Origin of the sequence: Frateuria sp. GZRe12 (assembly GCF_051900535.1) — a bacterium.
GTDB lineage: Bacteria > Pseudomonadota > Gammaproteobacteria > Xanthomonadales > Rhodanobacteraceae > Frateuria_A.
The window spans coordinates 227827-282365 of record NZ_JBHZGI010000002.1 but is presented as its reverse complement, the minus strand read 5'-3'; the positions used below and the strand labels follow the sequence as shown (position 1 = coordinate 282365).

56 protein-coding genes (2 of these 56 only partly in view) are annotated in these 54539 nt (G+C 68.7%); 31 read left to right on the top strand and 25 right to left on the bottom strand.

The features are described from left to right. The 3 genes in view from ACFWZ4_RS07040 to ACFWZ4_RS07030 are tightly spaced (at most 9 nt apart) and all read left to right on the top strand, a layout consistent with a single transcriptional unit that may run on beyond the window. Nucleotides 1-996, top strand: partial view of an FUSC family protein gene (locus tag ACFWZ4_RS07040; protein ID WP_439704019.1) — the end only. 1101 nt of this gene lie to the left of the window's left edge; 996 of the gene's 2097 nt are visible here — the last part of the coding sequence; its start codon lies beyond the left edge, outside the window; it ends in the stop codon at nucleotides 994-996. After that, nucleotides 986-1186: a DUF1656 domain-containing protein gene (locus ACFWZ4_RS07035; protein WP_439704018.1), complete on the top strand. Its 201-nt coding sequence runs from the start codon at nucleotides 986-988 to the stop codon at nucleotides 1184-1186. The genes ACFWZ4_RS07040 and ACFWZ4_RS07035 overlap by 11 nt, the downstream gene beginning before the upstream one ends. Before the next feature lie 9 nt (nucleotides 1187-1195). After that, nucleotides 1196-2197 (top strand): biotin/lipoyl-binding protein, encoded by a 1002-nt coding sequence (locus tag ACFWZ4_RS07030; protein WP_439704017.1) that lies wholly within the window; start codon nucleotides 1196-1198, stop codon nucleotides 2195-2197. A 115-nt stretch (nucleotides 2198-2312) separates the two neighbouring features. On the opposite strand, the gene ACFWZ4_RS07025 is transcribed toward ACFWZ4_RS07030, so the two are convergent. Beyond that, a complete protein-coding gene (locus tag ACFWZ4_RS07025; protein ID WP_439704016.1) occupies nucleotides 2313-2909 on the bottom strand; it encodes a GNAT family N-acetyltransferase in 597 nt (198 codons plus the stop codon). Then, nucleotides 2909-3115: a YdcH family protein gene (locus ACFWZ4_RS07020; protein WP_231322986.1), complete on the bottom strand. Its 207-nt coding sequence runs from the start codon at nucleotides 3113-3115 to the stop codon at nucleotides 2909-2911. Before ACFWZ4_RS07020 ends, ACFWZ4_RS07025 begins: the two co-directional genes overlap by 1 nt. A 76-nt stretch (nucleotides 3116-3191) precedes the next feature. Between ACFWZ4_RS07020 and ttcA the strand changes: the two genes are divergently transcribed. From ttcA to ACFWZ4_RS06985, 7 genes are all read left to right on the top strand, one after another. Continuing rightward, nucleotides 3192-4094 (top strand): tRNA 2-thiocytidine(32) synthetase TtcA, encoded by a 903-nt coding sequence (gene ttcA / locus ACFWZ4_RS07015; protein ID WP_439704015.1) that lies wholly within the window; start codon nucleotides 3192-3194, stop codon nucleotides 4092-4094. Between the two features lie 40 nt (nucleotides 4095-4134). After that, a complete protein-coding gene (locus ACFWZ4_RS07010) occupies nucleotides 4135-5334 on the top strand; it encodes an aromatic amino acid transaminase (protein WP_439704014.1) in 1200 nt (399 codons plus the stop codon). Nucleotides 5335-5571: 237 nt separating this feature from the next. Next, on the top strand, nucleotides 5572-6489 hold the full coding sequence (locus ACFWZ4_RS07005) for a recombination-associated protein RdgC (protein WP_439704013.1): 918 nt from the start codon (nucleotides 5572-5574) through the stop codon (nucleotides 6487-6489). Nucleotides 6490-6761: 272 nt separating this feature from the next. Then, nucleotides 6762-7532 carry a M48 family metallopeptidase gene (locus ACFWZ4_RS07000; RefSeq protein WP_439704012.1) on the top strand — a complete coding sequence of 257 codons (771 nt, stop codon included), beginning with the start codon at nucleotides 6762-6764 and terminating at the stop codon, nucleotides 7530-7532. Between the two features lie 72 nt (nucleotides 7533-7604). Next, the gene (locus ACFWZ4_RS06995; protein WP_439704011.1) at nucleotides 7605-8039 is read left to right on the top strand and encodes a low molecular weight protein-tyrosine-phosphatase; all 435 of its coding nucleotides are present in this window, start codon (nucleotides 7605-7607) and stop codon (nucleotides 8037-8039) included. Nucleotides 8040-8162: 123 nt separating this feature from the next. Then, nucleotides 8163-9083: an NAD-dependent epimerase/dehydratase family protein gene (locus ACFWZ4_RS06990; protein WP_439704010.1), complete on the top strand. Its 921-nt coding sequence runs from the start codon at nucleotides 8163-8165 to the stop codon at nucleotides 9081-9083. Nucleotides 9084-9225: 142 nt separating this feature from the next. Next, nucleotides 9226-10629, top strand: coding sequence for a mannose-1-phosphate guanylyltransferase/mannose-6-phosphate isomerase (locus ACFWZ4_RS06985; protein ID WP_439704009.1), 1404 nt, complete (start codon nucleotides 9226-9228; stop codon nucleotides 10627-10629). Nucleotides 10630-10692: 63 nt separating this feature from the next. On the opposite strand, the gene ACFWZ4_RS06980 is transcribed toward ACFWZ4_RS06985, so the two are convergent. Next, a complete protein-coding gene (locus tag ACFWZ4_RS06980) occupies nucleotides 10693-12066 on the bottom strand; it encodes a M20/M25/M40 family metallo-hydrolase (protein ID WP_439704008.1) in 1374 nt (457 codons plus the stop codon). A 223-nt stretch (nucleotides 12067-12289) separates the two neighbouring features. On the opposite strand from ACFWZ4_RS06980, the gene ACFWZ4_RS06975 reads away from it, so the two are divergent. From ACFWZ4_RS06975 to ACFWZ4_RS06960, 4 genes are all read left to right on the top strand, one after another. After that, entirely contained in the window at nucleotides 12290-12952 is a 663-nt protein-coding gene (locus tag ACFWZ4_RS06975; RefSeq protein WP_439704007.1) for a hypothetical protein, read from the top strand. Nucleotides 12953-12954: 2 nt separating this feature from the next. Further along, on the top strand, nucleotides 12955-13608 hold the full coding sequence (locus tag ACFWZ4_RS06970) for a helix-turn-helix transcriptional regulator (protein WP_439704006.1): 654 nt from the start codon (nucleotides 12955-12957) through the stop codon (nucleotides 13606-13608). A 90-nt stretch (nucleotides 13609-13698) separates the two neighbouring features. Continuing rightward, on the top strand, nucleotides 13699-14073 hold the full coding sequence (locus ACFWZ4_RS06965) for a DUF2946 domain-containing protein (RefSeq protein ID WP_439704005.1): 375 nt from the start codon (nucleotides 13699-13701) through the stop codon (nucleotides 14071-14073). 141 nt (nucleotides 14074-14214) lie between these two features. After that, entirely contained in the window at nucleotides 14215-15204 is a 990-nt protein-coding gene (locus tag ACFWZ4_RS06960; protein WP_439704004.1) for a hypothetical protein, read from the top strand. A gap of 57 nt (nucleotides 15205-15261) precedes the next feature. Here the strand turns inward: ACFWZ4_RS06960 and ACFWZ4_RS06955 are convergent, their stop codons facing one another. The 5 genes from ACFWZ4_RS06955 to ACFWZ4_RS06935 all read right to left on the bottom strand — a co-directional run bounded on the left by ACFWZ4_RS06955 (nucleotide 15262) and on the right by ACFWZ4_RS06935 (nucleotide 20128). Next, nucleotides 15262-16026: a slipin family protein gene (locus tag ACFWZ4_RS06955; protein ID WP_439704003.1), complete on the bottom strand. Its 765-nt coding sequence runs from the start codon at nucleotides 16024-16026 to the stop codon at nucleotides 15262-15264. A 33-nt stretch (nucleotides 16027-16059) separates the two neighbouring features. Next, on the bottom strand, nucleotides 16060-17421 hold the full coding sequence (locus tag ACFWZ4_RS06950) for an NfeD family protein (protein WP_439704002.1): 1362 nt from the start codon (nucleotides 17419-17421) through the stop codon (nucleotides 16060-16062). Between the two features lie 155 nt (nucleotides 17422-17576). Continuing rightward, the gene (locus ACFWZ4_RS06945; protein ID WP_439704001.1) at nucleotides 17577-18296 is read right to left on the bottom strand and encodes a pseudouridine synthase; all 720 of its coding nucleotides are present in this window, start codon (nucleotides 18294-18296) and stop codon (nucleotides 17577-17579) included. A gap of 10 nt (nucleotides 18297-18306) precedes the next feature. Further along, nucleotides 18307-19086 carry an ABC transporter permease gene (locus ACFWZ4_RS06940; protein ID WP_439704000.1) on the bottom strand — a complete coding sequence of 260 codons (780 nt, stop codon included), beginning with the start codon at nucleotides 19084-19086 and terminating at the stop codon, nucleotides 18307-18309. A gap of 106 nt (nucleotides 19087-19192) precedes the next feature. Continuing rightward, a complete protein-coding gene (locus ACFWZ4_RS06935) occupies nucleotides 19193-20128 on the bottom strand; it encodes an ATP-binding cassette domain-containing protein (RefSeq protein WP_439703999.1) in 936 nt (311 codons plus the stop codon). A gap of 90 nt (nucleotides 20129-20218) precedes the next feature. Between ACFWZ4_RS06935 and ACFWZ4_RS06930 the strand changes: the two genes are divergently transcribed. Beyond that, nucleotides 20219-20965, top strand: coding sequence for a ferredoxin--NADP reductase (locus tag ACFWZ4_RS06930; RefSeq protein WP_439703998.1), 747 nt, complete (start codon nucleotides 20219-20221; stop codon nucleotides 20963-20965). Between the two features lie 308 nt (nucleotides 20966-21273). After that, nucleotides 21274-21618, top strand: coding sequence for a hypothetical protein (locus tag ACFWZ4_RS06925; protein ID WP_439703997.1), 345 nt, complete (start codon nucleotides 21274-21276; stop codon nucleotides 21616-21618). 59 nt (nucleotides 21619-21677) lie between these two features. Here the strand turns inward: ACFWZ4_RS06925 and ACFWZ4_RS06920 are convergent, their stop codons facing one another. From ACFWZ4_RS06920 to ACFWZ4_RS06905, 4 genes are all read right to left on the bottom strand, one after another. Beyond that, on the bottom strand, nucleotides 21678-22637 hold the full coding sequence (locus tag ACFWZ4_RS06920) for a fimbrial protein (protein ID WP_439703996.1): 960 nt from the start codon (nucleotides 22635-22637) through the stop codon (nucleotides 21678-21680). A gap of 32 nt (nucleotides 22638-22669) precedes the next feature. Then, complete coding sequence (locus ACFWZ4_RS06915) at nucleotides 22670-25435, bottom strand: fimbria/pilus outer membrane usher protein (RefSeq protein WP_439703995.1); 2766 nt, start codon at nucleotides 25433-25435, stop codon at nucleotides 22670-22672. Further along, on the bottom strand, nucleotides 25432-26175 hold the full coding sequence (locus ACFWZ4_RS06910; RefSeq protein ID WP_439703994.1) for a fimbrial biogenesis chaperone: 744 nt from the start codon (nucleotides 26173-26175) through the stop codon (nucleotides 25432-25434). Before ACFWZ4_RS06910 ends, ACFWZ4_RS06915 begins: the two co-directional genes overlap by 4 nt. An 87-nt stretch (nucleotides 26176-26262) precedes the next feature. Next, complete coding sequence (locus tag ACFWZ4_RS06905; RefSeq protein WP_439703993.1) at nucleotides 26263-26799, bottom strand: fimbrial protein; 537 nt, start codon at nucleotides 26797-26799, stop codon at nucleotides 26263-26265. 443 nt (nucleotides 26800-27242) lie between these two features. Here ACFWZ4_RS06905 and ACFWZ4_RS06900 point away from each other — a divergent pair, with 443 nt between their 5' ends. Genes ACFWZ4_RS06900 through ACFWZ4_RS06865 form a run of 8 tightly spaced genes read left to right on the top strand, consistent with a single transcriptional unit; the run spans nucleotide 27243 to nucleotide 32596 of the window. Further along, a complete protein-coding gene (locus ACFWZ4_RS06900; RefSeq protein ID WP_439703992.1) occupies nucleotides 27243-27842 on the top strand; it encodes a hypothetical protein in 600 nt (199 codons plus the stop codon). Next, entirely contained in the window at nucleotides 27835-28254 is a 420-nt protein-coding gene (locus ACFWZ4_RS06895) for a hypothetical protein (RefSeq protein WP_439703991.1), read from the top strand. The genes ACFWZ4_RS06900 and ACFWZ4_RS06895 overlap by 8 nt, the downstream gene beginning before the upstream one ends. After that, the gene (locus ACFWZ4_RS06890) at nucleotides 28251-28442 is read left to right on the top strand and encodes a helix-turn-helix transcriptional regulator (RefSeq protein ID WP_231323027.1); all 192 of its coding nucleotides are present in this window, start codon (nucleotides 28251-28253) and stop codon (nucleotides 28440-28442) included. Before ACFWZ4_RS06895 ends, ACFWZ4_RS06890 begins: the two co-directional genes overlap by 4 nt. 19 nt (nucleotides 28443-28461) lie before the next feature. Further along, the gene (locus tag ACFWZ4_RS06885; protein WP_439703990.1) at nucleotides 28462-28851 is read left to right on the top strand and encodes a hypothetical protein; all 390 of its coding nucleotides are present in this window, start codon (nucleotides 28462-28464) and stop codon (nucleotides 28849-28851) included. Nucleotides 28852-28861: 10 nt separating this feature from the next. Next, nucleotides 28862-29095: a hypothetical protein gene (locus ACFWZ4_RS06880; RefSeq protein WP_439703989.1), complete on the top strand. Its 234-nt coding sequence runs from the start codon at nucleotides 28862-28864 to the stop codon at nucleotides 29093-29095. Next, nucleotides 29086-30660, top strand: coding sequence for an alpha/beta hydrolase (locus tag ACFWZ4_RS06875; RefSeq protein ID WP_439703988.1), 1575 nt, complete (start codon nucleotides 29086-29088; stop codon nucleotides 30658-30660). The genes ACFWZ4_RS06880 and ACFWZ4_RS06875 overlap by 10 nt, the downstream gene beginning before the upstream one ends. Next, the gene (locus ACFWZ4_RS06870; RefSeq protein WP_439703987.1) at nucleotides 30657-31391 is read left to right on the top strand and encodes an ABC transporter ATP-binding protein; all 735 of its coding nucleotides are present in this window, start codon (nucleotides 30657-30659) and stop codon (nucleotides 31389-31391) included. The genes ACFWZ4_RS06875 and ACFWZ4_RS06870 overlap by 4 nt, the downstream gene beginning before the upstream one ends. Beyond that, complete coding sequence (locus ACFWZ4_RS06865) at nucleotides 31388-32596, top strand: ABC transporter permease (RefSeq protein ID WP_439703986.1); 1209 nt, start codon at nucleotides 31388-31390, stop codon at nucleotides 32594-32596. The genes ACFWZ4_RS06870 and ACFWZ4_RS06865 overlap by 4 nt, the downstream gene beginning before the upstream one ends. A 54-nt stretch (nucleotides 32597-32650) precedes the next feature. Here the strand turns inward: ACFWZ4_RS06865 and ACFWZ4_RS06860 are convergent, their stop codons facing one another. From ACFWZ4_RS06860 to ACFWZ4_RS06850, 3 genes are all read right to left on the bottom strand, one after another. Further along, complete coding sequence (locus tag ACFWZ4_RS06860; protein ID WP_439703985.1) at nucleotides 32651-34645, bottom strand: LTA synthase family protein; 1995 nt, start codon at nucleotides 34643-34645, stop codon at nucleotides 32651-32653. Between the two features lie 256 nt (nucleotides 34646-34901). Next, nucleotides 34902-36134, bottom strand: a complete 1233-nt coding sequence (locus tag ACFWZ4_RS06855; protein WP_439703984.1) for a multifunctional CCA addition/repair protein — start codon at nucleotides 36132-36134, stop codon at nucleotides 34902-34904. A gap of 1 nt (nucleotide 36135) precedes the next feature. Then, complete coding sequence (locus ACFWZ4_RS06850; protein ID WP_439703983.1) at nucleotides 36136-38178, bottom strand: transglycosylase SLT domain-containing protein; 2043 nt, start codon at nucleotides 38176-38178, stop codon at nucleotides 36136-36138. Between the two features lie 108 nt (nucleotides 38179-38286). On the opposite strand from ACFWZ4_RS06850, the gene ACFWZ4_RS06845 reads away from it, so the two are divergent. Next, entirely contained in the window at nucleotides 38287-39873 is a 1587-nt protein-coding gene (locus tag ACFWZ4_RS06845; protein ID WP_439703982.1) for a glycoside hydrolase family 17, read from the top strand. On the opposite strand, the gene ACFWZ4_RS06840 is transcribed toward ACFWZ4_RS06845, so the two are convergent. From ACFWZ4_RS06840 to ACFWZ4_RS06815, 6 genes are all read right to left on the bottom strand, one after another. Further along, nucleotides 39787-40200, bottom strand: coding sequence for a hypothetical protein (locus ACFWZ4_RS06840; protein WP_439703981.1), 414 nt, complete (start codon nucleotides 40198-40200; stop codon nucleotides 39787-39789). The genes ACFWZ4_RS06845 and ACFWZ4_RS06840 overlap by 87 nt on opposite strands. Next, the gene (locus ACFWZ4_RS06835; RefSeq protein ID WP_439703980.1) at nucleotides 40197-41012 is read right to left on the bottom strand and encodes an endonuclease/exonuclease/phosphatase family protein; all 816 of its coding nucleotides are present in this window, start codon (nucleotides 41010-41012) and stop codon (nucleotides 40197-40199) included. Before ACFWZ4_RS06835 ends, ACFWZ4_RS06840 begins: the two co-directional genes overlap by 4 nt. A 163-nt stretch (nucleotides 41013-41175) precedes the next feature. Beyond that, entirely contained in the window at nucleotides 41176-41826 is a 651-nt protein-coding gene (locus tag ACFWZ4_RS06830) for a thiol:disulfide interchange protein DsbA/DsbL (protein ID WP_439703979.1), read from the bottom strand. Continuing rightward, complete coding sequence (locus ACFWZ4_RS06825) at nucleotides 41823-42347, bottom strand: GNAT family N-acetyltransferase (protein WP_439703978.1); 525 nt, start codon at nucleotides 42345-42347, stop codon at nucleotides 41823-41825. The genes ACFWZ4_RS06830 and ACFWZ4_RS06825 overlap by 4 nt, the downstream gene beginning before the upstream one ends. Nucleotides 42348-42368: 21 nt before the next feature. Continuing rightward, nucleotides 42369-43238: a thiol:disulfide interchange protein DsbA/DsbL gene (locus tag ACFWZ4_RS06820; protein ID WP_439703977.1), complete on the bottom strand. Its 870-nt coding sequence runs from the start codon at nucleotides 43236-43238 to the stop codon at nucleotides 42369-42371. 88 nt (nucleotides 43239-43326) lie between these two features. Next, nucleotides 43327-44127 (bottom strand): c-type cytochrome, encoded by an 801-nt coding sequence (locus ACFWZ4_RS06815; protein WP_439703976.1) that lies wholly within the window; start codon nucleotides 44125-44127, stop codon nucleotides 43327-43329. A gap of 118 nt (nucleotides 44128-44245) precedes the next feature. Between ACFWZ4_RS06815 and yihA the strand changes: the two genes are divergently transcribed. Continuing rightward, nucleotides 44246-44884: a ribosome biogenesis GTP-binding protein YihA/YsxC gene (yihA, locus tag ACFWZ4_RS06810; protein ID WP_439703975.1), complete on the top strand. Its 639-nt coding sequence runs from the start codon at nucleotides 44246-44248 to the stop codon at nucleotides 44882-44884. Between the two features lie 74 nt (nucleotides 44885-44958). Here yihA and ACFWZ4_RS06805 read toward each other — a convergent pair whose 3' ends face one another. After that, the gene (locus ACFWZ4_RS06805; RefSeq protein ID WP_439703974.1) at nucleotides 44959-45450 is read right to left on the bottom strand and encodes a GAF domain-containing protein; all 492 of its coding nucleotides are present in this window, start codon (nucleotides 45448-45450) and stop codon (nucleotides 44959-44961) included. 62 nt (nucleotides 45451-45512) lie between these two features. Between ACFWZ4_RS06805 and ACFWZ4_RS06800 the strand changes: the two genes are divergently transcribed. The 4 genes from ACFWZ4_RS06800 to dcp all read left to right on the top strand — a co-directional run bounded on the left by ACFWZ4_RS06800 (nucleotide 45513) and on the right by dcp (nucleotide 49748). Beyond that, a complete protein-coding gene (locus tag ACFWZ4_RS06800) occupies nucleotides 45513-46196 on the top strand; it encodes a TMEM175 family protein (protein WP_439703973.1) in 684 nt (227 codons plus the stop codon). Nucleotides 46197-46270: 74 nt separating this feature from the next. Continuing rightward, a complete protein-coding gene (gene bioD / locus ACFWZ4_RS06795; RefSeq protein WP_439703972.1) occupies nucleotides 46271-46975 on the top strand; it encodes a dethiobiotin synthase in 705 nt (234 codons plus the stop codon). Between the two features lie 116 nt (nucleotides 46976-47091). Continuing rightward, the gene (locus ACFWZ4_RS06790) at nucleotides 47092-47442 is read left to right on the top strand and encodes a hypothetical protein (protein ID WP_439703971.1); all 351 of its coding nucleotides are present in this window, start codon (nucleotides 47092-47094) and stop codon (nucleotides 47440-47442) included. A gap of 116 nt (nucleotides 47443-47558) precedes the next feature. Beyond that, complete coding sequence (gene dcp / locus ACFWZ4_RS06785; protein ID WP_439703970.1) at nucleotides 47559-49748, top strand: peptidyl-dipeptidase Dcp; 2190 nt, start codon at nucleotides 47559-47561, stop codon at nucleotides 49746-49748. Nucleotides 49749-49897: 149 nt separating this feature from the next. On the opposite strand, the gene ACFWZ4_RS06780 is transcribed toward dcp, so the two are convergent. The 3 genes from ACFWZ4_RS06780 to trxA form a co-directional block, all read right to left on the bottom strand. Further along, nucleotides 49898-51265 (bottom strand): glutamate--cysteine ligase, encoded by a 1368-nt coding sequence (locus ACFWZ4_RS06780; RefSeq protein WP_439703969.1) that lies wholly within the window; start codon nucleotides 51263-51265, stop codon nucleotides 49898-49900. Between the two features lie 217 nt (nucleotides 51266-51482). After that, nucleotides 51483-53258, bottom strand: coding sequence for a transcription termination factor Rho (gene rho / locus ACFWZ4_RS06775; RefSeq protein WP_439703968.1), 1776 nt, complete (start codon nucleotides 53256-53258; stop codon nucleotides 51483-51485). A 160-nt stretch (nucleotides 53259-53418) separates the two neighbouring features. After that, the gene (gene trxA, locus ACFWZ4_RS06770) at nucleotides 53419-53745 is read right to left on the bottom strand and encodes a thioredoxin TrxA (RefSeq protein WP_231323066.1); all 327 of its coding nucleotides are present in this window, start codon (nucleotides 53743-53745) and stop codon (nucleotides 53419-53421) included. A 420-nt stretch (nucleotides 53746-54165) separates the two neighbouring features. Between trxA and ACFWZ4_RS06765 the strand changes: the two genes are divergently transcribed. Then, nucleotides 54166-54539: the 5' portion of a DEAD/DEAH box helicase gene (locus tag ACFWZ4_RS06765; RefSeq protein WP_439703967.1), read on the top strand. It continues 1336 nt past the right edge of the window; the window shows 374 of its 1710 coding nt (coding positions 1-374); the start codon lies at nucleotides 54166-54168; its stop codon lies beyond the right edge, outside the window.

The window sequence follows — 54539 nt, the reverse complement described above, 5'->3', positions numbered from 1 at the left end:
AGCGTGGAACGGGTGCATTTCCGCCGCGGCAACGACCTGGCCGGCGCGGCGGTGGCGACGATGCGCACCTTTCTCACCATGCTGGTACTCGCCGCCTTCTGGCTGGCCAGCGGCTGGGCGTTCGGCGGCAGTGCGATGCTGCTGGCGACGATCTTCGCCGGCCTGCTGGCCGCCTCGCCGAACCCGATCGCCGCGGCGACGCGTACGCTGTATGGCTACGCCGGCGGCATGGCCGCGGGCTTCGTGGCGGTGTTCGTGCTGCTGCCGGGCAGCGACGGCTTCGCCATGCTGATCTGCGCGACCGCCGGACTGCTGCTGATAGGACCGTACCTGGCCACGCGCGACACGCTGCCGGGCGTCGGCGCCGGTTATACGTTGGGATTCGTCTACATTCTCGCGCTGAAAAATCCGATGGTGTACGACCCCACGCACTTCCTCAACGACGCCATCGCGCAGGTCGCTGGGTTGGGCCTCTCGGGCGTCGCTTTCATGGTGATGCCCGGCGTCACCGGTACCCACTGGCAGCGCCTCCGCCAGCTGCGCCTGTTGCGCGAGCAGGTCACGCTGGCGGCCAGCGCGCCGCTGCCGGGGCTCGCCTGGCGCTTCGAAAGCGTCAGCCGCGACCTGCTGCAGCAGGTGGTCGCGCACACGCGGCCGGACAGCGACGAATCGCGCCATCTGCTGGCCTGGTCGCTGGCGGTGCAGGAAAGCGGTCGCGCGGTGATCGAGTTGCGCCAGGACCTGAGCGGAAACGTGCTGCCCGCCGCGGCACGCGACACGGCGCTTGCGGCGCTCGATGCCGTGGCGGCGTTCTACCGCACGCCCGACGCGGCGCGCTGGCGCACCGCCGATGCGGTCGTGCTCGAGGCCATCCATGCCGCGCCGCGCGGCGCCGCCGTGCGGCGACACCTGTACCAGCTGCGCAGCGCGCTGCGCGACGAGGAATCGCCGCTGGCCGCCTACATGCCCGCGCCGGAGCCGGCCGATGCCGCCTGAGATCGAGTTGTTCGGCGTGCTGATGCCCAGCCTGCTGCCGGTGTTCCTGCTGAGCCTGGCGGTGATGGTGGTGCTCGACCTCGCCATCGGGCGCGCGGGCCTGTACCGGCATCTAATGCATCCCTCGCTGTTCCGCTTCGCCCTGTTCGTCTGCCTGTTCGGCGCCGCCGGACTTTTGCTGATCCGCTGATCCTTACCTATGAAAGCTGCTTCGTTCCTCCGATTCCTGACTACCGCTGTCGTGGTGGTGCTCGCCGTGCTGCTCGGCCACGCGTTGTGGAAGCACTACCTGTACGCGCCGTGGACGCGCGATGGCCGCGTGCGCGCCGAGGTGGTGCGCGTGGCGCCGGACGTGTCGGGGCTGGTCGATCGCGTGGCGGTGGCCGACAACCAGTCCGTGCACAAAGGCGACCTGCTGTTCGTGATCGACCAGGCGCGCTTCCGCAATGCGGTGGCACAGGCGCAGGCAAACCTCTCCGCCGCCGAGGCCGGCGCGCGCGCGGCCGGGGCCAGCATCTCGGCGGCGAAAGCCAGTGCCAGGGCGCGGCAGGAGCAGTACCGCATGTACGCGGCGCAGGCGCAGCGTCGCGAACAGATGGGCGACGTGATCTCGCGCGAGGCGCGCAGCGATGCCGCCGCCACCGCCAGCGCCGCCCGCGCCAGCTGGCAGCAGGCCCAGGCCGGCGGCAGCCAGGCCGGCGCGGCGCGCGAGCAGGCCGCGGCGGCGGTCGAGCAGGCGCAGGTGGCACTCGACCGCGCGCAGCTGGATCTGCAGCGCACCGAAGTGCGCGCGCCGGTCGACGGCTACGTCACCAACCTCGCCGTCCGCGTGGGCGACTACGCCGCCACCGGCACGCCACGGCTGGCGCTGATCGATGCGCACAGCTACTACCTGTACGGCTACTTCGAGGAAACCAAGCTGCCGCAGTTGCGTGTGGGTGATCCGGTCGACGTTCGGCTGATGGCCGGCGGCGTGCACCTGAAGGGCACCATCACCGGCATCGCGCATGGCATCACCGATCGCGACAACCCCGCCGGCGGCGACCTGCTGGCGGACGTCAACCCGACCTTCAACTGGGTGCGGCTGGCGCAGCGCGTGCCGGTGCGCGTCGCGATCGATACCGCGCGGCTGCCGCCGGGAATGGTGCTTGCGGCAGGGATGACCGCGACGATCGAGGTGCATCCGCGCGGGACGCGCTAGGGAGTTCCGGGCGAGCGCTTCCAATGCGGCGGGGCGTTGCCCCCGCTCCCCTCAGCGCAGAGGGCCGGGATGAGGCATCAAGGGCTTGCGAAAGACGTTGCGCGAAGCGGAACCGCTACCGCGAAGTGGCCAGCCGCGCCAGCCGCAACTCCAGCCACCGCTTCACGTCCGCCCACTCGCGCTCGAGGATCGAATAACACACCGTATCGCGCAGGCTTCCGTCCGGCCGACGCTTGTGCGCGCGCAACACGCCTTCGCGCTGCGCGCCGAGGCGCTCGATCGCCCGCTGCGAATCGAGGTTGCGCCCGTCGGTGTGGAACTCCACCGCCACGCGGCCCATGCGCTCGAACGCGTACTCCAGCAGCAAACGCTTGCAGGCGGTGTTGAGGTGGCTCTTCTGCCAGCGCTTCGCGTACCAGGTGTAGCCGATCGCCGCGCGCGGCGGATCGTCCACGAGATCGTAGAAGCGCGTGCTGCCAACCAGCTCGCCGGTGGCGCGCTCGCGGATCGCGAACGGCAGCATGCGGCCCTCGCGCTGCCCGGCCAGCGCCTTCTCCACGTATGCCGTCATCTGTCCCGGCGCCGGCACGGAGGTGAACCAGAGCCGCCACAGTTCACCGTCGGCCGCGGCAGCCTCCAGCGAAGGAATGTGTGCGGCATCGAGCGGTTCCAGGACGACGTGCGCGTCCTCCAGCACGGTCGGCGTCGGCATCAGGCGTCCAGGTCGGGGATCATCTTGCTCTCCAACCGCGCGATGGCGTCCTTGAGCAGCAGCTTGCGCTTCTTCAGTCGCGTCAGCTGCAATTCGTCGCGCGCGGGATGCGTGGCCATGTGGCTGATCGCCGCGTCAAGGTCACGGTGCTCCTGGCGCAACTCCGCCAGACGGCGGGCGATCTGGATGGGATCGGGGACCTGCATGGCGGGCGCGACGGCACGGGAATGAACGGGCCAACAGTGTAACGCCCGCGGGATGGCGCGGGCGGGCTTGGGTACAATGACGCCCATGTCCACCGTTCTTTCCGACCCCCGCGACGAACGCAAGCGGGCCCACGAGGCCGCGCGACTGGCGAAGCGGTTGCGCCGGCAGGTCGGCCAGGCCGTCGCCGATTTCCAGATGATCGAGGACGGCGACCGCATCATGGTGTGCCTGTCCGGCGGCAAGGATTCCTACACGCTGCTGGACATGCTGCTCTCGCTCAAGGCCAAGGCGCCGGTGCGCTTCGACCTGGTTGCGGTGAACCTCGACCAGAAGCAGCCCGGCTTCCCCGCGCACGTCTTGCCGGACTACCTGGCCGCGCGCGGCGTGCCTTTCCATGTGATCGAGCAGGACACCTACAGCACGGTCACCCGCGTGATCCCCGAGGGCAAGACGATGTGCAGCCTGTGCTCGCGGCTGCGTCGCGGGGCGCTGTACAAGTGGGCCGCGGAGAACGGCATCACGCGCATCGCGCTGGGCCACCACCGCGACGACATCCTGGCCACCTTCTTCCTCAACCTGTTCCACGGCGCCAGCCTCAAGGCGATGCCGCCAAAGCTGCGTTCGGACGATGGCTGCCACGTGGTGATCCGGCCGCTGGCCTACTGTCGCGAGAGCGACATCGCCGAATACGCGCGCGAGCGTGCCTTTCCGATCATCCCGTGCAACCTCTGCGGCTCGCAGGAAAACCTGCAGCGCAAGGCGATCGGCCGGATGCTCCGGGAGTGGGATGCCAACCACCCCGGCCGCTGCGAGACCATCTTCCGCGCGCTGGGCAACGTCGTGCCCTCGCAGCTGGCGGACCGCAACCTGTTCGACTTCGCCGCGCTGGGCGCGCGCGAAGGTGTCGCACGCGCCGATGCGCATGGCTGGCTGGCGGGCGAGCCGGCCGACGCGGCGTTCACTGATGCCGACGTCTAGACGTCCATACTTCCTTTCCCTTTCCACGCGAGTCTTTCAAGTGTCCCACTTCGCTAATGTTGAAATGGCCCCGGGCGATCCGATCCTGGGCCTTACCGAGGCCTACCTGGCCGACAAGCGCCCGAACAAAGTCAATCTGGGCGTGGGCATCTATGTCGACGAGCAGGGCCAGATCCCGTTGCTGCGCGCCGTGCGCGAGGTGGAGCAGTCGCTCGCCGCGCAAGCCAAGCCGCGCGGCTATCTGCCGATCGACGGTCTGGCCGCCTACGACCTGCTGACCCAGGAGCTGCTGTTCGGCGACGATTCCCCGCTGCTGGAGGCCGGTCGCGTGGCGACCGCACAGACCATCGGCGGCAGCGGTGCGCTGCGCGTGGGCGCGGACCTGCTCAAGAAAGTGCTGCCGCAGGCGCGCATCGCGATCAGCAGCCCCAGCTGGGAAAACCATCGCGTGGTGTTCGGCAACGCCGGCTTCGAGATCGTGGACTACCGCTACTACGACGCCGCCACCCACGGCCTGGATTTCGCCGGCATGCTGGAAGACCTCGGCAAGCTCGAGCCCGGCACCGTGGTGCTGCTGCACGCCTGCTGCCACAACCCCACCGGGGTGGACCTCGACGCGCAGCAGTGGCAGCAGGTGGTCGACCTGGTCAAGGCGCGCGACCTGCTGCCGTTCGTCGACATCGCCTACCAGGGTTTCGACGAGGGCATCGACGCCGACGCCACGGCGATCCGGCTGTTCGGCGCCTCCGGCATCGCCGCCTTCGTGGTGGCCAGTTCCTATTCCAAGTCCTTCTCGCTGTACGGCGAGCGCGTGGGCGCGCTGTCGATGGTCGGCGCCGACCGCGACGAGGCCGCGCGCCTGCGCGCCAAGATCAAGCAGACGATCCGCGCCAACTACTCCAGCCCCGCCACCCACGGTGGCGCCCTGGTCGCCGGCGTGCTCGGCAACCCCGAGCTGCGCGCGATGTGGGAAGCCGAACTGGCCGGCATGCGCGAGCGCATCCATGCGATGCGCGCGGGGCTCGTCGAGAAGCTGGCCGCGCACGGTGCGCCGCGGTTCGCCTTCATCCAGCAGCAGGCCGGCATGTTCTCCTACTCGGGCCTGTCCCGCGCGCAGGTCGACCGCCTGCGTGACGAGTACGGCATCTACGCGCTGGGCACCGGGCGCATCTGCGTGGCCGCACTCAACCGCGGCAACCTCGACTACGTGGCCGAGGCGGTGGCGGCGGTGAGCCGCTAGTCCCGATCTCTCGCGAGCCCTGCGACTTCGCAGCGCCACGCTCAGGGCAACGGTATCGGATAACCTCAACCGTTCGCCCTGGGCGATATCCTCCATTGTCCGCCCCGAGCGCAGGCCCGAAGGCCCGCAGTCGAAGGGCTGAAACCAACCTCAACCGTTCGTCCCGGCGCAGGCCGCAACGCCGAAGTCGAAGGGCCGCCAGGCCCCCGGGGCGAACTGTTCCCAACCGGATCTCCCATGTTCTTCCGCAACCTCACGCTGTTCCGCTTTTCCCCCGCCGTCGCCGAAGACCTCTCCCGCCTGGACGAAGCGCTCGGCGAGCACCGCCTGCGTCCGTGCGGCCCGCTGGAGCTTTTCACCAAGGGCTTCGTGCCGCCGATCGGCCGAGGCGAGGAAGCCGCGCTCACCCATGCGGTCAAGCATTGCACCTGGGTGTCCGTCGGCGGCGAGGACAAGCTGTTGCCGGCCGCCGTGGTCAACGATGAACTGCACCGCCGCGTGCAGAAGATCGCCGAGGAAGAAGGCCGCAAGGTCGGCGGTCGCGAACGCAAGCGCATGAAGGAAGACCTGCTCACCGAACTGCTGCCGCGCGCCTTCGTGCGCAACTCGCGCATGTCCGCCTACGTCGACCGCCAGCAGGGCTGGCTGGTGCTGGACACCTCCAGCCGCAAGTCGGCCGAGAACGCGCTGACCCAGATGCGCGAAGCCCTGGGCAGCTTCCCCGCAGTGCCGCTGGCGCCGGAAGAGGGCCCGCGCGTGCTGATGACCGACTGGCTCGCCAACGGCACGCTGCCGGCGGGCCTCGCGCTCGGCGACGAGGTCGAGCTGCGCGATCCGGGCAGCAACACCGGCGCCATCGCCAAATGCCGCCGGCAGGACCTGGAGAGCGAGGAGATCAAGGAACACCTGCGCAACGGCAAGCAGGTGTTCCAGTTGGGGCTGGTGTTCGACGACCGCATCAGCTTCGTGCTCGGCGAGGACCTGATCCTGCGCAAGCTCAAGCTGCTGGACGTGGTCACGGACGAACTGGCCGACAGCGCCCCGGACGCCGCCGCCGAGCTCGACGCCCGCTTCGCCCTGTTCACGCTCGAAGTGGAGCGCCTGCTGGGCAAGCTCGAAGAATGGTTCGGTCTGCCGCGTCCCAAGGATGCCTGATCGCTTCCGCTCCCTCTCCCCGTCGGAGGGGGCTGAGTGGGAGTGAGGGGCCGCGCTCGCGGTGGACTCCCGTAACGGCATGGCTCGTCCAGGCCCTCCCGCGGGCCCCGGCCCTCATCCGCCTCTTCGGGGCATCTTCCCCGGTGGGCAGACGGACCAGACCGAACCGTCAGCGCCAGGTGAACGCCGGCCCAAAATGGCGGTCTGGCGCCATCCAACCCTTTCCTCACACCCCCCGTTGCAAGGTTATGCTCTACCGACGGGCTCGGACCATGGCAGCAGAACTTCAAGGCGATTGGCTGGAACTGGCAACGGCAAGCGGCAGCACGATCCGCGTGCTCAAGGCCGCGCATCCGCGCGCGCGGCGCCTGCGCCTGACAGTCACGCCCAAGGGTGCCCGGGTGTCCTACCCCAACGGTACCCATCCCTCCCAGGTCAGCGCCTTCCTGCGCAGCCATGCCGATTGGCTGGAGCGCAAGCTCGACGAGCTCAACCTCATCGTCAAGCCGCTACCGCCGCTGCGCGTGGGGCACGCGACCGAATTTCCCTTGCGCGGCGAGATCGCCCTGCTGGATTGGGCCGAAGGCCCGTACCCGCGGGTGGAGTCGTTCGACGGCGGCCTGACCCTGGTGATTCCGCGTCCGCATACCCGCGCGCTGCCGGTGGCGCGCGGACTGCTCGCCTCGCACTTCGAGGCGCAGATGCGCCGCGACGTCTCGCGCTGGATGGCGGGCTACGTTCCGCAATTGGGCCTGGCGCCCACCTCGCTGCGCATCCGCCCGATGAAGAGCCTGTGGGGCAGCCTGGACACCCGCGACCGCATCAACCTGGATCTCGCCCTTGCGCTGGCCCCGCCCGCCGCGCTGCGCTACGTGCTGGCGCACGAGTTGTGCCACCTCAAGGTGCGCAGCCACGCACCGCGCTTCTGGGCGCTCGTCGCCACGCTGTTCCCGAACTGGCGCGAACAGCGCGACTGGCTGCGCGTCAACGGCGCCACGCTTAAGGCGGAACTGGACCGCCTCGTCGCCGACGTCGCCGATTAGCCATCGCCGCGGCTGCCCGGGAAGACGGGGCACGCGCGGCGCATTCTTTCGTCACCGCCTGGGTGGAAGGTCGTGTTCGACAAGGTCCTGGTCGTCTGCATCGGCAACATCTGCCGCAGTCCCACGGCGGAATACCTCCTGCGCGAACGGCTGCGCGGGCGGGCCACGACCGTCGATTCGGCCGGACTGGCGGCGCTCGAGGGAAAGCCGATCGACCCACTGGCCGGCGCTCTTCTTGCCGAGCGTGGCATCGACGCATCGCCCCACCGTGCGCGCCAACTGGACAAGGCGGCGATCGTCGCCGCCGACCTGATCCTGGTGATGGAGCGCGCCCACCTCGCCAGCCTCGCCAGGTACTCGCCACACGCGGTGGGGCGCGCCTTCCTGCTCGGGAAATGGCAGGGTGATCGCGACATCTCCGACCCCTACCGCAAGTCGCGCGACGCCTTCGAACATGCCTACCGGCTCATCGAAGAAGGCGTCGATGCATGGCAGAAACATCTTTGATGTTTTGAGGCGCACTGCACAATTCTGCTGCCTTGTTGGCCTGTCGCGTGCAGAATAGGGCCCGGCCGCTGCTCGGGGAGAGTCCAGGGCCGACTACGCGGCGTGAACTAACGGGGTAGGGTCATGGACCTGGATGCGCGCATTCTCGTCACCGGGCGGTGCGGCTGGGTGGGCGGCGCGGTGGTACGGCGCCTGTGGGCGGCCGGTTACGACAACATCCGCTTTCTGGGACCGGACGAGGTGAACCTCGCCCGGCCCGCGTCGGTGGATGCGTTCTTCTTTCGGCACCGGCCCGAATACGTGTTCCTCACCGCGGCGCGCGAAGGCGTCGCCGGCCGGCGCTCGGACGAGGCGGTCCGCGAAAGCCTTGCGGTGCAGGCCAACGTGATCCATGCCGCGTGGCGGACGGACGTGCGCAAGCTGTGTTTCCTGGCTTCGTCGAGCATCCATCCCGCCGGCGCGCTGCCGCCGCTGCGGGAAGGAGCGCTGCTGTCCGCGGCATTCCAGCCGGATGAAGACGGCGAGGCGTTCGCGCAGATAGCCGGCATCCGCATGTGCCAGGCGTACCGGCGGCAGTACCGCTTCGATGCGATCGGCGTGGTTCCGGCCGAGCTCTACGGACCGGGCGACAGCCCGGGCGCACAGGCCGGCGTGCTGCCGGCCGTGGTCCGCCGTCTCCATGAGGCGCACGCGGACGGCCTTTCGCAATTGGCGATCGATGGCGTGGCGACGCGGCCCTGGCTGCAGGTCGACGATTTCGCCGATGCGGCCTTGTTCCTGATGCGCCGTTACAGCAGCGACGTACCGGTCAACGTCGATGGCGGGGAGGAAGTTGCCTTTGCGGACGTGGCCCGCATGGCGGCCGACGCCATCGGCTACCGGGGGCGGCTAGTCAACCGGACGCGCGCGCCCGAGCCCACCGGAGCCATGCCCGAGGGCTTGCGCCTCAACGGCATGGGCTGGTCTCCCTGCATGCCGCTGCGCGACGGGGTCGAGCAGATGTGCGCGTGGCATCTGCAGGGAGCCGGCGCGCTGGTCGCTTAGGGCGAAACGCGCGCACGCTGCGCTCTTGCAAGGCATCATGTGTCTTTCGCGCGGTGGCCGCTCCCGGTCGGATGGGGAGCGGGGCCTATCTCGCTCGTTGGCATGCCTGCGGCCCGGTGCGGCAGGCCGGATGGAGAAGTGGATGGTTCCGGTGATTCTTTCGGGTGGCTCGGGTACGCGCCTGTGGCCGTTGTCGCGCGAGGCGTATCCCAAGCAGTTCCTGCCGCTGGCGGGTTCGGACACCATGCTGCAGGCGACCTGGCTGCGCATCGCGCCGCTGGCGTCGGCCGCCCCCATGGTGGTGGCCAACGAGGAGCACCGCTTCATGGTGGCCGAGCAATTGCGCCAGGTCGGCTGCGTGCCGTCGGCGATCCTGCTCGAACCGGTCGGGCGCAACACCGCGCCGGCGATCGCCGTGGCCGCGCTGCAGGCGACCGCCGAGGGCGCCGATCCGCTGCTGCTGGTGCTGCCCTCCGACCACGTGATCAAGGATGCGGCGGCATTCCAGGCCGCCGTGCGCCAGGCCGAGCCGATCGCGGCGCAGGGGCGGCTGGTGACCTTCGGCATCGTGCCGGACGCTCCGGAAACCGGCTATGGCTACATCCGCGCCGGCGCCGAGGTGGGCGGGGGCGTGCGCCAGGTAGCGCAGTTCGTGGAGAAGCCGGACGCGGCCACGGCGCAGCGGTACGTCGCCTCGGGCGAGTACGTGTGGAACAGCGGGATGTTCCTGTTCCGCGCGTCGGTGTTCCTGGCCGAGCTCGAGCGCCAGCAGCCGGCCATCCTGGCGGCATGCCGTGCCGCGATCGACGGTGCCGCGCGCGATGCCGATTTCGTGCGGCTGGACAAGGCCGCCTTCGCCGCGTGCCCCTCCGACTCGATCGACTACGCGGTGATGGAACACACCGACGCCGCCGCCGTGCTGCCCATCAATGTCGGGTGGAATGATCTCGGCAGCTGGTCGGCGCTGTGGGAAGTGGCCGAGCAGGACGGCGACGGCAACGCGCACCACGGCGACGTGGTGGCGCAGGATTGCCGCAACACGCTGGCCTGGGGCGAGGGCCGCCTGGTCGCGTTGCTGGGACTAAAGGACGTGGTGGTGGTCGACACCGCCGACGCCGTGCTGGTCGCGCACAAGGACCGGGTGCAGGACGTCAAGGGCATCGTCGCGCGGCTCAAGTCGCAAGGTCGCGGCGAGCCGGCCAGCCACCGCAAGGTGTATCGCCCCTGGGGCAGCTACGACTCGATCGACGTGGGCGAGCGGTTCCAGGTCAAGCGCATCACGGTCAATCCGGGCGCTTCCCTGAGCCTGCAGATGCACCACCATCGTGCCGAGCATTGGGTGGTGGTCAGTGGCACCGGCCGCATCACCCGCGGAGACGAGGTACTCACGCTGACCGAAAACCAGAGCACCTACATCCCGCTGGGCGTGAGGCACCGGCTTGAGAATCCCGGCCGCCTGCCGCTCGAGCTGATCGAGGTGCAGTCCGGCAGCTACCTGGGCGAAGACGACATCGTGCGTTTCGAGGATGCGTACGGCCGGGGCTGAGCCCGGCGTGTGTCTCTCCACGGGGTGGAACGGCCGGTGGGGCTGCCTGGCGACAACACTCGATCAGCGCCGCCCGGCCGCCTCCGGCGGTGAGCGTTCGAAGCTTCCCGCGTCGCCCGGAAAGACCACCGGGCTTTCGTATCCGTCGGCGGACACCGACGACACGCCGAAGAACCAGTCGTCGATCACCACATCCCCGAGCACCGCGTGGTCCACGTCGCCCACCGCGCGCGCGTGCTGCCACCGCGGTGCGGTGGTGTCGCGCCAGTGCACGCGATAGCCGGCCGCGCCAGGCACCTTGCGCCAGCTCACCGTGGTGTCGGTGGCCAGCGCACCCTTGATGTCCACGCCGGCGGGTGGCGCGGGCGCGCGGGCCAGGCTCGCCATCGTGACCGCGTCGAGCGCGGTGACGCGCGCGAGGTAACGGAAGTCGATGCCGTCGATGGTGTCGCCATAGCCGGGACGCAGGTCCTGGTGCTGGCGGGCGTAGTCCTCGTGGCCCTCGGTTATGCGCACCGCCGGAAAGCCCGCCTGCAGGAACGGCACCTGGTCGCCGCCGCGGCCGTAGCGGTCGGTGCGATAGACCATGCGCACATGGAAGTCCGCCAGGTACGCGTCGGCCAGGCGGTCCATGAGGCGGGCCAGGTTGCGCGAGGGCGAATCGACTTCGCCACCGTGGTAGCGGCGATAGGCGGCCTGCGTCAGCGTCTCGTTGCTTTTGGTGCCCTCGGAAAACACGCGCACCACGGTGTTGTCGCGCACGCCGTTCTGGCCGCGGCTTTTGCCGACGATGTCGTTGTTGAGCTGGGCTTCCACGCGCCAGCCGTGCGCCACCGCGTACTCGGCCAGCACCTTGCCGCCGTACAGGCCCTGCTCCTCGCCGGAGAGCGCGGCGAAGATCAGGGTGGCGCGGTTGTCCTGGGTCGACAGCAGCCGCGCGGCCTCGATCAGCGCGGCGACGCCCGAAGCGTCGTCGTTGGCGCCGGGCGCGTCGTGGGTGGCGTCCATGACGTCGGTGACGCGCGAATCGAGGTGCCCGGTGATCACGATCACGCGGTCCGGGTCGGCGCTGCCACGCTTGATGGCGACCACGTCCATGACCTCCACCGGCTTCGGCGCGCGTTCGCCGGTGAATGTCTGCGAGGGCGTGATGATCTCAAGGCAGCCGCCACAGTCATGGCTGATGCGTTCGAATCGCGCCTTGACCCAGCGCCGCGCCGCACCGATGCCGCGGTTGTCCGAGCGGGTGTCCGACAGCGTGTGGCGGGTGCCGAAGCCGACCAGCGCGGTGATCGTGGCGCGCAGTTCCTGTTCGCTGGGGGCGCTGGCCAGCGCGTGCAGCTCAGGATGCTCTACCGGCAGCGCCGGCGGCTTGGCGAGCGCGGCGGTGGCGAGGGAGAGCAGGGCGGCGAGCAGCAGGCGGTGGCGGGAAAACATGGCATGCATCCACTTCGAAAGCACCTACCTTACAAGCCACGGCACACCTGCAGGAGCCCACGTGTGGGCGATGAACGGCCGCCAGGGGAATCGCCCGCAAGCGGGCTCCTTCCATCCTCGGCAATCACGATATGAAAGGCTTTACACATATATCTATTGCGCGTAAATCTGGCCCGTCCAGACTTCCACCGTCGCAACCGCGACGATCCTTCTGGAGACCGTCATGAAACCTTCCACCTGCCTGTCCGCCGCCATCCTGGCTGCTGCCTTTGCCGCGGCGACCCCCACGATGGCCGCGGCGACTCCCGCGATGGCCATGCAGACCCAAAGCCCGGCGTCCGCCGTGCCCGCCGCGCCCAAGCTCGACGCCGCGATGCGCTCGCTCTGGCACGGCCATGCCGTGCATACCCGCGACTACGCGCTGGCCGTGCACGCGCATGACAGCGCCAAGGCCAAGGCCGCGGCTGACGCAGTGGTCGCCAACGCCAAGCAGATCGCCGATGCGGTCGGGGGCTTCTACGGCAAGCCGGCCGGGGCCCGCATGCTCGAGTTGCTCGCCGGTCACTGGGGCGGCGTGAAGGCGCTGACCGATGCGCGCGCCGCCAACGACTCCGCCGGCGAGCAAAAGGCCATGGCCGACCTGCAGTCGAACGTCACGGCGATCGCCCAGTTCCTCTCCGGCGCCAACCCGAACCTGCCGGAAAATGCCGTGCAGGGCCTGATGGCCACGCACGTCGCGCACCACGCTACCCAGATCCAGCAGATCATGGCCGGCGACATGAAGGGCGAGCAGTCCACCTGGCAGGCCATCCAGGCGCACATGGACGTGATCTCCGACGCGCTGGCCGGTGCGATCGCCAAACAGTTCCCCGCCAAGGCCGCCTGAGCATGAGCGCGCTCGCACGGCTCGGTGCCACCCAGCAGCGCCTGCTGCGCCAGTTATTGATGGCGCCGGAGGGCTGTTCGGTGGAGGAGCTGTGCGAGCGCCTGCGCATCAGCCACAACGCGGTACGCCAGCACTTGAGCACCATGCTCGCGCGCAACTACGTCGAACGCGGGCAGGCGCGCGCCACCGGCGGCCGGCCGCAGGCACGCTTCCGCCTGACCGAGAACGGGCGCGGGCTGTTCCCGCGCAATTACGGCCTGCTCAGCACGGCGCTGCTGGGCAAGCTGCGCGAGCGCTACGGGCCGGCCGCGCTGGAGGAGATGCTGCAGGACCTGGGTCGCACGCTGGGTGGCCATGAGGTGCCGCTGCCGCCTGAAGCGAGCCACGACGACGTCGTGCAGCGGCTGGCCAGCCAGCTCGACGCGCTCGGCTACGAGGCGGTGGTCGCGAAGCATGGCCAGGAGCCGCAGGTCGAGGCTTTCAATTGCGTGTTCCACGCGATGGCCCGCAGCGTGCCGCAAGTCTGCAAGTTCGACCTGGCTTACATGGAAGCGGCCAGTGGACGGCGCATTCACCACATGGAATGCATCGTGCGTGGCGGCCACGTGTGCCGGTTCCGCATCGGCGCCCCGCTGGGCAAGCCGCACGGCGACTGAGCGCTCGCGCGGCACCGTGCCACACCTGCGCCCGGGCCCTCGCATGGGACCATGCATAACCGCGTCGGACCCGGAATCCATAGGCTGAGGATGAAACGCTCGCGCACGCATCGGTGGATCGGTTGGCTGGGGATGCTTGCCATCGCCCTGACCATCGCCATGCCGGTGATCGCGCGCCTGTCGCCCCTGCCGGGCACGCCAATGGGCATGGCCGGCATGGCTGCGGGCGACATGCACGATGGCCATCGCGATCCGCCGGCCGCGCCCGGCGTGCCGGTGATCACCCGCTGCGGCTATTGCGACCTGCTCGGGCACATGCCCGTGCTGCTGGCCGTCGCCAGCCTGCCGGTCCTCGCGCCACTGCCGCCGGCCCGGTCGGGCCCGGCGGTTCCCTCGCCGTGTTGGAGCGCGCGCGTGGTTCTGGCCGCCGCGCCACGCGGCCCGCCAGGCGACCTGCCCGCGTAATCCGCCGCGCGCCGCGACCGCCTCGCGCGCGCCACTGGCACGGCTGACGTCAGCGGGCGACGTACCGCTTGCCGTTTCGGCTGCAATCTCCTTTCCACGGCGGGCGCGTCGATCGCGCCGCCGAGACCCAGGACGGTTTCCATGCACATGATTTCCCGTTTCGCCCCCGCGCGCCTGCGCCCCACGCGCGCCCCGCTGCTGGCCATTGCCGCGCTGGCCGTCGCCCCGACGCTGGCGAGCGCCTGCTCCACCTGCGGTTGCTCGCTCAATTCGGACTGGTCCAGCCAGGGCTACGCCATCACCCGTGGCTGGCACCTGGGCCTGCGCCAGGACTATTTCGACCAAGACCAGCTGTACCACGGCACTAACCGGGTCAGCCTGGGTTCGTTCTCGTTTCCCACGGACGAGGAAGTGCAGCTCAGGACCATCAACCGCAACACGCTGCTCAGCGCTGACTACAACCTGTCCCGCTATTGGGGCGTGTCGTTCCAGTTGCCCTACGAGAGCCGCTATCACCAGACGATCGCCGAGGGCGACACCGCGGTGTCCACCTCCGACGCCAACGGCATCGGCGACCTGCGCGTGGTGGCTCGCTACCAGGGCCTGAGCCCGGACGCGGGGCTGGGCCTGCAGTTCGGCCTGAAGCTGGCGACCGGCCGGTTCCGGCAGGCCTTCGAAGCCGGCCCGCAGGCCGGCGAGCTGCTCGACCGCGGCCTGCAGCTGGGCACCGGCACCACCGACGCGCTGGTCGGCTTCTACAAGTTCGGCAATCTCGGCCAGTCCGTCGGTTACTTCGCGCAGGCGATGGCGGAGGTGCCGCTGAACGCCCGCGGCGGATTCCGCCCCGGCAACTCGATCAACGCCAACTTTGGGCTGCGCTATCTCGCGGCCGGGCGCTTCACCCCGCAGCTGCAGATCAACCTGCACAGCGAGCGGCGCGAGAGCGGCCGCGAGGCCGACCGGGCCAACAGCGGCGCGACCTACGCGTATCTCAGTCCCGGCCTAGGGGTGAAGCTGGGACGGCGGCTGGAGGCCTATGCCTTCGTCCAGCTGCCGATCTGGCGGCGCGTGAACGGGCTGCAGCTGGAGCCGGGGCGGCTGTGGTCGTTGGGCCTGACTTACCGGCTCTGACCTATCGGCTCGAGCGGGTGGGTGGCGCAGGCCCCGGTGCACCCGGCCTCGCGTTGCTCACCCGCCGGGCCTTGCCGGCGATGCATCGAGCAGCGGGCGCACCAGGTCGAGCGGCAGCGGGAACACCACCGTGGAGGACTTGCCGCTGGTGGACATGTCCGCCAGCGTCTGCAGGTAGCGCAGCTGCAAGGCCTGCGGTTGCTGCGCCAGCGTCGCCGCCGCGTCGCGCAGCTTTTCCGCCGCCTGCAGCTCGCCTTCGGCGTGGATGACCTTGGCGCGGCGCTCGCGCTCGGCCTCGGCCTGGCGCGCGATCGCACGCACCATCGTCTCGTTGAGGTCGACGTCTTTGATCTCGACTGTGGCCACCTTGATGCCCCATGGGTCGGTCGCCTGGTCGAGGATCACCTGCAGGGTCTGGTTGATCGAGTCGCGCTGGGACAGGATCTCGTCCAGCTCGTGCTGGCCCAGCACCGAGCGCAGCCGCGTCTGCGCCAGCTGGCTGGTTGCCTGCAGGAAGTTCTCCACCTGCAGCACCGACTTGTCCGGCTCCACCACGCGGAAGTAGACCACCGCGTTGACGCGCACCGACACGTTGTCGCGCGAGATCACGTCCTGCGGCGGCACGTCCAGCACCGTGGTGCGCAGGTCCACGCGGAACATCCGCTGCGCCACCGGCACCAGCAGCACCAGGCCGGGCCCCTTGGTGGCGGTGTAGCGCCCGAGGGTCAGCACCACGCCGCGCTGGTACTCGGGCAACACCTTGACCGAGGCGAACAGAAGCAGGACCGCGAGCACCACCAATACGCCGATGAATCCGAACATGGCCGTTCTCCGTGGATGGAGGCCTGACCTCCGTCAGGCCGGTTCGACCCAGAGCAGCAATCCTTCGCGCCGTACCACGCGCACCGTCGCGCCGGCCGGAAGCGCGCTGCTGCAGCGCACGTGCCAGCGCTCGCCGCGCACCAGGGCCCAGCCTTCGCCGGTGGCATCGAGCGGTGCCAGCAACACGGCCAGGTCGGCCGCCATCGCCGGATCGCCGATGCGCTGTTGCGGTCGCCGCGAGCGCAGCACCAGCCAGACCAGGCCCGCCAGCGACGCGCCGGCGCCCAGCGCCATGCCCGCGATGACGCCGAGGTTCACGCCGTAGCCGGGCACCGCCTCGTTCATCAGCATCACCGAACCGATGACGAAGGCGACCAGCCCGCCGGCGCCGAGCGCGCCCACGGTGGGATTGACCGCCTCGGTTGCGAGCAGGCCCAGGCCGAGCGCCATCAGCGCCAGCCCGGCGTAGTTCACCGGCAGCAACTGCAACGCGTACAGGCCCACGAGCAGGCAGATGCCGCCGGCGATGCCGGGCAGCAGCGCGCCCGGATGCAGGGCTTCCAGCACCAGCCCATAGATGCCGGCGAGCAACAGCAGGTACGCCACCGTGGGCTCGGTGATGACCCCGAGGAAGCGCGTGCGCGCGCCGGGTGGATAGTCACGCACCACGACCCCGCGCAGGCGCAGCGTGGCGGACCGGTTGCCGACCTGCACCACGCGGCCGTCGGCCTTGGCCAGCAGGTCGGCGACATCGTTGGCGACGAAGTCGATCACCTGCCGCCGCGCCGCTTCGGACGCGGTGAGCGTGGCCGCGCCGCGGACCGCCTGTTCGGCCCATGCCGCGTTGCGCCCGCGCAACTGCGCCAGCGTGCGCAGGTAGGCGATCGAGTCGTTGAGTACCTTGGTCGCCTCGGCGTCCTGGTCACCGTCCGCGCGATGCGGCGCGGTGCCGGCCGCAGCGGGTCCGGCGAGCGGCCGGGTCGTGTGTCCGCCGAGCTGCACCGGGGTGGCGGCGCCTACGTGCGTCGCCGGCGCCATCGCGGCGACCTGACCGGCGTACAGGATGTACGTCCCCGCCGAGGCCGCCCGCGCGCCCTCCGGGGCGACGAACACCAGCACCGGCACCCTGCTCGCGAGCATGCCGGCGATGATCTGCCGCATCGCCCCGGCGAGGCCGCCGGGGGTGTCCAGCCGCAGCACGATCGCCACCGCGCCATCGGCGGTGGCGCGTCGCGCGGCGTCGTCGAAATACTCGGCGGCGGCGGGGCCGATCGCCCCGTCCAGCGTGAGCTGCGCCACCATGGCCGGCGCGTGCCCGCCGGGCGCCGTGTCGGCGCAGAGCGGCCATGCCGCCGCCAGGCAGACCACCGCAGCCCATCGCCGCCAGCACACCATGGCCCGACCCTCCGCCGGAACCCCGATGCGATCACTCTACGCCGACGGGGATCAAGGCGCCGCCGCGCCCACGACGCCGGGCGGGTGGCCCGATCAGGACGTGCGCAGGGTGGCGGCGTGGGCGCGCCGGACCGCTTCGCCGCCGCGTGCCGCCCTCACCATTGCGTGCGGCCAGGCAGCAGCCCTTTCAGTTCCGCATCGGTGAGGTTGCGCCACTGGCCCGGCTTCAGGCGACCCAGTTGGATATTGACGATGCGCACGCGCCGCAGCTGGGTCACCCGGTAGCCGAACGCGGCCGCCATCAGGCGGATCTGCCGGTTCAGCCCCTGCGTGAGCACGATGCCGAAACCGAACCGGGCGATCTTGCGCACCTTGCACGGCAGCGTCATCTGTCCGTGGATGCGCACGCCGCGCGCCATGCCGGCCAGGAACGCATCGGTCACCGGGTTGTTCACCCCGACCAGGTATTCCTTCTCGTGCCGGTTCTCCGCGCGAAGGATCTCGTTGACGATGTCGCCGTTGCTGGTGAGCAGGATCAGCCCTTCGGAATCCTTGTCCAGCCGCCCGATCGGAAACACCCGCTGCGGATGGTCGACGAAGTCGACGATGTTGCCGGCGACGCTCCGGTCGGTGGTGCAGGTGATGCCGACCGGCTTGTTCAACGCGATGTAGATGGCCTTCTTGGCCGCCGGCGTGGCGGCCAGCACGCGCATGCGCACGACCTCGTCGTCGACCCGTACCTCGTCGCCTTCCAGGGCCTTGGCGCCGGTGCCGACGACCTCGCCGTTGATGGTGACGCGCCCGGCCGCGAGCCACTCGTCCGCCTCGCGGCGCGAGCACAGTCCGGCCTCGCTGATGTATTTGTTGACGCGCATCGCAGGCGGATCAGGAACGCAGGCCCACGCCGCGCTTGAGCAGCTGCAGTGCCACGATCGAAAGCGCCGCCACGAAGCCCAGCATGACCACGAACGCCACGCCGATGTTCACGTCGCTGATCCCCAGCACGCCGAAGCGGAACGCGTTGACCATGTACAGGATCGGGTTGGCGCGCGAGATCGCCTGCCACGGCTCGCCCAGCATGTTGACCGAATAGAACACGCCACCGAGATAGGTCAGCGGCGTAAGCACGAAGGTCGGTACCAGCGCGATGTCGTCGAACTTCTTGGCGTAGACCGCGTTGACGAAACCGGCCAGCGAGAAGATCGTCGCGCCCAGCAGCACCGAGAAGAACGTGATCAGCGGGTGCGCCACCTGCAGCGAGGTGAAGAACAGCGCGATCAGCAGCACCAGCACGCCGACCACCAACCCGCGCGTCACCGCGCCGGTGACGTAGCCGAGCAGGATCACCCAGTTGGGCATCGGCGAGACGAGCATCTCTTCCACCGCGCGGCTGAACTTGGCGCCGAAGAACGAACTGGAGATGTTGCCGTAACTGTTGGTGATGATGCTCATCATCACCAGCCCGGGCACGATGTACTGCATGTAGCTGTAGCCGCCCTGGATGGTGCCGATGCGGCTGCCGATCAGCTTGCCGAAGATGACGAAGTACAGCGTCATCGTGATCGCCGGCGGGATCAGCGTCTGCGTCCAGATGCGCATGATGCGCACGATCTCGCGGCGCACGATGGTGTGCAGGGCGACGAGGTTGGTGGCGGTATTGCTCATGCTTGGGCCTTTGGCTTCGCCGGGGATGGCAGGCGTGGATGCGGGGGGAATCGTGGGCGGCGGGGTCATGTGGGGATCTGCGTGCGCTCGGTCGTGCGGATGACCCTCACGCGGCCTTGTCCCGCCCGCCCTCGACCAGCCTGACGAACAACTCCTCCAGCCGGTTGGTCTTGTTGCGCATCGACTTGACCGTGATGCCACGCCCGGACAGCGCCGAGAACACCGAGTTGAGGTCGTGCTCGCGCGCCATCTCCACTTCGAGCGTGTAGTCGTCCACGCGGCGCAAGATGACTCCCGGCATGACCGGCAGTTCGGCCGGTGCGGCGACCACGTCGAGTACGAATGTCTCCACGTCCAGCGTCGCCAGGAGCCGCTTCATCGTGGTGTTCTCCACGATCGTGCCGTGGTCGATGATCGCGATGTTGCGGCACAGCTGTTCGGCTTCCTCCAGGTAGTGCGTGGTGAGGATCACCGTGGTGCCCGCCGCGTTGATGCCGCTGACGAACTGCCACATGGAGCGGCGGATCTCGATGTCCACGCCGGCGGTCGGCTCGTCCAGGATCAGCAGGCGCGGCTCGTTCATCATCGCGCGGGCGATCATCAGGCGCCGCTTCATGCCGCCGGAGAGCATGCGCGCCTGGTGCTGCGCCTTGTCCCACAGGCGCAACTCCTTGAGGTACTTCTCTGCGCGCTGCGCCGCGATCTTGCGCGGGATGCCGTAGAAGCCGGCCTCGTTCACGCAGATGTCGAACGGCTTCTCGAACTGGTTGAAGTTGATCTCCTGCGGCACCAGGCCGATCAGCTTCATCGCCTCGTTGCGCTGCTGGTTGACCGACACGCCGAAGATGCGCGCATCGCCGCCGGTGGAGTTGACCAGCGAGGAAAGAATGCCGATCAGGGTCGACTTGCCAGCGCCGTTGGGACCGAGCAGCGCGAAGAAATCGCCCTGCTGCACGGTCAGCGAGATGCCCTTGAGGGCTTCGACGCCGTTGCCGTAGGTCTTGCGCAGGTTGTCGACGACGAGTGCGGGAACAGATGACATGGGCTGCACCGTGGGGGCCAGCCCTTTATTATACGGGGTCGTTTACCTGCACCCCGCTCACGCCGGGCGTGCCTACCGCTCCGGAATCCCATGGCCGACCACTTCACCCTCCGCCTCGTCGACAGCTTCATGCTCGCGCCCAGCGTGCGCCACCTGGTGTTCGAGCGCGCCGACGGCCAGCCGCTGGCCTTCCAGCCCGGGCAGTTCCTGCAGGTGCACTTCCATTACGAGGACGGCACGGCGACCAAGCGCAGCTATTCGGTGGCGACCGTGGGCGACGGCAGTTCGCCGACCATACGCATCGAAATCGCGGTGAGCTACGTGGAGGGCGGCGCGGCCACCAAGCTCCTGGGCAACCTGCAGCCGGGCGAGACCATCGAGGCCAGCGGCCCCTACGGCCGGTTCTGCCTGAATCCGGGCGACACCCACCCGCGCTACCTGCTGCTGGCCACCGGTACCGGCGTCACGCCCTACCGCGCCATGCTGCCGCAGATCCGCCAGCTGCTCGCCAGGGGCGACCGCGAGGTGGTGCTGCTCTACGGCGCCCGCAACGAGACCGAACTGCTCTACGGCGAGGAATTCGAGGCCTTCGCGAGGGAAAACCCCGGTTTCACTTTCCACGGCTGCCTGAGCCGCCAACCCCGCACCGAGCCGCGCCCGCACGACCGCAGCGGCCACGTACAGAGCGTCCTGGCCGAGCTGGCGCCGCACGCCGACCGCGACATCGCCTACCTGTGCGGCAACCCCAACATGGTCGATGCCGCCTTCACCGCATTGAAGGAATACGGCCTCCCGGTGGCGCAGATCCGCCGCGAGAAGTACATCTCGTCGCGCTGACGTGGGCAGGCTCAAGCCCGCCGGCACCCGGCCCGCCCGGACCGGCGGGCCCGCATCCCGCGCGGCCTGCCAGCGTCGGCCTTGCATGCCTTCTTCAAGTTTGTTGACCTCGCGTCGATAAGTAACCCGCCAGCGCAGGCGCCCTGCTCACCACCCGTCCGCTAAACCTTCCCCCGGACCCGGACCCGTCAAAAATGTGACGGCGTTCGCGCTTTCGGAGGGAAGTCCGTCGCGTGCCATCAAGGCCACCGTTCCTCCGCCGAAAGCACTTTCAGGCACGCGTCCGTCCGTGCCGCGAGGGAAGGCTCATGCGCGGTTCGCATCGTTGGTTGATTGGCTCGATCCTGGTGCTGGCCTCGTCCGGCGCGTGGGCAGGCGGCGGGCGGATCGATTTCTCCGGAGCCGTACTGGAGCCGACGTGCCCCACCGCCGGGCTGGTCAACGAGACCGCCTCCCACGCCGGGATGCCCACCTCGCAGCGCCTGGCTTGCCGCATGACGACGGTGGATGCGGGCCCTACCTATTCCAGCGACGTGCACGATCTGGCCGCGCTCGACCTCGCGCGCGACCGGCTGCTTGGCTATTTCGCCAGCTACGCCAGGTCCGCGGACGGTGGGGACGCCGCCAAGGTCGTGGTGCGCACCTACGACTGAGCGAGCCGTCGAAGCCTACGCCTTCCTGGCCCCGTGCCCCGGAATGAAGCCGGGCGGACCTACTGGTACGAAAGGGTGAACGTCGCCGTGGCGCCGAGCGACCCTGCGCCGACCGTGGCTCCGGTCTGGTAGTAGCGGGCGACATAGTTCACGTTGAGCGCGCCGTTGGGCGTTGCCCCGATGACCGCGGGAACGCCGAAACTCACGGGCGTCACGCCGGAGGAATCCAGAAGTTGCACACCGATGCCGTTGGTGCTCCCGCTCGAGGGCGCGATGACACCCGGCTTGCCCGCCACCGGCGTGGTGGTGTCCAGCGTGATCCGCACGGTTGCGCCGCCGGAGCAGGTCAGTGCGATCTGGAACGGCGTGGCGCCGGTCACCGATCCGACCCCGCTGAACGCCTGGTTGGTTACCGTGGGCAGCGTCACGTTGATCACGCTGGCATTGGCGGTACAGGCAGGGGCCGTGAAGGTCAGCTGGTTAGCCAGGGTGATCACGGCGTCGAAAATGTAGTTGCCCGGTGTGCCTGCCTTGAAGCTCGCCAGTTGGCCCTGAAGCGAGCTGCCGTCTGCGATCGGGCCGGTCTTGACGAGTTCGAGCGTCACGGCGTCCGCTTCGTACCAGGAACCGTTGCCCAGATCGAAAAACGGATAGGGGTAGATGTAGTTCCCGCTCTGGATGACCCGGTAGCTGACGCCCGTGGTCCCGATAGGGAAAAGCTTCTCCGTGGTCGGCGGCGTGGTCCCGGCGTCGTTCACCAGCCCCCAGCCGTTGTTGCCGCTGTTGTTGCAGGTGAAATTCACCCGCTGGTTGATGGCCGTGGGCGAGGACGTATACAACACGCTGCCCTGCGGGATGGCCGGATCGTTGACGATGGTCGACGGCACGGCGACCGAGTAGGTGCCCTGCGAGTTGCGCGCATTGAACGAACACTTGGACCAGGCTCGGCCTGGGACGGTCGCCAGCAACAGCACGACCAGCAGCAGCGCTACGCGCCGGTAGCCGCGTGCCACTGCCATGGAAAGGTCGTGTTTTGCGCTGCGCATGGTGATCAGGTGCTCTTGGAATCGGGTGCCGCGACGGCAGGTGGCATGCTGCAGACAGCGCTCTGTTCGGCATACGGGGAGGCGCCTGCACCGGCCGGAGCGGCAGGGACGCGGTAGGAGAAGCCGCAGCGGCGCTCGTGGCCTGCATCCTGCCATCGCACGCTTGTGCGGCCGGTGTCGCGGCTGACCCGCATCATGACGCGGCCGGCCTGGCCGACGACGCCGATGACCTGGCCCTTCTCGTCTTCCACCTGCGCACCGAAAGGCAGGGTACGGCCGTCCGCCAGGCGTGCCCTGACCAGCATGAATCGGCCGGTATCGGCCTTGAACTTGACCATCACCACGGCGCCGGCGCGTGGTGCGACCTGGGCGCTCGTGTTGTCCAGCTGTACGTCGAGCGACAGGCCGGCCGGATCCAGGGTCACCGTGTTGAGCACGTAGGGCGTGAGGTAAGGCACCAGCGCGTAGCCGTGCCGGTCCACCCGAAGGCCGGCGGCATTGCCGACGCGTGCCCCTGCGGCACCGGGGGCCTCGACGATGGCCACGGTATCGCCCAGCGGCTGGCCGAAGGTGACGCCGCCGGGATGGACCACGATGCCGCCGGCGACGCTCAGCGAGGATTGCGAATAGCCGCTGCCCACGCCGATGCCGCCGTTGAGCTGCACGTGCGTGCCGTGGTAGCCGCCATTGATGCTTCCCGTGCTGCCGGAGAGAACCGTGTTGTCGTGAGCGGCAGTGGCGCCGTAGCTGAACTGGTCATCGCGGCCGGCGGTGCCGCTGACGGTGGCCTGTTCCTGCATGCCGCCCCCGCTGTCGCGGGTCAATGCGCCGGTGAGGATCGGCGCATGCGTGCTGTCGCCCAGGGGGAGCGTCAGGGAGACCGTATAGCGGTTCTCGCTGCGGCCCAGCAGGTCGCGCTCGCGACTGGCCGAGACGTTGTACGTCATCGGCCCGATCGAATTGTTGTAGCCCAGCTGGAATTGCGTGTCGGTGCCCCGCCGGTTCCAGTAGTCGCGCACCGAGCCATTGACGTAGAGCGAACCGCCGCGCGTTCCCAATTGCTGGTTGAGCGTGACACTGAAGTTGCTGCGTTGACGGTCAACGCCAATGGGCGCCACCGCATCGACGAAACCGCCGCCCACCAGCGCAGCCTGCTGTTCCGGCGTCAGCAGATCGCTCGGCGGCGCGCCGGCGTTCGTCGTGGTCGAGGGATACCCCGATGCGAAGACCGGCAGCCCGCGGCGCGCATAGTCGCGCGCCCGGGCGGCGTCGCCCAGGGCAAGGAAACCGCCGGTCGAGTAACGGTAGGCGGCCACGGTGAGCGCGGTGCCTGTCTGCGCCATGATCTTGCTGTAGCTCAAACGCACGCTCTGGCCCGACATGGTGTCCATGCCCGGGATGCGCGTGCGTGCACCCGTCACGTCCATGGCGAACGCGCCGTAGTGGGTGTTCAATGCGCCGCCCAGCAAGGCGGCGGCATAGCCCTGCGATCCTGCCACGCCGGCGTAGCCGGTGAGCAGATTGCTGAAGCCATGCTGCAGCGTGGCCTGCAACACGTTCGCATCGTCCTGGATCGAGCGGTCGCGAAGTTCGCCCGCCACCACGCTGAAGCGGGTCACTCCAGGACGGAGCAATTGCGGCACCGAGGCGTAAGGCACCGAGAAGGCATGCACGCGCCCATTCGCTTCGGCCACCGTGACCTGCAGGTCGCCGCCGTATCCGGTCGAATAGAGATCGTTGATGACGAACGGGCCCGGCGACACGGTGGTTTCGTAGATCACCATGCCGTTCTGGCGCACCGTCACCTTGGCATTGCTGCCGGCCACACCGCGGACGGTAGGTGCATAGCCGCGCAGCGACTGCGGCAGCATGCGATCGTCGGTAGCGACCTGGATGCCGCGCACGCCGAGGCTGTCGAATATCTCGCCGCTGGTCCACGAGTCGCCTACGGTCAGCTGCGCCTGGATGGCCGGGAGATCGCGCTGTGCGTAGGTGGCGGTGTTCTGCCAGTGGCGAGTGGCGCGTGCATCGCCGACCGCCGACTGCCAGGTGAGCGCGGAATCCTGCCGCAGGTGCCACCGCCCGAGATTGATCCCTGCATTCAAGCCGAGGTAGGCGGAAGTCTGTGCCAGACCCTGACTGGTGGTGCGATAGCTGTTGAAGTTGTAGTTGAGCAGCCCCGCGGTGACGCCCGAATCCCAGTACGCCGGGTCGACATAGCCACGCGCCATCTGGCCCAGGAAAGCCTGCGGCACGGTGGCGTCCAGGCGCAGATCGGCCATGTCCAGGCTCATGCTGGCGCCCGGGATGATCTGGCCGAAGTCGACGCAGGCGGTCCCGCTGGCGAGGTCGGCCGTGGCCCGGGCCGAAAGATCCGCCGGATGCAGGCCCAGCATGTCGAGCAGCCCACGCGTCACGCAGGGGGTCGCGCTGGCGTCCGGCGATGCCGCCGCGAAGCGCACGTCGCTGCGACCTATCAGGCGATCGTTGAGGTAGACGTCGACGCGATAGTCGCCCGGGGGGATGAAGTCGCCGCGCTCGAAGCGCGAAAGATCCGTGGTGTTCTGCCCGGCGCCCGAAAGCATGCTGCGGTCGAAGCTGGCATCGACGGCGTCCGCGTCGGCACCCGCACCGGACCCCGCGGTGACCGCCGCGATGGCCTTCCCGCCCCAACTGCACAGGAGCATGCCGATCAGCGCGGGCAGTAGATGGCGGCGCGCCACCAGCCCGCGCGACGCTGTCGCCCCGGCGCTGGCGCGCGCTTGCTTCACTGCCCGATGGTGCCTTTGTAGGAGGTGGCCGCACCGAAGTCGTTGATCACGGTGTAGTCGACCACGGTTCCGGCGGTCGGTGGCCGCGCGAGATCCTTGATCGGCAGGCGAAGCGTCGCCTGCGGATCGACCATGCCACCCGCGGCGGCATAGCTGGTACCGCCGACGCTCAGCGACAGCTTGCTGAAGGTGATGTGGTAGGGCGAGGCATTATGGGCGGTCAATGCATACCCGTTGCCGTCCGGGACAACTGTCCAGGTGACTTGCTGGGCTGCGGTCGGCAGATCGCCGGGCAGGTTGGCCGGCCGGAAGAAGAGCTTAAGCCGTGAGCGCACCGCGAACTGCAGCGTGTTCTGTTCCTCGCCCGTTTTGGAACCCGGCTTGGGCGGGATTTCCAACACGTTGAGCCAGAACAGCGACTCGCGATCCGCCGGCAGTTGCTGGCCGGTATAGACGATGCGCAGGCTCTGCCCCTTGCCTGCGTTCATCCGCACCAGGGGCGGCGTGACCAGGAAAGGCACGTTGGCCGTGTCCGGCGTGGAGGCGGGGTCACCGCTGTCGATCCAGGCCTCGATCAAGGCTGGCTGGTCGCCTTCGTTGCTGAGGCGGACGGTGACCTCTCCGCTTGCTGCAGGGAATACGACGCGCGTACCGGCGATCACGACGCTGGCGTCGGCCGCACCGGTGATTGTGGAAAGCGCAATCAGGGCTGCGCCAAGCGCGCGAAGCGGGGTTTTCATCGAGGTATTCCGTACGAAACCGGCGTGCCGCGCTGACCGGCGGGGCCGCGGCAGCCGGGTGGAGGCTGCCGCGCGCGGAGTTCCGCTTTACAGGTAAGTGAGCGTGAAGCTGACCGACGAGGTCACCAGGCCCGCGGTGGTCGCTGCGTTGGTCGCGATGTACTGCGCCTTGAGCGAAGCCGTGCCCGCGCCCGTGGAGCTGTCGATGGCGATGACCGGGGCGTTGGCCTGGGTGTTGGTGTTGATGACCGCGTCCGAGCTCGCCGCGTTGAGCAGCTGGACCTGCACGTTCGAGCCGCTGGCGGCGGTGTTCTTGAGGTTGCCCGTGGTGGTGTCGATGCCGCTGCCCGAGAACTGCATCGTGGCGCTGGTGGCGTTGGTATCGCAGCCGGTCAACGCAACGGCGAAGGTGGTGGCGCCGGCCACGGAACCCACCGCGGTGAAGGCCGTCTTCATCACCGAAGGCAGGGTGACGGTGCTTCCGCCGTTCACGGCGATCGTGCAGGTGTCCGCGAGCACCTTGCCCGAGATGTTGATGGTGCCGGTGGCAGCCTGGGCGGACGGGGCGAAGCCGGCGGCGGCCAGAACGGCGACCAGCGCGGTAGAGAGAAGACGCTTGGACATGCTGATTCCTCTAAATGATTGATGCGGCTGACTAATGTGTTCCGGTGCGGTGCAGGCCCGGCGAGACTTCCCGGTTGCCCCCGTGGCGCGACCAGCAAGCGCTGGCCTGCCTGGCTGTGACGCAGTTCGCAAATCCTGTGCCAACTGGCGCACACGAGCGCCAAGTTGTTGGCAGCAAAGGCCTGTCGCGAACGAGTGTCGGTTTTTTGCCGTGTGCGGCTATCGGCTGCCGGTGGACTCCCCAGTCCCGGATTTGCCCCTGTGCGTCACATGCTTCACATTGTGATCACAGTCACATTTTGGGCACTCAAGGCACGCAAGGCAAGGCCGATATGCGGGTCGTGTAAAGGGTGCTTGACACCCTCGACGGCGCCGCCTAGGCTATCTGTCAAGTTTGCTTGACAGGCCGCCGGGGTGGCGCGCCGTCGGCAGGGGAGCCAGTCATGCCGCGTTTCAACGAAACCCGTTACCGCAGCCAGCTGTCGGTCGCGATGGTCGCCTACATGGCCGCCATGCTGCTGGTCTGGCCGCTGAGCCGAACCGCCGCCAGCGTGCCGCTGAAGGTGGTGCTGGCGGTGGTGCCGGTACTGCCGATGCTGTTCGTGATCGGCCTCATGGCGCGGCGGATTCGGGCCAGCGACGAGTTCGAGCAGCGCGTGCACCTGGTGGCGTTGGGTGCCTCCACGGCATTGCTCGGCGCGCTCAGCCTGGTCGGCGGGTTCCTGGCGGCGGCCGGGGTGGTGAGGCTGGACGGCAGCATCCTGATCTGGGTGTTCCCGGTAACCATGATCGGCTATGGCATCGCCCGCAGCTGGCTGCTGGTGCGCCACTACGGCGAGAGCGTCAGTTGCGAGGGGAGCTCGCCCGGTCGGCAGTTGCTGCTGCTGGCCGTGCTGGGGCTGATGGTGCTGGGCGTCGCCTGGTGGCGCGGGCGGCTGGACGATTTCCAGGCTGGCTTGCTGGTAGGACTGGTGCCGGGCGTGCTTCTGGTGCTGGCCGTGCTGGTTTGGCGTCGGTTGCGCCACCGATCGCGGGGTGAGTAAGGCCATGGCCATGCGCGCGGTGCACAAGCGCTATCTGGTGCGGTTCCTGCCTGCGATGGCCGGATATTGCGTACTGATCGGCCTGTTCGGGTGGCTGGTGCCACTTACCCACAGCATGACCCTGCGAACGCTTCTGGCATTGCTGCCGATGCTGCCGGTGATGATCGCCATGCGCGCGATCGCGCTGGTCATCCGCGAGCAGGACGAGCTGGAGCGCCAGCTCGATCTGCAGGCGCTGGCTGCGGCGGCCGTGCTGACTTCGTGCGGGTTCCTGAGCTTCGGGCTGTTGCTCAGCGCCGGCGTGCTGCAAGGCGTGCCGGCTGCGCTGGTCGCCCTGCTGGTGCTGCCGTGCTTCTTCTGGATCTTCGGGTTGGCCAAGTTGGTGCTGGTGGTGAGGCTGCGCCGCCGATGAAGAACCAGGTGCGCGACCTGCGCGGCGGGCAGGGATGGTCGCAGGCGGACCTGGCCGAGCGGCTGGACGTGTCGCGCCAGACCGTCAATGCCATCGAGACCGGCAAATACGACCCCAGCCTGCCGCTGGCCTTCAAGATCGCGCGTCTTTTCGGGCGACCGATCGAGAACATCTTTGAACCGGATTGACGGGACTGGACGTACGACGATGGAGAAGCACACCCGCAATTACCTGCTCGCCGTGCGCCTGCCTCTGGCCGTGCTGCTGGCGGCGATCGCGCTGTACGCCGTGTCGGTGCGCCACCTGGGCCCGGCCGGGCGCGCCATCGCGCTGGCGGCGCTGATGGCTTGCTACGTCTGGGCCGGCTGGACCGAGTTCCAACAGATCCGCCGCATGGACGAAATGCGCCGGCGGCTGGAAATGGAGGCGATGGTGCTGGCTTTCATCGCCAACAGCGGTGTGATCCTTCTGTTGTATTTCGTGCGCGCCTCGAAGCTGGTCGACGTGCCGTTCGTGGTGGCACCGCTGGCGTTGTGGAGCTGCTACCTGCTGGCGCACCTGTGGGCCCGGCTGCGCTACCGCTACTGGTCGCTGTAGGGGGGGGCGCGTGAAACATCGCACCGCCGTCATCGTCGCCGCGCTCGTGCTGCTGGTCTGCGCGCGGATGCCTGCCTGGTCGGAAGCGGCCGCGCGGGAGTTGCCGGCCGTGCGCGCATCCATGCCGACGGCATCGGTAAGCGCGTCAATCAAGCTGGACACCGAATGGGAGCTTGCGTCGGATCTGCGACGCCGGCTGGAAATGGTCTGTGGGACGGGAAGGGAGTTGAGGACATGGCATTGAAAGCGCGCACGGTGCTGCGCATCGTGGTGATCGCCGGCGGGCTTGGCCTGCTGGCGTGGAAACAGTTCCACCCGCACGCAGCGGCGAATGAGCGGGCCGACGCGGTCGCCGAGACCGCACCGGCCACGTCGCGGGCCGCGGTCAAGCCGCGTACGTGGAAGCTGGGTCGGCTGACCCTCACCGCCTGCGAACTGGGCCGCCCCGACAGCGGCCTGACCACGGCCGCCTGGTGCGCGCCGTTCGAGGTGCCGGAGAACCGCGACGATCCGGGCAGCCGCAAGATCAAGCTGAATCTGGCGGTGATCCGTTCCGGCGCGCAGGTGCCGGCCAAAGACATGCTGGTGTTCCTCGCCGGCGGCCCTGGCCAGGCGGCCACCGAGACCTGGCCGATGATCGCGTCGGCATTCGAGCCGCTGCTGGCGCACCGCGACGTGCTGCTGATCGACCAGCGCGGCACCGGCCAGTCCAACCCGCTGGACTGCAAGGCGGCCGACAAGGACGACAAGGCCGGCGCGGTCGCCGGTTTCGACGCCAACCGCCTGCGCGCCCAGGTCGTGACCTGCCTGAAGGAAGTACAGGCCAAAGCCGACCCGCGCTTCTACACCACCACCGCCGCGGTAGCCGACCTGGAGGACGCCCGCCAGGCGCTGGGCGCGCCGGAGTTCGACCTGGTTGGCGTGTCCTACGGCACGCGCGTGGCGCAGCAGTACGCCATGCACCACCCGGACGCCGTGCGCAGCATCCTGCTCGACGGCGTGGTGCCCAACCAGCTGGTGCTGGGCGAGGACTTCGCACGCAACCTGGAGGATGCGCTCAAGGCACAGTTCGCCCGCTGCACCTCCGAGCCTTCGTGCAAGGCACGCTTCGGCGATTCGTACCAGACGCTCTACCAGCTGCGCGATGCGCTGCGCGCCAATCCGCACAAGGTCAGCTTCCGCGATCCGCAGAACTACCAGACGGTCGAGCGCACGCTGAGCGATGACGCATTGGCCAGCGTGGTGCGCCTGTTCGCCTATTCGCCGGTCACCACCGCGCTGCTGCCGTTGTCGATCGACGCCGCCGCGCACGGCGACGTCGGTCCGTTGCTGGGCCAGGCCAAGCTGATCAGCGGCGATATGGCCGACAGCATGAACGGTGGCATGCAGTCCTCGGTGATCTGCAGTGAGGACGCCGACCTGCTCCAGCCGCGCCCGCAGGACGCCGACACGATCCTGGGCACGCGCATGATCGACACGTTGCAGGCGGTCTGCTCGGTTTGGCCGCACGGCATGCGCCCGACCGATTTCCACCAGCCGCTGAAGACCGCGATCCCCACGCTGCTGCTGTCGGGCCAGTTCGATCCGGTGACGCCGCCGCGCTACGGCGAGGAGGTGCTCAAGGGCCTCTCCAATGGTCGCCACCTGGTACTCAATGGCCAGGGCCATAACGTGATCGCCGCCGGCTGCATGCCCACGCTAGTGAAGAGTTTCGTCGAGAAGCTCGATCCGAAGAAGCTCGATGCGAGCTGCCTGGATCGCCTGCAACCGACCCCGCTGTTCATCGACTTCAACGGAGCGACCCCATGATCGAGGTCAAGGACCTGCACAAGGCGTTCGGCGCGGTGAAAGCCGTCGACGGCGTCAGCTTCACCGCCCGCGACGGCGAGATTACCGGTCTGCTCGGCCCCAACGGCGCCGGCAAGACCACCACGCTGCGCATGCTCTACACGCTGATGAAACCCGACCGCGGCCAGGTGCTGGTCGACGGCGTGGACGCGGCCACCGACGCGCTGGCCGTGCGCCGCCATCTGGGTGTACTGCCCGATGCGCGCGGCCTGTACAAGCGCCTGACTGCGCGCGAGAACATCGACTACTTCGCGCACTTGCAGGGCTTGCCGGACGACGAGGTGCGCAGCCGGCGCGAGGCGCTGATCGAGGCGCTGGACATGGCCGACATCGCCGACCGCCGCACCGAGGGCTTCTCGCAGGGCCAGCGGGTAAAGACCGCGATCGCGCGCGCGCTGGTGCACGACCCGCGCAACGTGATCCTGGACGAACCGACCAACGGCCTGGACGTGATGGCCACCCGTGCGCTGCGCCAGTTCATGTTGAAGCTCAAGGCCGAAGGCCGTTGCGTGCTGTTCTCCAGCCACATCATGCAGGAGGTCGCCGCGCTGTGTGACCGCATCGTGGTGATCGCGCACGGCCGCGTAGTCGCCGACGAGACGCCCGACGCGCTGCGCGCGCAGACCGGCGAGGCGAACCTGGAAGAAGCCTTCGTGAAACTGATCGGCACCGATGAGGGACTGGCCGCATGAACAAGATGGAGACCCACCCGCTGCGCCGCAGCCGCGCGTTCGTCACGGTATTCCTGAAGGAAGTACGCGAGAACCTGCGCGACCGGCGCACGCTCACCAGCGCGTTCCTGACTGGCCCGCTGCTGACGCCGCTGCTGTTCGTGATGCTGATCAGCTTCTCCGTCAACCGCGAACTGGACAAGGCCGAGCAGCCGCTCAAGGTGCCGGTGATCGGCGCGCAGTACGCACCCAACCTGGTCGGTGCGCTCAAGGCCGGCGGCGTGCTGCCGCAACCGGCGCTGGCCAACCCCGAACAGGCCGTGCGCGACCAGCAGGCCGACCTGGTGTTGCGCATCTCGCCGGACTACGCCAAAGCCTGGCGCAAGGGCGAGCCAGTGCAGGTGGAGGTGATCTACGACTCCTCCCAGCGCGACGCCAGCACGCCGGTCGAGCGCGTGACCAAACTGGTGGAAGGCTATTCCCGCCAGCAGGGGGCGATGCGGCTGGTGGCGCGCGGCCTCTCGCCGGCGCTGGCCTCGCCAGTGCTCGTGGCCAAGCGTGACCAGGCCACCGCGCAGTCGCGCGCGGTGCTGATGTTCAACATGCTGCCGTACCTGTTCGTGCTGACCATCTTCATCGGCGGCATGTACCTGGCGATCGACCTCACCGCCGGCGAGCGCGAGCGGCAATCGCTGGAACCGCTGTTCGCCAACCCGGTGCCGCGCTGGAAGGTGTTCCTCGGCAAGCTGGCGGCGATCTGCGCGTTCTCCTCCGCGAGCCTGGTGATCTGCCTGGTCGCATTTTCGGTCGTCGGCCGCTTCATTCCGACCGACAAGCTCGGCATGGAAGTCCATCTGGGCCTGGCCTTCGCCCTGCACGTGCTGCTGCTGCAGTTGCCGCTGATCGTGCTGCTGGGCGCGCTGCAGTCGCTGGTGGCCGCCTTCGCCAAGAGCTACCGCGAGGCGCAGACCTACCTGTCGCTGCTGATGATGGTGCCGATCCTGCCGAGCATCTTCCTGATGGTGATGCCGCTCAAGCCGCAGGACTGGATGTACGCCGTGCCACTGCTCGGCCAGCACCTGGGCATCATCGACCTGGTGCGCGGCGACGGCGTCGGCGCCATGCCGCTGGCGCTGTGCCTGGCCGGCACCTCGCTGGCCGCGCTGATCGCCGCGCTGGTGACCATGCAGCTCTATCGCTCCGAGCGGCTGGCGATCTCGGGCTGACGCGCGAGGCTCCCGCATCTGGCTCCCTCTCCCCGGCGGGGAGAGGGAGCTCGGTCATGGCGACGCGACGCTGCTCGCCGCCGCTGGCAGCGGTTGCACCGGCGTCCTGTCCTCGGGGCGGCGCACCAGCTTGCCCTGTTTGAACAGCTCGGCGGCAACCTGGTAGTACGCGGTCGCGTCGTCGCTGTCCTCCGGGTTGCGCGGATGCGCCGGCGCCGCGTCACCGGTTTCGAAATCGGGGCGGAACTGTTCGATCTTCTTCTGCGGCTCCAGGATCGTCAGCAACCCCTGGCGCAGGTAGCCGAGCTTCTCGTAGGTGGCCGGGAACGCCCGCTCGCGCCCGGGCGGCAACTGGAAGATGTCGTAGCCGAAGAAGCGGCTGCGGTAGCTGAAGTGCAGGAGCCCGAGCAGCGTCGGCGCGATGTCGATCTGGCTCATGAAGCGGTCCACCCGTCGCGGCGCGATGTGCCCGGGCGCGTAGATCCACAGCGGGATGTGATAGCGGTTCACCGGCAGGCTGGTCTTGCCGGCGCTGGACGAATCGTGGTCGGCGGTGATCACGAATACGGTGTCGTCGAAATAGGCTCGCTTGCGCGCGCGCTCGATGAAATCGGCGATCGACCAGTCGGTGTAGGCCACCGCGCCTTCGCGCGTGCCGTTGCGCTCCTTCACGCGACCGGCCGGGAAGGTGAACGGGCGATGGTTGGAGGTGGTCATGACGTGCAGGAAGAACGGCTTGCCCTGCCCATGGATCTTGTCCATCTCGCCCAGCGCCAGCGTGTACAGGTCCTCGTCGGCAACGCCCCAGACGTTCTCGCTGTGGATGACCGCGTCCTTGGGGATGTCCTTGCGGTCCACCGGAATGTATCCGTTGTGGCCGAAGAAGTAGTTCATGTTGTCGAAGTAGCCGTAGCCGCCGTAGAGGAACTCCGACACGTAGCCGCGATCGTTGAAGATGCCGGCCAGCGAGAACAGGTTCTCGTTGTGGTGCATCTTGAGCACCGAATCGCCCGGCGTCGGGGGGATCGACAGCGACAGTGCCTCCAGCCCGCGCACCGTGCGCGTGCCGTTGGCGTAGACGTTGTCGAAGAACAGGCTGTTGCCGGCCAGCGCGTCCAGGTGCGGGGTGATCTCGCCGTGGCTGGCGCCGAACGTCTTGAGGAAATCGGCCGACAGGCTTTCCACGCTGATCAGCACCACGTTCAGATGCTGCTCCGGGCCAGGGTTGCGGATCGCGCGGGTGAGGTCGTAGGGATCGTTGCTGACGTAGGTGGCGTCGGGCGTCTGTAGGCCCTTGCGCACGCGTTCGAACGCCGCCTGCTCGGGCAACGTGCGGTAGAAGCGCGAGTAGTCCAGGTGACTGCTGCGGAAGGCGTTGAAGAACTGGTAGATGCCGTTGCCGGCCAGTTCGTTGACGTAGGTGTTGTCGCTGCGATCCTTCATGGTGCCGTTGACCGCCAGCACCGAAACGATGGTGAGCACCAGCCAGACCAGCACCACCTTGCCGCGGCCCAGGAAGCGGCTGCCCGCGTCGACCGTGCGCAGCCAGCGACGGCCCAGCCAGACGATCGCGAGCGCCAGCAGGCCGATCAGGCTCATCCACAGGCCGATCGGATAGGACTCGCGGATGTTGCCGATCACCTCCGTGGTGTAGACCAGGTAATCGACCGCGATGAAATTGAAGCGCACGCCGAACTCGCCCCAGAAGACGAATTCCGAGGCGGCCACGAACAGCAGCCAGTACACCAGCAGCAACGCCAGCAGATAGAGCGCCCATTGTCCCGCGCGCGACACATACGTGCGCCGTGGCACCAGCCACAGGAACAGCAGCAGCGGCCAGGCCACGTAGAGCAGCGTGACCAGGTCGTAGCAGGCGCCGATGCCGAAGGCGTAAAGCCAGTACAAGGGATTGTGCGGGACGCCGGGGCCGGTCATCGCCAGCAGCACGATGCGGGTGATGGCACCGATCAACAGGTAAGTGACGCCGAGCCACCACAGCGGACGAAAGCGCTGGCGGAGCGGGCGGTCGGGCAGGGCGGTCAAGGACATGGCTTGTCGGGTCCGGAATGCAACGGGTCTTTATACAGCGTCGGGCTTGGCCGGCGCTTAGCAGGCCGCGGGCTCGCGAGAGTCCCGGCGTATTCTTCCCTCCGGGGCGAGGGTTGGAGTCAGGGGCTGGGTTCGCCCGAGCCGCCATGACGCGACGGTTCCTTTTGCCGAAAGCAAGAGTACGTGGGGCTTCATCCACACTACTCCGCAAGCCTTGACCCCTCACTCCAGTCCTCTCCCGGGAGGGAGAGAGAGCTCAACCTGCGGCGGGCTTGGGAATGGTAGCGATCGCCCCTACGCGTGCCCTCTCCATCGCTTCGCCGATCGCCGGACCGGTGAGGCCGCGCTCCACAAATTCACTCGAGCCCACGGCGCCCGCCGCCTCCCGCGCCGCGCGCAGGAATTCCGCTTGTGGGTACGCCGCTTCCGCCCGCCCCAGTCGCCCGCGCTTGTCCGCCTCGCAGACGGTGAGGAACGCCTCCAGCCGCTGCGGCCGGCGCAGGGCGTCGAGCTTGGTCAGCAGCCGCAGCACCGTGGCCGGTTTCAGCTCCAGCGCGCGATGCGCATTGAGGTGCTCGCGGCAGGCCAGTTCGGCCAGTGCGGCGTGTTCGGTCGGCACCTTCAGTCGCGCGGCCAGCGCGCGCAGCGGCGCCACGCCGCTGTGTTCGTGGCCAATGTGGCTGGGCAGAACGTCCGCTGGCGTGCATGCCTTGCCGAGGTCGTGGCATAGCGCGCAGAACCCGACCAGGTCGTCACCGGGCGCCAGGCGCGCGGCCATGTCCAGCACCAGTTCGAGGTGCACGCCGGTATCGATCTCGGGGTGGTATTCGGCCCGCTGCGGCACGCCATAGAGTGCATCGACTTCCGGAAACAGCACCGCCAGCGCGCCGGCTTCGCGGAGCACGCGCACGAACGCCGACGGTTGCGCTTCGGCCAGCGCGCGACGGGTTTCGGCCCACACGCGTTCGGGCACCAGGTGGTCGACCTCGCCGTCGGCGACCATCGCGCGCATCAGCGCCATGGTTTCTTCGGCCACGTGGAAACCCAGCGGCGCGAAGCGCGCGGCGAAACGCGCCACGCGGAGCAAGCGCACGGGATCCTCCACGAAGGCCGGCGAGACGTGCCGCAGCACGCGTTGCCCGATGTCGCGCTGGCCGTGGAAAGGATCGACCAGCGTGCCGTCCTCGCCCTGCGCGATGGCGTTGATGGTGAGGTCGCGCCGCGCCAGGTCCTCTTCCAGTGTCACGCCCGGATCGGCGTGGAAGGCGAAGCCGTGGTAGCCGTGTCCGGTCTTGCGCTCGGTGCGCGCCAGCGCGTATTCCTCGCCCGTGTCCGGGTGCAGGAATACCGGGAAATCCTTGCCTACCGGCTTGAAGCCCTGGGCCAGCATGTCGTCCGGCGTGGCGCCCACGACCACGTGGTCGTGATCGACGATCGGCCGTCCCAGCAGCCGATCGCGCACCGCGCCGCCGACCAGGTAGCGACGCATGTCAGTGCGTCACGCCGGCGGCGGCCTGGTCGGCCGATGCGGTCGCGGGGCACATCACGTCCTTGCGCGGCGTATGGACGTCCGGAAGGCTGTACGGCTGGCCGATCGCCGGCATCCGCGATGCCAGCGGCAACGCCTTGCCGGACAGGCGCCAGTCGTAGATCACGGCGAAGGCCATCACGCGGGCCACGTAGTCGCGGGTCTCATGGTACGGAATGGTCGCCACGAACAGGTCCGGCGGCAAACTGCCGCGCTCGACCAGCCACTGGTCGACCTTGTTCGGGCCGGCGTTGTAGGCGGCGCTGGCCAGCCACGGCGCGCCGTTGAAGCGCGCGGCCATCTGCGCCAGGTAGCGCGTGCCGAGCATGATGTTGACGGCCGGGTCGTACAGCGACTCACCGCCGCTCCAGGCCAGCCCGTTCTTCCTGGCGACCTGCGCCGCGGTGGCCGGCACGAGCTGCATCAGGCCGCGCGCGTCGGCGCCCGAGTGCGCGTCGCTCATCCAGGCACTCTCGGCGCGGGCAATTGCGTAGGCCCAGGACGGGTCGATGCCGGCCTGCTGCGCCTGCGGCACCACGCCGTCCTGGCTGGCCAGCGGGAAGCGTTGGTCGTAATAACGCAGGGCGTCGCCGCTGGAATAGGTGAACACGGCGCGGTCGTACCAGCCGCGTTCGTAGGCCAGCCGCGCGGCGACCCGCAGCGTGGTGGCATCGGCGTCGGCGAGCGCGCGCGACCACTCGCGCCGCGCCAGCTGCGGCAGGTCCACGGCGAACAGTTCGAAGGCCCGTTGCAGGCCGGGCCTGGCCAGCAGCTCCTGCTCGCGTTGCCCGTCATCGGGCGGATCGAGCGGGCAGATCGCGTATGCGTCCTGCACGCGATCGGCGGCGAGGAAGCCGTAGTAGGTCGGCTCCTGCGCCAGCTGCGCGTAAAGCGCGTTGGCCCGGGCGGCCTGACCGCTCGCGGCCAGCGCGCGGGCGCGGAAATAACGCCACTCGTCCTCGTCCTGCTGACCGGCGGGCATGGCGTCGATGGCGGCAAGCACGGCGGGCCAGTCCTGCCGCGCCAGCGCCACGCGGGCGCGCCATTCGCGGCTGGTGTCGGTCTGGGCGTCGGCGGGAAGGCTGGCCAGGCGGACCAGCGCGTGCTCGTCGAAGTCGGTGGCGTGGAACAGCGCCAGCGCGTAGAGCACGCCATCGCGCTGGGTGGGCGTGAAGCTGAAGCGCGGCGCGAGGCGCTGCCAGCCGGCATCGGCGGCGTCGGTGTCGCGGCGGGCCAGACGCTTGAGCGCCAGCGCGGCGGCCTGGCGGTGGCGCGGGGTGTCGGGCCAGTTCATCGCGTCGGCGACGGCGGCGGCCGGATCGCGGAGCGCTTGCGCCAGGCGCGCGGCCGCCTTGCCTTCGTCGCCCGACAGCCAGCCCGCCAGCGCGGCGACGGTACCGCCCTGGCCGGCATCGAGCGCGCGGTCGATGCGCGTCCACAGGCGCGCGTTGGTGAGCAGGCCGGCATCGTGCGCGGCGTCGAGCACCGGGTCGCAGGCGTTGGGCAGGCTGGGACGGTCCCACAGCGAGGCAAGGTCACTCTCGAAGTCGAGCGTGCCGCCCTGCGCCAGCTTCGCCTGCAGCGCATCGCAGGTGAGCGTGTCGCCGAGGCCGGGCTGGTACAGCGCCAGGAAATCGTCCCAGTGCTGCTGGCGCGCCTGGCTGCGCAACCACGCGCGGCGCAGGTCGGCGGCCGGCAGCAAGTCAGGGTGGCGATCGAGGAAGCCGGCGACGGTGGCGCGGTCGAGCGTGTCCACGTCGTGTTCCAGCGCCGCTTCCTCCAGATAGGGATAAAGCGGGTAGCCGGTCAGCCCCTTGGCCCAGCTGCGCCAGCCATCGCCACCCTGCTGCGCCACGGCCCAGGCCTGTTGGAAGGCGATGCGCTGCTCGGCCAGCGAGGGCGCGGCATGCACCGTCGCCGCGAGGAAGCACCAGGCGGCCAGGGTGAACAGGAGGTACGACAAGGGGCGCCGCGCGTGCGCGGCCGGGGAGGCGTTCGGGATCATCGTCGCAAGTGTAGTAAGGGCCGGTAAGCGCAGCGTTAATGGCATACGCCCGTGCCCTTCGGGACTGCTGCCGGTAAGCTCGCCGTTTTGGTTGGACCACGCAAGCCCATGGCCGTAGCTTCCGCGCCCCGCTCCCGCCCGCACTGGCCCGTGTGGGCCTCGCTCGTGCTGGCAACCCTGGCCGGCTTGATCGGCTGGTGGTGGATAGGGCGCCCGGTGGCGCTGCCGGATGCGCCGTCCTCGCGCATCGCCTGCGTGTCGTATGCGCCGTACCGCCGGCCGGGCGAGACGCCGTACGACCCGACCACCTTCATCAGCCCCGAACGCATCGACGCCGACCTGCGCGCGCTGTCGCAACGCTTCGACTGCGTGCGCACCTACTCGCAGGGCCAGGGCCTGGCAGCGGTGCCGTCGATCGCCCGGCGCTACGGCATGCAGGTACTGATGGGCATCTGGCTGGGCCGCGACCCGACCGCCAACGCGCAGGAAATCGCCAAGGGCATCGCCACGGCCAAAGAAAATGCCCAGGTGCTGCGCGGGGTCATCGTCGGCAACGAGGTGCTGCTGCGCGGCGAGCTTGCGCCGGAAACACTGGCCGGCTACGTGCGACAGGTGCGCGCGGCGATTCCGGCGTCGGTGCCGGTGACCTATGCCGACGTGTGGGAGTTCTGGTTGCGCTACCCGCGGGTGGCCGACGCGGTCGACTACCTGACCATCCACATCCTGCCCTATTGGGAAGACGAGCCGGTGCCGCCAGAGCATGCCGTGCGCCACGTCGCGCAGGTCTACGCGCAGATGCAGCGCGCGTTTCCCGGCAAACGGGTGATGATCGGCGAGACCGGCTGGCCCAGCGCGGGTCGCCCGCGCCGCGCGGCCCGCGCGACGCTGGTCAACGAGGCGCGCTACCTGCGCGAGTTCCTCGGCTACGCGGCGAAGGTGCACATGCCCTACAACGTGATCGAGGCGTTCGATCAGCCGTGGAAGCGCGCGCAGGAAGGCACCGTGGGCGGCTACTGGGGAATCTTCGACGTGGATGCGCGGCCGAAGTTTGCGATGACCGGGCCCGTGGTGGAGGAGCCGCGCTGGTGGTGGGGCTGGATCGCCGGGGCGCTCGGGGCCCTGCTGTTCGGGCTGGCCGGTGGATCTCGCTCGTGGCGAGGTGCCGGCGGCCTGGCGCTGGCCGGTTTCGCCAGTGGCACCGCGCTGGCCTGGCAGGGTCGGCAGATGGTCCACGCCTGCCGCGGCCTGCTCGAATGGGGCGTGTCCATCGCCGCCTGCGTGGCCGCGCTGGCGACGGTGCTGTGGCTCGCGCGCGGCCTGGCGCGTCGGCTGGCCGGCCGGGAGGCCGGCCCGTCAGCACCGGCCTGGCTGTCGCTGGGCTGGCTGTTCGCCTTGGCCTGGTACGACCTGCTGCTGGTGTTCGACGGCCGCTACCGCGACTTCCCGCTCGGCCTGTTCGTGCTGCCCTGCGCGGGCTACGCGCTCGCTGCCTGGCTCGATCCGCGGCCGGCGCGCCCGTCGCTTGAGCATTGCCTGCTGGCCGGGCTGCTGCCGGCGCTCGGAACGCTGGTGGTGGTGCAGGAGGTCGGACTGAACCTCACGGCCTGGCTATGGCTGGGGCTGAACCTTGCGCTCGCCATTCCCGTAGTGGCTGCGTGGGGGCAGCGCATCCGCCTGCGCCCGCAGCAGCCGTAGCGCGCCTACCAGCAGTGCGAACGCGCCGGCCTCGAAGCAATACAGCACCAGCGCGGCCACGCCCAGCGCGGCCGCCAGCCACGCGGCCAGCGGGTGGCGCCAGAACAGCGCGATGAAGGCGGCGGTGAGCGCCGCATAGCCGTAGGTGTAGCCCAGGAAACCGAGCACGGCCCACTCCCGCCAGGCGCACCAGCCGGGACCACCGCCGGCGGTGCAAAGGTGGGCCACCGCCGGCGGCTCGATCACGCCGTAGCGCAATGCCGAGGCGGCGAGCGCCACCAGCGCGAGGGTGAACCAGGGCAGGACCAGGCGCAGCGTACGGGTCATCGGCGCAACCGGTGGGCGCGTGGCGCCAGTGGGGCGGGAAGGCGGATTTCCGCCGCCAGCGGCAGGTGATCGGAGAACGCCTGGGGCAGCGCCCACACGCGTTCCAGCGTGAGCGACTCGGACAGCAGGATGTGGTCCAGCGCCCGCCGCGGCTTCCAGCTCGGGAAGGTAGGCGTAGGCTGCTCGGGCGGCTGCAGGCTGCAGCGCGCGAACAGGTGGCGCATCTCGGCGCTGTGCGCCTCGGTGTTGAGGTCGCCCATCAGCACCACGTTGGGATAGCCGTGCAGCACCTCGGCGATGAAGGCGAGCTGGCGCGCGCGCGCCTGCGCCGACAGCGAGAGGTGGGCGATCATCACGGTCAGTGCCTGCGCCTCGTCGCCGTAGCGCACCAGCAGGGCGCCGCGGCCGGGAATGCGGCTGGGCAGCGGGTAGTCGAAGACGCTGTGCGGCTCCATCCGGCTGATCAGGCCGTTGGCCGAATGCGCCAGCCGCGCCATCGGTCGGTTCGGCTGGTGGCTCCAGAACGGCAGGCCGGAGGCCTCGGCCAGGTAGCGGGTCTGGTTGAGAAAGCCCGAGCGCAGGCTGCCGGCGTCGGCTTCCTGCAGGCCGATCACGTCGAATTGCGGCAGCACCTCGGCCAGGCGGTCGAGGTTGTCCAGTTTGCTGCGGCCGGGCAACACCGCATTGATGCTGCGGGTCACGTACTCGTGATAGCGCTGCACGCTGGCACCGGCCAGGATGTTGCAACTGAGCAGCCGCAGGCGGCGCTCGGCGGGAGCCTTGTCAGGGGAAGCTTTTGCGGCGCTGGTCATTGAGGGCAATAGGCAGGCGGGACGGGGCGGCGGTCGTTGCTGGCGCTCGCCCCCGGGGTGAAGCGCGCCGAAGTCGGGGAACCCCGCGACTGCGGTGCGGACGCTCAGGGCGAGCGGTCCCGACGAGGATCGCCTGTCGTGCGTGAACGCGAAGCGCGCCGCGTCACTTGCCGGCCAGCTCGCGGTCGACCAGCCAGCGGGTGAGCGCGACCAGTTCGTCCAGCGTCTTCACCTGCGCGCTGCGGTACTTGCCGTCCACCACGATGGTTGGCGTGCCGTCGATCTGCCACTTCTGCAGCAGGTCGAAGTCCTTCTTCATCTGCGCGGTCGCCGCGTCGGAGTTGGCGATCCGCAGGAATTTCGCGCGGTCCACGCCCTGGCGCGCGTAGAAATCGGCCAGCTCGTCCAGGGTGGCGATCGGGTAGTGGTCCTCGAACTTGGCCTTGAACAGGGCCAGATGGGTGCGATCGACCACGCCCAGTTGCTTTGCCGCGTAATAGGCACGGGCGTAGGGCATCCAGGCATCGTTGAACGGCGCCGGCAGCAGCTTGAATACCACGCCCTCGGGCAGCGACTTGCGCAGTTCCTCGGCGGACGGCGCGAAGTGCGCGCAATGGACGCAGCCGTAGGAGAACACCTCGACCACTTCGACCTTGCCCTCGGGGCTCAGCCGCTGGTGCGGCCCCGGCAGCGTCACGTACTGCTCGCCCTCGGTGAACGGCGCCGGGGTCTCCGGCGAGGCACTGCAGGCGGTGGCCAGCAGCAGGCCGCCGAGCAGGGTCAGCAGGCGCAGGCGGGCGAGGTGCTTGATCATGGAGTACTCCCTGGAACCGGATGCATGAAGAGCGAACGTGTTTCGCGAGCCAGCCATTGAACCACCACTTCGTCATCCGCGGCGACGTGCTCGCCGAGGCGCACGAATCCGCAAGCCTGGACCGTGCGTTCGGACGCAATGTTCCCCGGCAGGATTTCCGCAAGGACGCCCTGCGCGCCCTGGGCGAAAGCGCGCGCCACCAACAGCCTGACGGCAGCCGTGGCGATCCCCTGGCCACGCTGCGCGGGCGCTACGCCGTAGAAGATGCCGGCGCGACCGTCCACCGGCTCCCCCTTGAAACCGCAGCCGCCCACGATGGTGCCGTCCGACGCTCTTGCCACGGCGAAGACCTCGCACCATGGCTGCGCGTGGCCGGCGTCGCGGCGTGCCAGCGCCCGGGACGCGACCCTGGCCGGTGGCAAGGCGCCGGCCAGGGCGCGTGCGGCCAGCCCGGGCGGGATGCCGCCGTGAGCAAGCTCGCGCAGGTGCTCGCGCGACAGTGCTTCGAGAGCGACCCGCACGGAGGTGGCGGGCAGGGCCGTTTACTTCCCGGCCGCTTCCTTCGCCACCAGCCACTTGGCCAGCTCGATGGTCTGCGGGTAGCCGCCGGCATTGCCGACATCGAAGCGGTACTTGCCGTTGACGATCACGGTCGGCGTGCCGGTGACGCCGTAGGCCTTGATCAGGTCGTCGGCGCGCTTCATCTGCGTGTTGATGCTGAAGGAGTTGGCGACCGCGACGAATTCCTTCGGATCGGCGCCGCACTTGGCATAGACCTTGGCGGCGTCGGCGATGGTCGGCAGCGCGTCATGCGGCTTGAGGCCGTTGCCGGCCTGGTTCATGGCGGACAGCTCGCCGCTCTTCCACACCGCGTCGTACATCGCGTCGTTGCACTTGTCGGCCACGCCGAGCGCCTTGGCGGTGAAGTAGGCGCGCTGCAGCATCGGCCAGTTCTCCTGCGGGATGAACGAAGCCGGCAGGTAGGCCATCACGGCGTTCGACGGCAGGCTGGCGGCGAGTTGGCCAACCACCGGATGGAACTGGTTGCAGGCCGGGCAGCCGTAGGAGAACACCTCGGTCACCTCGATCCTGTCGGTGGAGGTGGCCTTGGGCTGGGCCGGCTCGATGCGGAAGTAGTTCTTGCCCTCGACCCACTTGCCGTTGTCGACGAACGGCTCGGCCGGCGGCGCAGCCGGCGTCGGCGTGGTGGTAGCGGTGCCGGCGCTGGCCGGCGCGCTGGCGGCGGGAGCCGGGGTGGCGCTGGTGCCGCTTGCGGCCGGCGCGACAGGGGCAGCCGGCGCGGTGGCCGTCGTGCTGCTCGGGGACGCGGGCGCGTTGCCGGTGTCGCTGTCATGGCTGCAGGCGGCGAGGGCGAGCAGGGCGGCACACAGGATCGGCAGGCGCTTGAGCATGGGAACCTCGGGGCGTGGGATGGGGATGCACGAAGCATCCCAAGGCTGGAAACCGACACGCCGGCATGGGGGCCGGCGTGTGGTTCGATCAGGGCGTGGCCGGCTTGTTCGGGCCCGCTGCGTCGTTCACGTGCAGGCCTTCGACGTAGCTCGACAACGCGGCGATGTCCTTGTCGTCCAGCTTCCGGGCGATCGCCGGCATGATCTTGGCCTGCGCATCTTCGCCCCAGGTGGTGCCGTCGCGCCAGGACTTGAGGGTCTTCTCGATGTACTGCGCGTGCTGGCTGGTCAGCTGCGGATACGCCGCGCCCGGATTGCCGCGGCCGTCGATGCTGTGGCACGCCATGCAGGCGGGGATGCCGCGCTCGACATCGCCCTGCCGGAACAGCGTCTCGCCCTGCTGGACCAGCGCGGCGTCGGCCACGCCCGGCAGCGACTGCTTGGTGGCGAAGTACGCGCCCAGGTCGTGCATGTCCTGCTCGGACAGCGGCGCGGCCATGCCCATCATGATGGGGTTCTGGCGCTGGCCCGCCTTGAAGTGGGTCAGCTGGCGGACGATGTAGGCCTCGTGCTGGCCGGCCAGCTTCGGGTATTGCGCGTCGCTGGAGTTGCCATCCATGCCGTGGCAGGCGCCGCAGGCGGCGGCCTTGCCCTGGCCGGCGGTGGCATCACCGGGCTTGGCCACGGCGGCGACTTCGACCGGTGCGGCCGGCTGCGCGGCGGAAGCGGCGGCGCCCGGCGTGGCGGCGGCCTGCTGGCCGTTGGCCGCCGGCGCGCTAGTCGCGGGCTTGGCGTCCTGCGCCACGACCACGCTGGCGGACAGCGCGAACACCAGGGCGATCATGCCGCCGAGGGCAGCGGGCCGGAAACCGGCGGACCGAAAACTCATACACTTGTCTCCCGAAAGACGGCTTGAGATCCGCCGCGGACCGCTGCCAACATGGCTTGCGGCAGGCAGAAACCGCCGAATTATCCCCGCCCCACAGCATCCGGGTCAAACCGTTCCCATGCCCAATCCGCTCAACGGCGCGCAGTTCGTGCTGGCCGCCCATCGCATCAGCCAGTTGCCCGCCGACCAGGGCGCCGAAGTGGCGTTCGCCGGACGCTCCAACGCCGGCAAGTCCAGCGCACTCAATGCGCTGACCGGGCACAAGGGGTTGGCGCGCACCTCCAAGACGCCCGGGCGCACGCAGCAAATGGTCGCCTTCTCGCTGCCACCGCTCGCGCAGGGCGAGGGCGAGCCGCCGCTGGAGGCACGCCTGATCGACCTCCCCGGCTATGGCTACGCCAAGGTGCCCGAAGAACTGCGCGAGCACTGGAAGCTGGAGATCGACGCCTACCTGCATCGCCGGCGCAGCCTGCGCGGCGTGGTGCTGATCGCCGACATCCGCCATCCGCTGAAGGAATTCGACCGGATGATGCTCGATTTCTGTTTCGAGACGAACCTGCCCTGTCACTTGCTGCTGACCAAGGCGGACAAGCTCTCGCGCAACCAGGCGATGCAGTCGCTGGCGGCGGTGCGCAAGGGATTCGCCGATGGGGTACAGGCCAGCGCGCAGGTGTTTTCCTCCGCCGACGGCACCGGCGTGGAGCCGGCGCGCGAGGCGGTGCTGGCGCTGCTGCGCACGCCGCGCGGCGAGTCCTGAGGACACGCCTCCTCCTGCAGGAGCGCAGTGGTGGGCGCGGCCAGGTTTTTGCGGTCACGTACCTAAAGGAGCGCTCAGCGACCTAGCGACGCCATGAATACCTCGCACAGGGCCGCCATGCCTTCGCGATCGTCTTCATCGAAACGGCCCACCCGCGGGCTGTCAACGTCCCACACGCCCAGCAGCGAGCCGTCGGGCTTGACCAGCGGCACCACGATCTCCGACTGCGAGGCCGCGTCGCAGGCGATGTGGCCCTCGAACGCGTTGACGTCGCGCACCAGCTGGGTTTCCCGCGTGCGCGCGGCCGCGCCGCACACACCGCGGCCGAGTGCGATGCGCACGCAGGCCGGCTTGCCCTGGAACGGGCCGACCACCAGCTCGGTGCCGTCGAACAGGTAAAAGCCGGCCCAGTTGAGGTCGGGCAGGCTGTTGAACACCAGTGCGCTGAAGTTGGCCGCGTTGGCGATCAGATCGCGCTCGTCGGCGAGCAGGCCGCGCGCCTGGCTGGCCAGGTCCGCGTAGTGTTCGCGCTTGCTGGCGTAGGTGGTTTCAGAGAGGTGGAACATCGGCGCGTTTCCGGCGGCAAAGTCCGTATTATGCGCCCGACATCCGGTGGGAGACCCAAGCGATGAGCCTGACCGAGCAACGCGAGGGCATCGAGGCAGGGCGGCTGGACATGTTCGTGGATGGCGCGTTCGCCTTCACGCTCACCCTGCTGGTGATCGGCGGCGACGTGGTGCCCGACAGCGCGGCCACGCTGCTGCACATGCTCGGCGGCATTCCGGCGTTTGCGGTGTGCTTCTGGATGATCGCCTTCTTCTGGCATGGCCACGTGCGCTGGCGCCGACGCTGCCCCCGCGCAGACGGCGCCGGGTTGTGGCTGTCGCTGCTGCTGGTGTTCTTCGCGCTGATCTTCGTCTACCCGCTGCACATGATGTTCGCCAGCCTGTTCAACATGTTCAGCGGCGGCCGGCTGCCGAGCAGCTTCAAGCTGGTGGGCGCGAGCGAGATTCGCACGCTGCTGGTGGTCTACGGCATCGCCTTTACCTGCATGGCCGGCACGCTGACGCTGCTGTTCGGTCACGCCGCGAGGCGTGCGCAACGCGAGGGTTTCTCGCCTCTGGAGGCGCAGCGCGAGCAACTGGTGTGGATCGTCCCGGCCGTGCTCGGGCTGGCTTCGGCGATGTCGGCCCTGCTGTTGCCGCTGTCCGCACCGCCGGCGTTGTGGTCTTTGCCGGGCTTCCTGTACGTGCTGATGTTCCTGATCGGGCCGCTCACCACGCGCTTCCGCCGTCGCCACGGGCTCGCCTGAAGACGCGAAGCGCTTGCCCGCGTCCGTCACGGCGGGGAACATGCGCGTTCGCACGGCTTGATCAGGGACTTGCAATGCAGAACGAACCGAAGACGGGCCTCGCGCTGTTCGTCGCCGGCACCGACACCGGCATCGGCAAGACCCACGCCGCCTGTACGCTGATCCACGCGTTGCGCGCGCGCGGGCTGGCCGCGTGCGGCATGAAGCCCGTCGCCAGCGGGTGCCTGGAAACGCCGGACGGGCGGCGCAACGAGGATGCGCTGGCGCTGCAGGCGGCCGGTAGCGAACCGCTCCCCTATGAATCGATCAATCCCATCGCGCTGCGCGAACCGCTTTCGCCGCACCTGGCCGCGCGGCTCGAACATGTGACGGTGGCGATGGCGCCTCTGCGCTCCGCGTTCGACCTGCTGCGCGCCACGCATGAAGCGGTGGTGGTCGAGGGCGTGGGCGGCTGGATGGTGCCGCTCGCCCCCGGCCTGCTTGCCTCGGCGATTCCGCGGGACTGGGACCTGCCGGTGGTGCTGGTGGTCGGGTTGCGGCTGGGTTGCCTAAATCACGCGATGCTAAGCGCACGGGCGATCCAGGCCGATGGCTGCCGCCTGGCCGGCTGGATCGGCAACCGCATCGACCCGGCGATGGCGGCGGTGGAGGACAACCTGGAAACCCTGCGCCAGCTGCTGCCTGCGCCCTGCCTGGGCGTGCTGCCGCATGGCCTCGATCCGGTCCAGGCCGCACGGCTGGACCTGACGCCGTTGCTCGACCACCGTCCCGTGGACTAGCCGGGATTTTCTGCAGGAGCGTACTTCGCGCTGCTACCGATGGCGCCGTCTTCGCGTGGCAACCGCTTCACGCCCCGCATGCTTCGATTCATCCCAGCCCAAACGCAGGAGCGCGCATGAGCAACCGCAATCACTACTACCTCTCCGTGGACGACATCCACCGCGCGCATGGCGCCGATCCGGCGTTGTCGTGGCAGGGCTCCAGTCCGGACGACCTGGCCGCTGCATTGCAGGAATCGCTGCGCGGCGCCGGCCTCTTCGAGCGCTGGCGCGCCATGCAGCCGGACCCGGACGAGGTCGACATGAGCCTTGCCGTGACCGATCCGTTGGCCACCGCCAGCGCCAAGGTCGCCGACCTGCACGTGGACATCGACCTGGTCACCGACCTGCCGATGCGCGTGGTGCGCGCACGGCTCGACTGGCTGATCGGTTCGAGCTGGCAGTTGCGCGACATGCGCGCTGCCTGACGGCCTGGCGAGAGGGCATCGCACTTCCGGCCCTTGGAAGTCCCGCCCCGGTGTGGGTAGAGTCGAACGCTTGACTCACCCGTTCCGCGTCGCGGACACCACCTTGGGGAATACCGATGCCTCGTCTTCGCCTGCTCGTGATCGCCACCTCGATCGCCATGGCCGCCTGCTCGCAATCGTCCAACGACAACCAGTCCACGCCCGCGCCCACCGCGAGCGCACCGGCGGCCAGCGCCAGCACGGCCCAGGCCAACCCGTTCTTCGCCGCCAGCACGCTGCCGTTCCAGGCGCCGCCGTTCGACAAGATCCACGAGGGCGACTACCAGCCGGCGATCGAGGAGGGCATGCGCCAGCACCTGGCCGAGATCGAGAAGATCGCCGACAACCCCGAGTCGCCGACCTTCGACAACACCTTCATCCCGATGGAGAAGTCAGGCGCGCTGCTCGACCGCGCGATGCTGGCCTTCGACACGGTCACCGGCGCCAATACCTCCGACGCGCTGCAGAAGGTGCAGGAAACCGAGGCGCCCAGGCTCGCCGCCCACCGCGACGCGATCTACCTCAACGACAAGCTGTTCCAGCGCGTGGAGGCGATCTACAACCAGCGCGACACGCTGAAGCTGGATCCGGAGTCGCTGCGCCTGGTCGAGGTCACCTACAAGGACTTCGTCCATAACGGAGCCAAGCTCTCGGCCGACGACAAGGCCAGGCTGAAGGACCTCAACAAGGAAGAGTCCACCCTCAGCACGCAGTTCACCAACAAGCTGCTGGCCGCGACCAAGGCCGGCGCGCTCACCGTCGATGATGCGGCCAAGCTCAAGGGCCTGCCCGAGGGCGACCTCGCCGCCGCCGCGCAGGCGGCCAAGGACCGCAAGCTCGACGGCAAGTGGACACTGCCGTTGCAGAACACCACCCAGCAGCCCGCGCTGAAGGACCTGGACGACCGCGCCACCCGCGAAGCGCTGTTCAAGGCGTCCTGGGACCGCGCCGAGCACGGCGGCGACAACGATACGCGCGCCACCATCGAGCGCATCGCGCAGATCCGCGCCGAGCAGGCCAAGCTGCTGGGCTACCCGACCTTCGCCGCCTGGAAGCTCGAAGACCAGATGGCCAAGACGCCCGAGCGCGCCATCGACTTCATGCAGAACCTCGTGCCGGCCGCGACCGCCCGCGCCGGCAAGGAAGCGGCCGACATCCAGCAGGTGATCGACCAGCAGCACGGCGGCTTCAAGCTGGCCGCGTGGGACTGGCAGCGCTACGCCGAGCAGGTGCGCAAGGCCAAGTACGACCTGGACGAGAACCAGATCAAGCCGTACTTCGAGCTGGACAACGTGCTGCAGAATGGCGTGTTCTACGCCGCCAACCAGCTCTACGGCCTGACCTTCAAGGAGCGCCACGACATCCCGGTGTGGCAGCCGGACGTGCGCGTGTTCGAGGTGTTCGACAAGGACGGCACCTCGATGGCGCTGTTCTATTGCGACTACTTCAAGCGCGACAACAAGGGTGGCGGCGCCTGGATGAGCAACCTGGTCGAGCAGTCGACCCTGCTCGGCACCAAGCCGGTGGTCTTCAACGTCGCCAACTTCACCAAGCCGGCGCCGGGCCAGCCCGCGCTGCTGTCGTTCGATGACGTGATCACCATGTTCCACGAGTTCGGTCACGCGCTGCACGGCATGTTCGCCGATACCAAATACCCGTCGCTGTCCGGCGCCAACACCGCGCGCGACTTCGTCGAGTTCCCCTCGCAGTTCAACGAGCACTGGGCGACCAATCCGAAGGTGTTCGCGCACTACGCGATCAACTACAAGACCCATGAGCCGATGCCGCAGGCGCTGGTGGACAAGATCAAGCAGGCGCGCCACTTCAACAGCGGCTACGACATGACCGAGCTGGTCGCCGCGGCGCTGCTGGACATGGGATGGCACACCTTGCCGGCCGACGCGCCGAAGAAGGACGCGGACAAGTTCGAGATGGATGTCCTGACCAAGGACAAGATCAACCTGTCCTACGTGCCGCCGCGCTACCGCTCCAGCTACTTCCAGCACATCTGGGGCAATGGCTACGCCGCCGGCTATTACGCCTACCTGTGGACGCAGATGCTGGCCGACGACGGCTTCGAGTGGTTCAAGGAGAACGGCGGCATGACCCGCGCCAACGGCGACCGCTTCCGCAAGATGGTTCTCTCGCGCGGCAACACCGAAGACCTGGCCGAGATGTACAAGGCCTGGCGCGGCAAGGAGCCCAGCGTGGAACCGATGCTGATCGATCGCGGGTTGAAGGATGCGCCCGAGGGCAACGAGAAGTAAGAAAAAGGGCCGGCGCAAGCCGGCCCTTTTTTTGCCCGTGCGTGTCACGCCCGCAGGCGAGCCTCCCGGTTGCGCACAGGTGCGCTCCTACTGGCCGTTTGCAGAACCGGGCGTCAGCTCCCTCCACGGAGTGGGGAAGGAGCGTTGCCTCAGTACGCGAACTCCCGGAACACCGGGTCGACGCTTCCGCCCCACGGGCCGTGGAACAGCTCCAGCTTGCGCTCGGCGGGCGTCTGGTTGGCCTCGACGATTTCGATCATCGGTTCCAGGAAGATGCTCTCGTCGGCGCCGTTGCGGTTCAGCCGCGCGCGGCGCTTCAGGCCATGCATGGCGATCTTCAGCGTCTGCGCCGCCAGGTCGCGCACGGTCCCGCCACGGAAGGGCAGCTTCAGCGCCTGCCTGGGCACGCCATCGCGTAGCGCGTGGCGTTCTTCCATGGTGAAGTCCTTGACCAGCTCCCATGCCGCGTCCAGCGCCTCGTCGTCATAGAGGAGGCCGACCCATAGCGCGGGCAGCGCGCACAGGCGGTTCCACGGGCCACCGTCGGCGCCGCGCATCTCCAGATACTGCTTCAGGCGCACCTCGGGGAAGGCGGTGGTGAGGTGGTCGGCCCAGTCCTTCATCGTCGCGCGCGTGCCCGGCACCGCGTCCAGGCGACCATCGAGAAAGCGGCGGAAGTCCTGCCCAGCCAGGTCGATGTAGCGCCCGTCCTGGTAGCTGAAGTACATCGGCACACCCAGGATGTAATCGACGTAGCGCTCGTAACCGAAGCCGTCTTCGAACACGAAATCGAGCATGCCGGTGCGATGCGGGTCGGTGTCGGTCCACACGTGCGAGCGGTAGGAGAGGAAGCCGTTGGGCTTGCCCTCGGTGAACGGCGAATCGGCGAACAGCGCGGTGGCGATCGGCTGCAGCGCCAGGCTCGCGCGGAATTTCTTGACCATGTCCGCTTCGCTGGAGAAATCCAGGTTGACCTGCACCGTGCAGGTGCGCGTCATCATGTCCAGGCCGAGGCTGCCGACCTTGGGCATGTACTCGCGCATGATCTTGTAGCGGCCCTTGGGCATCCAGGGCATCTCGTCGCGACGCCACTTGGGCTGAAAGCCCATGCCGAGAAAGCCCAGTCCCAGGCCGTCGGCGACCGACCGGACTTCCTCCAGGTGCGCGTTCACCTCGCAACAGGTCTGATGGATGTTCTCCACCGGCGCGCCGGAAAGCTCCAGCTGCCCGGCCGGTTCCAGCGTGATGTTGGCCTTGCCCCGCGTGAGGGCCACCGGCGTTTCGCCCTCGCGGGCGATGTCCCAGCCGTAGCGCGAGGCCAATCCCTCCAGCAACGCACGGATGCCGCGTTCGCCCTCGAACGTCGGTGGCCGCAGGTCGTCCATGCGGAATCCGAACTTCTCGTGCTCGGTGCCGATGCGCCAGGCCTCGCGGGGTTTCTCGCCGGCGGCAAGGTAGTCGATAAGTTGCTGGCGACTTTCGATCGGGGTGCTCTTTACGGCACTGGGGATGGACACGGGCAATGCCTTGCGTGGGAGGAGCGGGCCACTATGGGGATCGTGCCCGACCCCCAAAAGGGGCGGGCGTCGAAATAGTGTACGCCCAGGTTCTGGATAACCGTCGTGAAAGGCCGTGCCCGCTTGATCTCTTTGCCGACGCCAATGCCTGCGACCGATGACTGCAGCAAGAAAAAGCCGGCCCAAGGGCCGGCTTCTCCCTCGATGGCGCCAGTCTTCAGCGCTTCATCGAATTGAAGAACTCGTCGTTGGTCTTGGTGTTCTTCATCTTGTCGAGCATGAACTCCATCGCCGCCAGCTCGTCCATCGGGTGCAGGAGCTTGCGCAGGATCCAGATCTTGGCGAGCAGGTCCGGATCGATCAGCAGGTCCTCGCGGCGGGTGCCGGAGCGGTTGATGTCGATGGCCGGGTAGACGCGCTTCTCGGAGATGCGACGGGACAGGTGCACTTCCATGTTGCCGGTGCCCTTGAACTCCTCGTAGATCACCTCGTCCATCTTCGAGCCGGTGTCGATCAGCGCGGTGGCGATGATCGTCAGCGAACCGCCCTCCTCGACGTTGCGCGCGGCGCCGAAGAAGCGCTTGGGGCGCTGCAGCGCGTTGGCGTCGACGCCGCCGGTGAGCACCTTGCCGGAGCTCGGCACCACGGTGTTGTAGGCGCGGGCCAGGCGGGTGATCGAGTCGAGCAGGATGATCACGTCCTTCTTGTGCTCGACCAGGCGCTTGGCGCGCTCGATCACCATCTCGGCGACCTGCACGTGGCGCGCGGCCGGCTCGTCGAAGGTCGAGCTGATCACCTCGGCACGCACGGTGCGGGCGATCTCGGTGACTTCCTCCGGGCGCTCGTCGACCAGCAGGATGATCAGGTGCGATTCGGGATGGTTGTATTGGATCGCCTGGGCGATGTTCTGCAGCATCATCGTCTTGCCCGACTTCGGCTGGGAGACGATCAGGCCGCGCTGGCCCTTGCCGATCGGTGCGATGAGGTCGAGGATGCGGCCGGTGATGTCTTCGCTGGAGCCGTTGCCGCGCTCGAGGTGGAACGCCTTGCGCGGGAACAGCGGCGTCAGGTTCTCGAACAGCATCTTGTTCTTCGACGCCTCCGGCGGATCGCCGTTGATGTCGTCGACCTTGAGCATCGCGAAGTAGCGCTCGCCTTCCTTCGGATGGCGCACGCGCCCGGTGATGTAATCGCCGGTGCGCAGGTTGAAGCGGCGGATCTGGCTCGGACTGACGTAGATGTCGTCCGGACCGGCAAGGTAGCTCTCGTCCGCCGAACGCAGGAACCCGAAGCCATCCTGCAGGATTTCCAGCACGCCTTCTGCCCAGATGCCGCCGCCGGAGCGGGCGTGGGCCTTGAGGATGTTGAAGATGACGTCCTGCTTGCGCGCGCGGGCGACGCCTTCCTGGATGCCCAGCGATTCGGCGAATTCCAGCAGCTGGATCGCGTTCTTGCGCTTGAGCTCGGTGAGATTGATCAGCCGGTCGTTACTGCCGATGTCGGCGTTCTCGTCGTCCTCGGGCAAGCCGCGCGGATTGTTGCGGTTGGGCTGGCCCTGGTTGCCGCCCTGGCCACCGCCCTGCCCGCCACCCTGACCACCCTGCGGGCGCTGGCCGCGCTCATGGCGACGACGGCGACCGCGGCCGTCGCGCTCGTTACGGTCGTTGCGGCGCTCGTTGCTGCCGTTGCCGCCGGCCTGGCCGTTGCCGTTCTGGCCGCCTTCGCGCGCTTCCTGCGGCGCGCGCTGGGCGTTGTCGCCAGCATCCATCGGCAGGCTGGCCTGGGCGGGTGCGGGCGCCGGAGCGGGTGCCGGGGCAGGCGCAGGCGCCGGAGCGGGCGCCGGAGCCGCGGCCTGGGCCGGCGCCGGGCTGGGTGCCGGAGCGGCGGCCTTCTCGGCGGCGGACTTGCGCGGCGCACGGGTGCGCGGCGCGTCCGCGCTCTTGGGTTCGGCGCGCTTGGCGTCGGAGGGGTCTTGGGTTTCGATATCGGACACGGGCAAACCTCGTGGGGGCGCCGTTGGAAGAAACAGGAGGGAGGACGGGCGTCGCGCGGAGCGCGCGGGAGGGGCGAAGCGGACCGCCCCTTTCGGCCGTGAAAGCCAATCTAGCATCCGCCGCGCGGCGCCGTAAAGCGCGCGCGGCGGGAAAGGCGGATCAGAGCGCCTTGTCGATCATCTGCGACAGCTGGCCCTTGCTGACGGCGCCGATCTGGGTCGCTTCGACCTTGCCGTGCTTGAACACCATCAGGGTCGGGATGCCGCGCACGCCGTAGGTGCGGGGGGTCTTCTGGTTCTCATCGATGTTGAGCTTGACGACGCGCAGCTTGCCTTCGTACTGCCGCGCCAGCTCGTCGAGCATCGGCGCGATGGCCTTGCATGGACCACACCATTCGGCCCAGAAATCGAGCAGCACCGGGGTGTCGGACTCCAGAACGTCCTTCTGGAAGGCATCGTCGTTGACGTGGGTAATCAGGTCGCTCACCAGGATCTCCATGGTTGCGTGGAAAAAGGGGTTTCAGGACCGCGCGGCCGGCATCGGCTACACTGGGGCGCCCATGTTGCGCGGGTTCCAACGGGAAGACTGCGGGATTGCCATTGCGGCAGGCCTCCATTCCAGCGTAACTCGGGTCGCGATTCAAGCGATTCAAGGGCGGCGACGGAGGGTTCCGTTGTCATAGGCGAGAGGGCCGCGAAGCCAGCCCGTTCGCCTATGCCAGCGGAGCCGTCGGTCATAAGCCCTCCACTGGCGGAGATCAGCGACGTTGCACGCACGCACCGGCCCCAAAGAGGCGACCGGCAGGATGCACGCGAGGTCGCCCCGCCCCGCAACTTCAACCGTTCCGCGCCGCACGGCGGCGGAGCCGGGCCAGCCTCGCGCCGCCCGCATCCCACTCAGTGACCCATGTCCGAAACCGTACTGACCGACACCTTTTTCGCCAATTTCGACCTTCACCCGCTGTTGCAGCAGGGCCTCGCCGAGGCCGGTTTCACCCGCTGCACGCCGATCCAGGCGCTGACCCTGCCGCTTGCGCTGACCGGCCGCGACGTCGCCGGCCAGGCGCAGACCGGCACCGGCAAGACCTGCGCCTTCCTGGTCGCGCTGATGAATCGCCTGCTGACCCGTCCGGCCGTGGCCGAGCGCAAGGATTCCGATCCGCGCGCGCTGATCATCGCCCCGACCCGCGAACTGGCGATCCAGATTGACAAGGACGCGCGCAGCATCGGCCGCCACACGGGCCTCAAGACCGCGCTGATCTACGGCGGCGTCGACTACGA

Bases quoted from the DNA above. Each gene is read 5' to 3' on its own strand.
- ACFWZ4_RS07035 (WP_439704018.1), top strand. From the start codon at position 986: ATGCCGCCTGAGATCGAGTTGTTCGGCGTGCTGATGCCCAGCCTGCTG.
- ACFWZ4_RS07030 (WP_439704017.1), top strand. From the start codon at position 1,196: ATGAAAGCTGCTTCGTTCCTCCGATTCCTGACTACCGCTGTCGTGGTG.
- ACFWZ4_RS07025 (WP_439704016.1), bottom strand. From the start codon at position 2,909: ATGCCGACGCCGACCGTGCTGGAGGACGCGCACGTCGTCCTGGAACCG.
- ACFWZ4_RS07020 (WP_231322986.1), bottom strand. From the start codon at position 3,115: ATGCAGGTCCCCGATCCCATCCAGATCGCCCGCCGTCTGGCGGAGTTG.
- ttcA (WP_439704015.1), top strand. From the start codon at position 3,192: ATGACGCCCATGTCCACCGTTCTTTCCGACCCCCGCGACGAACGCAAG.
- ACFWZ4_RS07005 (WP_439704013.1), top strand. From the start codon at position 5,572: ATGTTCTTCCGCAACCTCACGCTGTTCCGCTTTTCCCCCGCCGTCGCC.
- ACFWZ4_RS07000 (WP_439704012.1), top strand. From the start codon at position 6,762: ATGGCAGCAGAACTTCAAGGCGATTGGCTGGAACTGGCAACGGCAAGC.
- ACFWZ4_RS06990 (WP_439704010.1), top strand. From the start codon at position 8,163: ATGGACCTGGATGCGCGCATTCTCGTCACCGGGCGGTGCGGCTGGGTG.
- ACFWZ4_RS06985 (WP_439704009.1), top strand. From the start codon at position 9,226: ATGGTTCCGGTGATTCTTTCGGGTGGCTCGGGTACGCGCCTGTGGCCG.
- ACFWZ4_RS06980 (WP_439704008.1), bottom strand. From the start codon at position 12,066: ATGTTTTCCCGCCACCGCCTGCTGCTCGCCGCCCTGCTCTCCCTCGCC.
- ACFWZ4_RS06975 (WP_439704007.1), top strand. From the start codon at position 12,290: ATGAAACCTTCCACCTGCCTGTCCGCCGCCATCCTGGCTGCTGCCTTT.
- ACFWZ4_RS06970 (WP_439704006.1), top strand. From the start codon at position 12,955: ATGAGCGCGCTCGCACGGCTCGGTGCCACCCAGCAGCGCCTGCTGCGC.
- ACFWZ4_RS06965 (WP_439704005.1), top strand. From the start codon at position 13,699: ATGAAACGCTCGCGCACGCATCGGTGGATCGGTTGGCTGGGGATGCTT.
- ACFWZ4_RS06960 (WP_439704004.1), top strand. From the start codon at position 14,215: ATGCACATGATTTCCCGTTTCGCCCCCGCGCGCCTGCGCCCCACGCGC.
- ACFWZ4_RS06955 (WP_439704003.1), bottom strand. From the start codon at position 16,026: ATGTTCGGATTCATCGGCGTATTGGTGGTGCTCGCGGTCCTGCTTCTG.
- ACFWZ4_RS06950 (WP_439704002.1), bottom strand. From the start codon at position 17,421: ATGGTGTGCTGGCGGCGATGGGCTGCGGTGGTCTGCCTGGCGGCGGCA.
- ACFWZ4_RS06945 (WP_439704001.1), bottom strand. From the start codon at position 18,296: ATGCGCGTCAACAAATACATCAGCGAGGCCGGACTGTGCTCGCGCCGC.
- ACFWZ4_RS06940 (WP_439704000.1), bottom strand. From the start codon at position 19,086: ATGAGCAATACCGCCACCAACCTCGTCGCCCTGCACACCATCGTGCGC.
- ACFWZ4_RS06935 (WP_439703999.1), bottom strand. From the start codon at position 20,128: ATGTCATCTGTTCCCGCACTCGTCGTCGACAACCTGCGCAAGACCTAC.
- ACFWZ4_RS06930 (WP_439703998.1), top strand. From the start codon at position 20,219: ATGGCCGACCACTTCACCCTCCGCCTCGTCGACAGCTTCATGCTCGCG.
- ACFWZ4_RS06925 (WP_439703997.1), top strand. From the start codon at position 21,274: ATGCGCGGTTCGCATCGTTGGTTGATTGGCTCGATCCTGGTGCTGGCC.
- ACFWZ4_RS06920 (WP_439703996.1), bottom strand. From the start codon at position 22,637: ATGGCAGTGGCACGCGGCTACCGGCGCGTAGCGCTGCTGCTGGTCGTG.
- ACFWZ4_RS06910 (WP_439703994.1), bottom strand. From the start codon at position 26,175: ATGAAAACCCCGCTTCGCGCGCTTGGCGCAGCCCTGATTGCGCTTTCC.
- ACFWZ4_RS06905 (WP_439703993.1), bottom strand. From the start codon at position 26,799: ATGTCCAAGCGTCTTCTCTCTACCGCGCTGGTCGCCGTTCTGGCCGCC.
- ACFWZ4_RS06900 (WP_439703992.1), top strand. From the start codon at position 27,243: ATGCCGCGTTTCAACGAAACCCGTTACCGCAGCCAGCTGTCGGTCGCG.
- ACFWZ4_RS06890 (WP_231323027.1), top strand. From the start codon at position 28,251: ATGAAGAACCAGGTGCGCGACCTGCGCGGCGGGCAGGGATGGTCGCAG.
- ACFWZ4_RS06885 (WP_439703990.1), top strand. From the start codon at position 28,462: ATGGAGAAGCACACCCGCAATTACCTGCTCGCCGTGCGCCTGCCTCTG.
- ACFWZ4_RS06875 (WP_439703988.1), top strand. From the start codon at position 29,086: ATGGCATTGAAAGCGCGCACGGTGCTGCGCATCGTGGTGATCGCCGGC.
- ACFWZ4_RS06870 (WP_439703987.1), top strand. From the start codon at position 30,657: ATGATCGAGGTCAAGGACCTGCACAAGGCGTTCGGCGCGGTGAAAGCC.
- ACFWZ4_RS06865 (WP_439703986.1), top strand. From the start codon at position 31,388: ATGAACAAGATGGAGACCCACCCGCTGCGCCGCAGCCGCGCGTTCGTC.
- ACFWZ4_RS06860 (WP_439703985.1), bottom strand. From the start codon at position 34,645: ATGTCCTTGACCGCCCTGCCCGACCGCCCGCTCCGCCAGCGCTTTCGT.
- ACFWZ4_RS06855 (WP_439703984.1), bottom strand. From the start codon at position 36,134: ATGCGTCGCTACCTGGTCGGCGGCGCGGTGCGCGATCGGCTGCTGGGA.
- ACFWZ4_RS06850 (WP_439703983.1), bottom strand. From the start codon at position 38,178: ATGATCCCGAACGCCTCCCCGGCCGCGCACGCGCGGCGCCCCTTGTCG.
- ACFWZ4_RS06845 (WP_439703982.1), top strand. From the start codon at position 38,287: ATGGCCGTAGCTTCCGCGCCCCGCTCCCGCCCGCACTGGCCCGTGTGG.
- ACFWZ4_RS06840 (WP_439703981.1), bottom strand. From the start codon at position 40,200: ATGACCCGTACGCTGCGCCTGGTCCTGCCCTGGTTCACCCTCGCGCTG.
- ACFWZ4_RS06835 (WP_439703980.1), bottom strand. From the start codon at position 41,012: ATGACCAGCGCCGCAAAAGCTTCCCCTGACAAGGCTCCCGCCGAGCGC.
- ACFWZ4_RS06830 (WP_439703979.1), bottom strand. From the start codon at position 41,826: ATGATCAAGCACCTCGCCCGCCTGCGCCTGCTGACCCTGCTCGGCGGC.
- ACFWZ4_RS06820 (WP_439703977.1), bottom strand. From the start codon at position 43,238: ATGCTCAAGCGCCTGCCGATCCTGTGTGCCGCCCTGCTCGCCCTCGCC.
- ACFWZ4_RS06815 (WP_439703976.1), bottom strand. From the start codon at position 44,127: ATGAGTTTTCGGTCCGCCGGTTTCCGGCCCGCTGCCCTCGGCGGCATG.
- yihA (WP_439703975.1), top strand. From the start codon at position 44,246: ATGCCCAATCCGCTCAACGGCGCGCAGTTCGTGCTGGCCGCCCATCGC.
- ACFWZ4_RS06805 (WP_439703974.1), bottom strand. From the start codon at position 45,450: ATGTTCCACCTCTCTGAAACCACCTACGCCAGCAAGCGCGAACACTAC.
- ACFWZ4_RS06800 (WP_439703973.1), top strand. From the start codon at position 45,513: ATGAGCCTGACCGAGCAACGCGAGGGCATCGAGGCAGGGCGGCTGGAC.
- bioD (WP_439703972.1), top strand. From the start codon at position 46,271: ATGCAGAACGAACCGAAGACGGGCCTCGCGCTGTTCGTCGCCGGCACC.
- ACFWZ4_RS06790 (WP_439703971.1), top strand. From the start codon at position 47,092: ATGAGCAACCGCAATCACTACTACCTCTCCGTGGACGACATCCACCGC.
- dcp (WP_439703970.1), top strand. From the start codon at position 47,559: ATGCCTCGTCTTCGCCTGCTCGTGATCGCCACCTCGATCGCCATGGCC.